Source organism: Streptomyces sp. D2-8 (assembly GCF_023184515.1).
Classification (GTDB): Bacteria; Actinomycetota; Actinomycetes; order Streptomycetales; family Streptomycetaceae; genus Streptomyces.
In genome coordinates, this window is the sequence record NZ_JAAHBP010000014.1 from 57,672 (window position 1) to 113,501 (window position 55,830).

A 55,830-nucleotide genomic window follows, 5' to 3' on the forward strand; every position below is an offset into this window, starting at 1 on the left:
GAAGTCCGCCGGGTCCTTGCCCATGTCGAGCAGCGTCATGCCGATGCTGTCGCGCATCTCCGACAGGAAGCCCACCCGGCCCTTGAGCTTGGGGTTGTCCAGCAGGTCGGAAATCGACGTCACCTCGATGCCGTCGAGGGCCTTCTTGTTGTAGGCGATGACGGTCGAGATGCCCTGCCAGACGTACGAGTAGGCGCGGCCGGGGTCCCAGTCGGGGCTGCGGAACTGGGCCGACAGGTTGGCGTAGGCGTGCGGCAGGTTGGCCGGGTCGAGCTTCTGCACCCAGCCGAGGCGGATGAGGCGGGCGGCCAGCCAGTCGGTGAGGACGATCAGGTCGCGGCCGGTGTCCTGGCCCGCGGCGAGCTGCGGCTTGATCTTGCCGAAGAACTCGTTGTTGTCGTTGATGTCCTCGCTGTACTTGACCTTGATGCCGGTGCGCTTGGCGAACTGCTCCAGCGTCGGGTGGTGCTTGCCGCTGTCGTCGACGTCCATGTACTCGGTCCAGTTGGAGAAGTTCACCGTCTTCTCCTTGGCCGAGTGGTCCTCGGCCGAGACGCCGCCCTTCGACTGGCCGGCCGCCGGGATGCCGCAGGCGCTCAGCGTGCCGAGTCCGCCGACGGCGAGCGCGCCGCCCGCGGAGGCGCGCAGCAGGGACCGCCGGGTGAGGGCGGCCCTGCCGTTGGTGAAACTGCGCCGCATGGCGGCCACTTGGGCCGGGGACAGGCGGTCGGGCTCGTACTGCTCCATGCGCGTGGTGCCCTTTCGAAGGGTGGGCGGCCGCGGGTCAGGCGGCCTGCATACGACTATCGGTCCCCGAAGACGGTGCGGTGCCAGTCCTTCGCGGCCACCGCGGTGTTGTCGAACATGACATGCTTGACCTGGGTGTACTCCTCGAACGAGTACGCGGACATGTCCTTGCCGTAGCCGGAGGACTTGTAGCCGCCGTGTGGCATCTCGCTGATGATCGGGATGTGGTCGTTGATCCACACGCACCCGGCCTTGATCTCGCGCGTGGCCCGGTTCGCCCGGTACACGTCCCGGCTCCAGGCGGAGGCGGCGAGACCGTACGGGGTGTCGTTGGCGAGCGCGAGGCCCTCGTCGTCGGTGTCGAAGGGCAGCACGACCAGGACCGGCCCGAAGATCTCCGACTGGACGACCTCGCTGTCCTGGGCCGCGTCGGCGATGAGGGTGGGCCGGTAGTAGGCGCCCTTGGCGAGCTCGCCCTCGGGTGCCTCGCCGCCGGTCACCACGCGCGCGTAGGCCCGCGCCCGGTCCACGAACCCGGCGACCCGGTCCCGCTGGACGTGCGAGATCAGCGGGCCGAGGTCGGTGCCGGCGGCGAAGGGGTCACCGAGCCGGACCGTCTCCATGAGCGCCGCGGTCCGTTCCACGAAGGCCTCGTACAGGGGCCGCTGCACGTACGCGCGCGTGGCGGCCGTGCAGTCCTGCCCGGTGTTGATGAGGGAGGCCGCGACCGCGCCGTGGGCGGCGGCCTCCAGGTCTGCGTCGTCGAAGACCACGAAGGGCGCCTTGCCGCCGAGCTCCAGGTGGAGGCGCTTGACGGTGGCGGTGGCGACCTCGGCGACGCGCTTGCCGACGGCGGTGGAGCCGGTGAAGGACGTCATGGCCACGTCCGGGTGGCCGACGAGGTGCTCGCCGGCCTCCCCGCCGGTGCCGGTGACGATGTTGATCACGCCGTCCGGGATCCCGGCGTCCGTGGCCGCCTGGGCGAAGAGCAGCGAGGTCAGCGGGGTGAGCTCGGCGGGCTTCAGGACGATGGTGTTGCCCGCGGCGATCGCCGGGAGGATCTTCCAGGCGGCCATCTGGAGGGGGTAGTTCCAGGGCGCGATCGACCCGACGACCCCGATGGGCTCGCGCCGGATGTACGACGTGTGGTCGCCGGAGTACTCACCGGCGGACTGCCCCTGCAGATGCCGTGCGGCACCGGCGAAGAAGGCGGCGTTGTCGATGGTGCCGGGGACGTCGAACTCGCGGGTCAGCTTCAGCGGCTTGCCGCACTGGAGCGACTCGGCGCGGGCGAAGTCCTCGGCCCGGTCGGCGAGGACCGCGGCGAACCGGTGCAGGGCGTCGGACCGCTCGCCGGGGGTGGTTCCCGCCCAGCCGGGGAAGGCCGCGCGGGCGGCGGCCACGGCCCGGTCGACGTCGGCCGTGCCCGCCAGCTCGTAGGTGAGGACCTCCTCGCCCGAGGCCGGGTCGACGACCGCGTGCGTGCGACCGGAGGTGCCCCTGGTCAGGCGGCCCGCGATGAACTGCGCGCCTTCCGCGAAGCGCTCCTCGGCCGGAAATCGGTCCGGGGTGGCAGTGCCCGGGTTGTGCATGTCGCTCTCCTCCGTGTCCCCGTGATGGGGCCGGCGTGGCTCAGGCTCGATTTGAGTGCCGATCCTGACAGAGGTATGCCACTCCAACAAGTGATTCCGTTGTTGATTTTTGGTTACGCGACGGAATCTGTCGACCAGGTGTCGAGTTCGCCGCGAAAAGGCAGGACGCTGTGTCAGTGGTGCGTGCCAGACTCGCGTGCATGGAGAAGATCACGGGGGCGGTCGGCTCGCAGGAGGCCCTGATCAGGGCGGTCCGCGCGGGGGCCAGGATCACGTATCTGCACTTCTGGGGGCACCGGCCGCGGCCGGACGGCCGGATCGGTCCGAGCTGTCTGAGCCAGTGGTGGCCGGCGCCGTTCATGGTGGGCGGCGTGGCGTACGCGACGGCCGAGCACTGGATGATGGCGGGCAAGGCCCGGCTCTTCGAGGACCCGGCGGCGGAGCGTGCCGTACTGGCCGCGGAGCATCCCGCCGAGGCGAAGAAGGCGGGGCGGCTGGTGCGGGGGTTCGACGAGGCGGTCTGGCGGCGGGAGCGGTTCCGGATCGTCGTGGACGGCAGCGTCCACAAGTTCGGTGCGCATCCCGAACTGCTGGCGTACCTGCTGGGCACGGGTGAGCGGGTGCTGGTCGAGGCGAGCCCCGTGGACCGGGTGTGGGGCATCGGGCTGGCCGCGGACGACGAGGCGGCGGCCGATCCGGAGCGGTGGCGGGGGCCGAATCTGCTGGGGTTCGCGCTGATGGAGGCGCGGGCACGGCTGCGGACCACCGGGGCATGAGCGAGGGGCCGGTCCCGAGGACCGGCCCCTCATGAGCCCTCGGAGCTCCGCTCAGGCCGCCGCGCCGAGCCCGCCCATGATGCCGGCGAACAGCAGGAAGCCCAGCAGCGGCAGGATCACGGTGGCGATGATGCCGCAGACCAGGCCCGCGGTCGCCGCGCCCTTGTTCGTGGCCTCACCGCGGGTGGCCTTGCCGCGGCCGATGGCGCCGAAGATGATCGCCAAGATGCCCAGGATCACGCCGAAGAACCACATGATGAACGTCACGCTGCAGACCACGCCGATGATGCCCAGCACCAGCCCCGTGGTTCCCATGCCGTTGCTCGGCTGCGCGGGCATCCCGTAGCCGGGCGCCTGCGGGTAAGCCACGGGCGGCGCGGCCGGGTAGCCGGGGCTGCCCTGGGGGTAGCCGTAGCCCGGGCCGGGCTGCTGCGGATAGCCGTATCCCGGGGCCGGCTGCTGCGGCGGCTGGGCGGGCGGGCCGAAACCACCCGGGGGCGGGTTGATGTTGGACATGGACGAACTCCCCTCCGTTGTCAGACCAAGGCATCGTAATGGCCAAGTCGGCCGTACAGACGCCCTGTTTCAGCGGTGGGACGGCGCGGTGGCCACCGGGCCGAGGGTGCCGTAGTACGGGTCGTCGTCGTAGTCGTCGCTGTTGATCGCGGCCGTGATGCCGACGGCGATCAGGACGATCACCGTGATGCCGAGGATGACCCCGATGATGCCCATGATCAGACCGGCCTGGGCCTGGCCGTGGTTGGTGGCCACTCCGGCCTCGGCGCGCTTGCGGCCCTTGATGCCGAAGACGATGGCGAGGATGCCGGTGACCAGAGAGACCACGCCGTAGAGGCAGAAGAGGGTGCAGGAGATGATGCCGAGCACCATCGCGGCGACGCCCATGCCGTTCTGCGGGGCCATGGGCATGCCGGGCCAGCCGTAGCCGGCCTGCGGGTAGCCGGGGTAGCCGTAGCCGCCGGGCGCTCCCGGGCCGGTGGGAGCCGCGGGCGGGGGCGGGACGGCGCCGGCGCCGGCGCCGGACGGGTCGTACTGCGGCGTGCCGGTGGGCGGGGTGAAACCCGGCATGGAGGTGACCGTGGCCTGGTCGTGCACGGACGGCGGCTGCGGCGTCTGGTTCTTGTCGAGCGAGGGCGTGCTCTCCGGAGGCGCCCACGGGTCGTGGCTGCCTCCGTCGGGCTGCGTCGCGTCCGTCATCGTGCGTCCCCCCTGGGTCGATCGTCCCGTCATGCTACGGGGCCGTTCGGCGCGGGCCACAGCGCGGGGGCGTGGGGGCTGGTCGCGCAGTTCCCCGCGCCCCTGAAGGAAGGGCGCTGCACCTCACGCATACGATGAATTCCGAGTCATCGATCAGCCGATCACCCGCGCCCCGCCCGCCTCACGCCGGCAGCGGCGCCGTTCCGGGGAGGAACCTTGACCCAGCATCTCGTCGACCCCCACGCCCCGCGCGACCTCGCGGCGTTCATCGCGGAACTGCCCAAGGCCGAACTGCATGTGCACCACGTGGGATCCGCCTCCCCCCGGATCGTCTCCGAACTGGCCGCGCGGCACCCCGACTCGAAGGTGCCGACCGACCCCGAGGCGCTGGCCGACTACTTCACGTTCACCGACTTCGCGCACTTCATCGACGTGTACCTGTCGGTCGTCGACCTGATCCGCACCCCGGAGGACGTCCGGCTGCTGACCTACGAGGTGGCCCGGGACCTGGCCCGGCAGCGGGTGCGGTACGCCGAGCTGACCATCACGCCCTTCTCGTCCACCCGCCGCGGCATCGACGAGCGGGCCTTCATGGACGCCATCGAGGACGCCCGCAAGTCCGCCGAGGCCGAGTTCGGGACCGTGCTGCGCTGGTGCTTCGACATCCCCGGCGAGGCGGGCCTGGAGGCCGCCGAGGAGACGACCCGGCTCGCCACCGACGACCGGCTGCGCCCGGAGGGCCTGGTCTCCTTCGGTCTCGGCGGGCCCGAGGTCGGCGTGGAACGGCCGCAGTTCAAGCCGTACTTCGACCGGGCGATCGCCGCCGGGCTGCACTCCGTACCGCACGCCGGCGAGACGACCGGCCCGCAGACGGTGTGGGACGCCCTGACCCACCTGCGGGCCGAGCGCATCGGGCACGGCACCAGCTCCGCGCGGGACCCGGAGCTGCTCGCGCACCTCGCCGAGCACCGGATCCCGCTGGAGGTGTGCCCGACCTCGAACATCGCCACCCGCGCCGTCCGCACCCTCGACGAACACCCGATCAAGGAGTTCGTGCGGGCCGGTGTCGTCGTCACCGTCAACTCCGACGACCCGCCGATGTTCGGCACCGACCTCGACAACGAGTACGCGGTCGCCGGCCGGCTGCTCGACCTCGACGAGCGGGGCCTGGCCGAACTGGCGAAGAACGCCGTCGAGGCGTCCTTCCTGGACGCGGCGGGCAAGGCCCGGATCGCGGCCGAGATCGACACGTACACCGCGCAGCGGCTCGCCCGGTGACGCCCGCCCCGGTCGCCGTGGCCCACCGGGGCGACCCCTACCGCGTCCGCGAGAACACCGTCGCCTCGCTGCGTTCCGCCCTGCGCCGGGGCGCGGACGCGGTGGAGATCGACGTACGGCTCACCCGGGACGGCGTGCCGGTGCTGCTGCACGACGCGACGCTCAAGCGGCTCTGGGAGCACGAGCGGCCGGTGCTCGCGCTGTCCTTCGAGGAAGTGCGCGGGCTGACCGGCGGCGGGGTGCCGGCCCTGGCCGAGGCGCTGACCGCGACCGACGGGCACCGGGTGATGATCGACCTGCCCGGGTCGCCCGACGTGCGGGCGGTGCGCCGGATCATGGGCGTCGTACAGGAGGCGGGGGCGGCGGACCGCGTCTACTACTGCGCGGGCGCCGACGCCATGCTCGCCGTGCGCGCGGCGGATCCGGCCGCCGAGATCGCCCTCACCTGGACGACGCTGGCCCCGCCCCGGCCCGTCCTGCTGGAGGCGATCCGCCCGCGCTGGCTCAACTACCGCTTCTCCCTGGTGGACCGCCCTCTCGCCGAGCGCGTGCACCGCGACGGCCACCTGCTGTCCGTCTGGACCCCCGACACGCGCCGCTCCATGCGACGGCTGCTTCAGGCGGGCGTGGACTCGATCACGACGAACCGCGTCGACGTGCTGTGCGCTACACGCGCGAGCGCTGCGGCACCGTCGCCGGATCGGCCGGGGTCGCGCGCGTGACGTACTGCGGCACCGGCGCGCCGTCCGTGCCGGTGTCGCGGACGAGCCCGTAGCGGATGGCGCCGTCGGCGGGGCCCTCGTTGACGTCCTTCACCACCGCGTCCCGGTTCGACGTGGAGACGGCGATCCCGTAGTCGCAGCCCCGTTCGTTCTGGTTGAGGGTGACGGTGCCGTCGAGGTAGAAGTACTCGTTCTGCCACATCTGCTGGGTGCCGGGCGGCAGCACCGCGTATCCGATGTCCGGTCCGCCCATGCCGGTGGCGTAGCCGTTCGGGGCGCCGGGCAGCGGGTCGTCCATCCGGCGCCAGCCGCCGGACGCCACGTGGAACAGCCTGCCCTTCAGGCCGGTCCAGGTCGGCATGACCACCGCGCCGGGCCGGGCGTGCGGCGAGATCTGCCAGCGGACCAGGACATAGCCCTGACCGCTCAGCGTCACACTGTCGCCACGGTGCTGCATGACGGCCCTCGGGCCGCCGGTGCTGGTGATGCCGGACTCGGGGCGGCGCGGCAGGGCGGCGGGCCGGGCGTTCGGGTCGGGGGCGCGGTCGACGGCGTCGACGACCGTGCCGTAGAGGTCGGTCTTCTTCGTCGCCGGCGGCGAGGACCTGGGGGTGGGGGTCGGCGGAGCGGAGGGCAGCGGGGGTTCGGAGGTGGCCGGGGCCGTGGGGGTGACCGCGGCCCGGGGCGGCGGGGCGTCCGGCGGCTGGGTGACGACGTAGGCGCCGCCCGTGACGATCGTCGCGCCCGCCGTCATCGCGACGGCCGGCTTGGTGAGCGCGCCGAGCAGCTTGGCGGACCAGCCGGCCGAGGTGGCGGCCGCCGCGGTCTTGCCGCCGAAGGCGAGCGACAGGGTGAACCCGACGGGCAGCGGGACGAGGGCGATGCCGGCCAGGAGGCGTTCGGCCGGGACGACGGCCTCGCGGGTGCCGCCGCAGTAGCCGCAGCCGCGGATGTGCCGGGCCAGCCGCTTGCGCCACACCGAGTCGGGCCGGCCGTTCCACCGGCCGGTCACTTCCCGCAGGCCGGGGCAGGCGCCGTCAAGGGCACGGACGATGCCGCGCGAGGTCTCCAGGCGCTCCTTCATCCGCTGGACGCGCACGGCGGCGTGCTGCCGGGTGATGCCCACGGCGGCGGCCAGTTCGCGCCGGGTCAGTTCGCCCGCGACTTCCAGCCACCACAGCGACAGCAGTTGCCGGTCCTCGTCGTCGAGCCACCGCACCGCCTCGGCGACCTCGCGCCGCTGCCCCTCCAACTGGAGCCGCAGCACGGTCAGTTCGGCGAAGTCGGAGGCCGCAGCCTCCTCCAGCCGGTCCGGGGTCCGGTGCCGGGCCCGGTCGCGGATCTGCCGCATGGCGATCGCCACCAGCCAGGACCGGAAGCTGTCCGGGTCGCGCAGCGAGCCGAGGTGACCGACCGCGCGCAGCATGGTCTCCTGCACGACGTCGTCGACGTCGGCGTGCCCGTTCAGGGCCCGGCCCACGATGTTGTAGACCAGCGGCAGCCAGCCCGCGACCAGTTCGTCCAGCGCCCGCCGGTCGCCGGCCTGCGCCGCCGTGATGACGGCACGCCAGTCCTGACTGTCCACGGTGGCCTCTCGACGCCTGGGTTCACTGATGTTCCGCACGCACCCTCTCAGCCGGTCCCGGGGTCCTCGCCATGTCGGAGATCACATGGTGGAGACGGCGTGAAGGGCGGGCGATAACACTTTTTGCCCCCGGCGCCTTTTGATCATGTTCGGGAGGGGGTCGGCGCCGCCGCACCGCATCCTGGCCACGATCACCGGCAAGGACGGCCGGACCACGACCCGCCGGCTGACGCTCGACCAGGGAACGGGCCCGCAGCGGCGCGCCTTCCGCGTCGGCGAGGTCAGCGCCGTCCGCTTCACCATCGAGTCCGCCTACGGCATCTCGGGGAAGAAGCAGGTCATCATCGCGGAGATCGAGTTCTTCGGTCCGTCCAGCGCGAACAACACCTGAGCACGCGACGGCCCCGGACGGATGAAGCCGTCCGGGGCCGCTCTGCGGTGTCGGGTCCGCTTACGCGTCCAGCGACGTCATCACGTGCTTGATCCGCGTGTAGTCGTCGAAGCCGTACCCCGAGAGGTCCTTGCCGTAGCCGGACTTCTTGAAGCCGCCGTGGGGCATCTCGGCGACCAGCGGGATGTGCGTGTTGATCCACACACAGCCGAAGTCGAGCTTCTTGGACATCCGCATGGCCCGGCCGTGGTCCTTGGTCCACACGGAGGAGGCCAGCGCGTACTCGACGCCGTTGGCCCACTCCACCGCCTGCTGCTCGTCGGAGAACGACTGCACGGTGATGACCGGGCCGAAGACCTCCTTCTGGATGATCTCGTCGGTCTGCTTCAGGCCCGAGACGACGGTCGGCGCGTAGAAGTAGCCCTTGTCGCCGACCCGCTTGCCGCCGGCCTCCACGCGCGCGTGCGCGGGCAGCCGGTCGATGAAGCCCTCGACCTGCTTGAGCTGGTTGGGGTTGTTGAGCGGGCCGAACAGCACGTCCTCGTCGTCCGGCTGTCCGGTCTTGGTCTCGGAGGCGGCCTTCGCCAGCGCGGAGACGAACTCGTCGTGGATGGACTCGTGGACGAGCACGCGCGTGGCGGCGGTGCAGTCCTGGCCGGCGTTGAAGTAGCCGGCGACCGAGATGTCCTCGACGGCCTTCGCGATGTCGGTGTCCTCGAAGACCACGACCGGGGCCTTGCCGCCCAGCTCCAGGTGGACGCGCTTGACGTCCTTGGCGGCGGACTCCGCGACCTGGATGCCGGCACGCACCGAGCCGGTGATGGAGGCCATCGCCGGGGTCTCGTGCTCGACCATCATGCGGCCGGTCTCGCGGTCGCCGCAGATGACGTTGAAGACGCCCTTGGGGACGATCGAGCCGATGATCTCGGCCATGAGGACCGTCGAGGCCGGGGTGGTGTCGGACGGCTTCAGCACGACGGTGTTGCCCGCCGCGATCGCCGGGGCGAACTTCCACACGGCCATCATCATCGGGTAGTTCCACGGCGCGACCTGCGCGCAGACGCCGACCGGCTCCCGGCGCACGATGGAGGTCAGGCCCTCCATGTACTCACCGGCCGAGCGGCCCTCCAGCATCCGCGCCGCGCCCGCGAAGAAGCGGATCTGGTCGACCATCGGCGGGATCTCCTCGGAGCGGGTCAGCCCGATGGGCTTGCCCGTGTTCTCCACCTCGGCCGCGATCAGCTCCTCGGCGCGCTCCTCGAAGGCGTCCGCGATCTTCAGCAGGGCCTTCTGGCGCTCGGCGGGCGTGGTGTCGCGCCAGCCGGGAAAGGCCTCGGCGGCCGCCGCCATCGCGGCGTCCACGTCCGCCTGCCCGGACAGCGGAGCGGTCGCGTACGCCTCGCCCGTCGCGGGATTGACCACCTCGGTGGTCCGTCCGTCGGCGGCGTCCCGGAACTCACCGCCGATGTAGTTGCGCAAGCGACGCAGCTCGGTGCTCACTGCCGGCCCTCCAGTTCGGATGTCCAGTACTTGAGACACCCACCCTAGTCCGCCGACCCACGTTTTCAACACCCCCGCTCCCTTCGATCGTGCGGAATCCGCAGGACTGGGCTACCGAAACAACGGATTTCATCGATCGAGGCTTGCGGAAGTGTCGAGACCTCGTGCACAGTGACCTCGTGGCCAGTCGAAGCGCAGACCAGAAGGGGTCGCGGGAGCCCCGCGAGCCCTCCCGCGAGTCCAGGAACGGCAGCTCGCCGCAGCTGGACGCCGTCTCCCTCGCCATCATCGAGCAGCTCCAGGAGGACGGCCGCCGGCCGTACGCCGCCATCGGCAAGGCCGTGGGCCTGTCGGAGGCGGCCGTGCGCCAGCGCGTCCAGAAGCTGCTCGACCAGGGCGTGATGCAGATCGTCGCCGTCACGGACCCGCTCACCGTGGGCTTCCGCAGACAGGCGATGGTCGGCGTCAACGTGGAGGGCGACGTGGAGTCGGTCGCGGACGCGCTGTCGGCGATGTCCGAATGCGAGTACGTGGTGATGACCGCGGGTTCCTTCGACCTGATGGTGGAGATCGTCTGCGAGGACGACGACCACCTCCTGGACGTCATCAACAAACGCATACGGGCGGTGCCCGGAGTGCGCTCCACCGAGAGCTTCGTCTACCTCAAGCTCAAGAAGCAGACCTACATGTGGGGAACCCGATAATCGTGAGGACCCGATAGCCGTGAGCAAGGACCTCTCCCAGACCGCGTACGACCACCTGTGGATGCACTTCACGCGCATGTCGTCGTACGAGAAGGCCCCCGTTCCCACCATCGTCCGGGGCGAGGGCACGTACATCTACGACGACAAGGGCAAGCGCTACCTGGACGGCCTCGCCGGCCTCTTCGTGGTGCAGGCCGGGCACGGCCGGGTCGAGCTCGCCGAGACCGCCTTCAAGCAGGCGCAGGAGCTCGCGTTCTTCCCGGTGTGGTCCTACGCCCATCCCAAGGCCGTCGAGCTGGCCGAGCGCCTCGCGCACCACGCCCCGGGCGACCTGAACAAGGTCTTCTTCACCACCGGCGGCGGTGAGGCGGTCGAGACCGCCTGGAAGCTCGCCAAGCAGTACTTCAAGCTGACCGGCAAGCCCACCAAGCACAAGGTCATCTCACGCGCGGTCGCCTACCACGGCACGCCCCAGGGCGCCCTGTCCATCACCGGCCTGCCGGCCCTGAAGGCCCCCTTCGAGCCGCTGGTCCCGGGTGCGCACAAGGTCCCGAACACCAACATCTACCGCGCCCCGATCCACGGCGACGACCCGGAGGCCTACGGCCGCTGGGCCGCCGACCAGATCGAGCAGCAGATCCTCTTCGAGGGCCCGGACACGGTCGCCGCGGTCTTCCTGGAGCCCGTGCAGAACGCGGGCGGCTGCTTCCCGCCCCCGCCCGGCTATTTCCAGCGGGTCCGCGAGATCTGCGACCAGTACGACGTGCTGCTCGTCTCGGACGAGGTCATCTGTGCCTTCGGCCGGCTGGGCACGTACTTCGCCTGCGACAAGTTCGACTACGTGCCGGACATGATCACCTGCGCCAAGGGCATGACCTCGGGCTACTCCCCGATCGGCGCCTGCATCATCTCCGACCGCCTGGCCGAACCGTTCTACACGGGCGACAACACCTTCCTGCACGGCTACACCTTCGGCGGCCACCCGGTCTCCGCGGCCGTGGGCCTGGCCAACCTCGACCTGTTCGAGCGCGAGAACCTCAACCAGCACGTGCTGGACAACGAGGGCAACTTCCGCGCCACCCTGGAGAAGCTCCACGACCTGCCGATCGTCGGCGACGTCCGCGGCAACGGCTTCTTCTACGGCATCGAGCTGGTGAAGGACAAGCACACCAAGGAGTCCTTCAACGACGAGGAGACCGAGCGCGTCCTGTACGGCTTCCTCTCCAAGGCGCTGTACGACAACGGCCTGTACTGCCGCGCCGACGACCGCGGCGACCCGGTCGTCCAGCTCGCCCCGCCGCTGATCTCCGACCAGTCGACGTTCGACGAGATCGAGCAGATCCTGCGCGCCACCCTCACGGAGGCGTGGACGAAGCTCTGACGCCCGTCGCTCAGATCGTCTTCCTGGATGATCAACACCGGCCCCGGTGCCGCCCGTTCGAGTGAGAAACGGCGGCCCGGGGCCGCGTGCTGTCCGGCGTCCCGCCGCCTACTGCCTAGCGTGCCCAGTGACCGATCGGCCCTGCCTTCGTTCCCCCGCACGGGGGATGGCACGGGAACTACGGATCTGAACCGAGGTGTACGCGCATGGAGGCCCCGCCGGACAACGACGTGCTCTGGGCACGCGCCCTGCACTTCCAGCACGACGACGGCTCGCCCGCGCTCTGCGGCGTCTCGCTCGGCGTGCGCGAGGGCGAGATCCTCGCCATCGGCGGACCGCGCGGCAGCGGCAAGACGACCCTGCTGCGATGCCTGTCCGGCATGGTGCCCGTCCGCCGCGGCGAGGTCTGGTTCAACAGCGTGCCCGTCCACACCATGGGCCCCCTCACCCGCGAGCGGCTGCGCCGCGACCGCTTCGGCTGGATCGACCCGTCCCCCGCCCTGGTCCCGGAGCTCAACGCCTGGGAGAACACCGCCCTGCCGCTGATGCTGCGCGGCACCAGCCGGCGCCGCGCCAAGACCGCGGCCCTGGAGTGGCTGGAGCGCCTGGACATCGGCGACAGCGCCCGCAAACGGCCGCACCAGCTGGTGCAGGCCGAGCGTCAGCGGGTCTGCATCGCCCGCGCCCTCGCCCCCGCGCCCTCGGTCCTGTTCGCCGACGAGCCCACGGCGCCGCTGCACCGGGCCGACCGCGCCCATGTGCTGCGCACCCTCACCACGGCGGCCCGCTCCCACCGCATCACCGTCGTCCTGGCCACCCACGACGCGGAGACCGCGGCCCTCGCCGACCGCACGGTGTCCCTGCTCGACGGGCGGCGCGTGCAGACGGTGCACCTGCCGCCGGTCGCCGAGACCAGCGAGCCGGAAGGCCGGGCCGCGTGCTCGCTCTCCGTCTGACCCGCGGCGCCCACCCCGCCGTCCAGCTGCGCCGCCTGATGGTCGCGGCGGCCTCGGCGGGCACGGGCTTCCTGCTGCTCTGCGCCCTGGGCTACGCGCTGGGCCACCCCGGCTCCCCCGGCGCCGCCGCGCTGCGGCTGGCCTGGTGCGCGGCCCCGCTGGCCGCCACGGTGTACTTCGCGGTCGCGGTGGCCCGTACCGACCCCGGCACCAAGCCCCGCGCGGGCCTCTCGGCGATCGGTCTCGGCCCGGTGCGCATGATGGCCGTGTCGGCGACGACGACGGCCCTGTCCGGCACGCTGGGCTCGATGCTGGCCCTGCTCGTCTTCCTGCACCTGCGGGGCGACGTGACGGGCATGCCCTTCGACGGCGTCGCCGCCGAGTCCCTCGCCGCGGGCCGGCCCCTCCCGCTGCCGGGCGCCCTGACCCTGCTGGCGCTCGTGCCCGTCGGCGCGTCGGTGGCGGTGGCGCTGGCCCTGCGGCCGCGCGAGGCGAGGCCCGCCGGGCCCCGGGCTGGCCGGATGTACGGCCGCTTCGGCGCCTACCGGCGCACCAGCACCCGCGAGACCTTCGGGGCGTACGGCCGGTTCGGCCGGCAGATCATCCGGCCGGCGGACGGCCGTCCCGCCGGGCCCGCCGCGAAGAGCGGCCCGCCGGCGGCCCGGACGAGCGGGTCGGCCTCGGCGGCGGTCGCGGGTCCCGGCGGGACCGTGAGCGCGGTCGCGGACCCCGCTCACCTGCCCGGGGCGCACCCGGGCGCCATGGACCGGGGCGTGGACGTCACTGGGCCCGGCGCCCCGCACCCGGCCTCACCGGAGGCGACGGGCGAGAAGGGCCCGGCCGGCGATCCCGCCCGGTGGCTCAGCCCGCGCGCGGCGGCGCCGGACGCGGCCGGCGCCATCAGCCCCGCCGGGGCCCTGGCACAGCACCCTGACTCGCCCGCCGCGGCACCGAGCACCGCCGACGACGACTCAGCCCCCGACGCGGCCCTGCCGGACACCATCGCCGCCCCCTCCGGTCTCCCGTGGGGCATCACCCTGCTGGCCGCGGGCCTCGCCGTGGAGAGCTACACGAGCCGCACCGCCCCCACAGCACCCGACCTCTCCTTCTCCGGCGCGTCCCCCGGCGTGATGGCGGGCTGGGCGCTGGCCGCCGTCGGCCTGGCCCTGGCCGGGCCGGGCCTGACCCACCTGTGCGGACGGCTGCTCCAGTCGGCCCGCCCCGGCGCCCTGCGGCTCCTGGCCGGCCGCATCCTCATGGCGGAGGCCGTCCGCATCGGACGTCCCCTGGGCGTCGTCTGCGCGGTCCTGTCCGCCGCGTGGGCCATGGCGCTGCTGCACGCCCCGGACGGACTCGCGCTGGGCCCGCTCACCACCCTCGGCGTGCTCGTCGTGGCCGGCTGCACCACGGCGACGCTCCTCACGGCCGCCGTCGAGGCCCGGCAGTCCCGCGCCGGCACCACCGCCGCACTGCTGCGCCTCGGCGCCCCCGCCACGATGCTGCGCAGCGCCGCCGCTCTCCGCGCGGGCGCGCTGCTCGCCCTGTTCGGTCCGCTCGCCCTGACGGTCGCGGAACTGGCGGCGCTGCCCCTGGCACGCTGAGCCGCGCGGCCGCCGGAAAACTCGTACGAGAAAAATCTCCGTACGGCGATGAGTTCCGGACCGGCGCCCGGTCTATCCCGCGTAACGACACGGACTTGATGGGAGAGACCTCACATGTACCAGCAGATGATCTTCGTGAACCTGTGCACCGGCGACCTCGGCGCCTCGAAGAAGTTCTTCACGGAGCTGGGCTTCACGATCAACGAGCAGTTCAGCGACGACACGACCGCCTCGGTCGTCATCAGCGAGACCATCGTGGTGATGGTGCACACCAAGGACAAGTACTCCCAGTTCACGAAGAAGGAGATCGCGGACTCGACGACGACCAGCGAGGTGCTGGTCGCACTGAGCGCCGAGAGCCGCGAGAAGGTCGACGAGCTGGTCGAGAAGGCGGTCGCGGCGGGCGGTTCCGTCTCGGGCGAGACCCAGGACCACGGCTTCATGTACGGCCGCGCCTTCGACGACGTGGACGGCCACACCTTCGAGGTCGTGTGGATGGACCCCGCGGCCGTCGAGGGCTGAGATGCGCTGTGCCAGCATGGGCGGGTGCAGACGATGCCCGCCCATGCGGCCCACCACGACGACCGTGAGATAGAGACCCTCGAGGAGTTCGACGCGACCGTCTCGGCGCGCGGCACCCTCGCCGGACACCGCGTCCAGGCCGTCGATCTGACGGACCGTACGCGCGAACTGCTCGCCACGGACACCGCGGGCGCCGTCTTCCTCGGCTGCGTGATGCGCGAGGACGCGGCCTCGAAGGTCCGCGGTGACGGCGCCCAGGTCTTCCCGCCGGTCCCGGGCCTGCCGTTCGACCCGTACCGCGGCCTGGTCTACTCGCCGGACGAACTCTTCGCGTCGCTGGCCGACGGCTACGAGGCCACGCCCGACGCCCTCGCCTACGCCTGGTTCCAGCGCACGAAGGCGGACCGCGACATCTACGCGTCCATGCTCCGTTCGGTCCACGACGACTCCGTATCGGACGCGCTCGACGAACTCCTGTCCGGCGCCCGGGTCGTGGGCGTCATGGGCGGCCACGCGATGGCCCGCGGCACCGAGGAGTACGCCGGCGCCGCACGGCTCGGCCGGGAGCTGGCCCTCGCCGGCTTCACGATCGCCACCGGCGGCGGCCCGGGCGCCATGGAGGCCGCGAATCTCGGCGCGTACGCCGCCCCGTTCGACGACGAGATGCTCACCGAGTCGCTCGAACTCCTCGGCAAGACACCGCACTTCACCCCGTCGATCACCCAGTGGGCCTCGGCCGCCCTCGAGATACGCGCCCGCTGGCCGCAGGGTGGCCGTTCGGTGGGCATCCCGACCTGGTTCTACGGCCACGAGCCCCCGAACGCCTTCGCCTCCCACATCGCCAAGTACTTCGCCAACGCCACCCGCGAGGACGGCCTGCTGGCCCGGTCCAACGCGGGTGTGGTGTTCCTGCCGGGCGCCGCCGGGACGGTACAGGAGATCTTCGACAACGCGACGCCCAACTACTACGAGTCGCGCGGCGAGCCGACGCCGATGGTGCTGGTGAACCGCGTGCACTGGACGGAGAAGCTGCCCGCGTGGCCGCTGCTCCGGTCGCTCGCCGGGGGACGTTCGATGGAGGCGCGCATCGCGCTGGTCGAGCGGATCGAGGAGGCGCCGGCGGCGTTGAAACGTCTCGGTGGTTAATAAGAAGGCAAAGCAAGTGCTTGCAAGCTGCATATGCGTTGACACTACTTATGCAGCGCTTATAGACCTGTGAGCCTCACGGTAGTGCTGATGTTCAGTCAACACTGCCTCAGCCCCCCGCTTTAGCAATCCTGTAAAGGACAAACGTGGCAGTTCTGTCCGTATCCCGCCGCGCACGTGCCGTGCGCGTCCTCGGTGTCGTCTCCGCCTCGGCCGCGCTCGCGCTCGGCACCGCCGGCAACGCGCTCGCCTGCGACATCAGCGAGTTCTCCGCCGAGGCGAAGTGCGACGGCGACAAGGGCGTCATCACCGTCACCGACGTGGACCCCGCCGGCATCCCGGCGACGGTCACCGTGTACCTCGAGAACAACGGCGCCGACGTGAAGAAGATCGGCGAGCAGGTGGTCAAGGGCTCGCGCGAGGGCACCACCATCACCTTCGCCGAGAAGTGGAAGCCGAACGCCGAGTACCGCATCCACGTCAAGGCCGCCGGCTACGTCGACGAGGACATCAAGCCGAACCTCGTCACCCCGGCCACGGCCTGCAAGAAGGAGGAGGAGCCCCCGGCTTCGACTCCCCCGGCGACGCCGACGCCTTCGGCCTCCCCGTCGAAGCCGGCCGAGGAGACCGAGACCCCGGCTCCGGAGCCGTCGGAGAGCCAGAGCACCTCGCCGGCGGCCAACGCGCCCGCCCCGGCCGGTGACTCCAACCTCGCCGAGACCGGTGCCAACTCCAACACCGGCATCATCGCCGGCATCGCGGCGGCCCTGGTCGTCGTCGGTGGCGGTGCGGTGTTCTTCGGCATGCGCCGTCGCGGGGCGAACAACGACAGCTGACGCCTGCGCACCACGTGACGTGGCCCGTCCCCTGATCCGGGGGCGGGCCACGTCCCGTCTCACCCGAACGTCGCCCGCCGCAGCCAGAACTCCAGCAGCTCCCGGTCGCCGAGCACTTCCAGTTCCCGGGCGTCCAGGGGCAGCCGGCGGTAGAACGCGAGCAGCACGGACGTGAGCGGTCCGCGCAGGGCGACCGTGGCCTTCTCGTGGCCCCTGCGCCAGGTGACCCCGTCCTCGGTGAGTTCGACGAGCCACTCGGCGTCGAAGCCGGGTCCGGTGTCGGTGGCGTGCAGATGGATGGTGCGGCCCGGGCCGCGCAGCTCGCTCACCTCGTCGTGCGGCACGGTCCGCTGCACGAACTCCACGATCTGCAGCCACTCATCGATCGCGTCGGCGGCCACCTCGGGCGCGACCTCGTAGGGCAGTCCCGCGGCGAGGGTGGCGTCCGCGCGGTGCACGGTGATCTCGTGCGTCATCCGGCGGGCCCAGAAACCGGAGTTGAGGACGCCCGCCCAGCTCCACACCTTCGTGTCCGGCCCGGCCTCCCGCAGCGACGCGACGGCCTGCTCGCCGCTCTCCGCCAGCCACGCGTCCAGTGCGGCGGCGTCACCCCGGGCCCCGGGCCCGGCGAAGCCCGGCACCCGCTCCTCGGGCACCTCCTCCTGGGCCCGGGTCCGCACGATGAACTCCACCCAGCGCAGGGCACGGCCCATGTGCCGGACCAGGTCCTCCAGCGACCAGTCCGGGCAGGTCGGCACCGTGCCGGACAGCTCGGCGCCGGACGTCACCACGCTTCTCAACTGAGCGACCTGGTGGGCGATTTCATCGCAGTAGCGATCATGTGCGAGCAGCGTCATGCCCCGCACCTTAAGCGGCAGCCGATCAGTCGAGCACCACGATTTCGGCCGCGTCGAACTCCACGCCCACCTCGTCCCCGGCCTCCGGCGCCGCCCGCAGCGCGCACGCCGCCTCCAGGTGCGGGGCGTCCTGAGGCTGGAGGCGCACGGCGACATGGGTGCCCTTGAAGGTGCGCGCGGTCACCGTGCAGCGCAGGCCCGAGTCGGCGGACACCAGGCGCACTCCGGCGGGCCGCACCAGCAGGGTCCGTGTGCCCTGCGGGGCGCCCTCCGGCACCGGCACCTTGCCCCACGGCGTGTCCGCGGCCTCGGCCCCGACCGTCGCCTCGACCACGTTCTCGAAGCCGAGGAAGCGGGCGACGAACGCGTCGGCGGGCCGCTGCCACACCTCAAGGGGCGTACCGGACTGGGCGATCCGCCCGTCCCGCATCACCACGACCCGGTCGGCCAGCGCGAAGGCCTCCCCCTGGTCGTGGGTCACGGCGAGCACGGTCGTGCCCAACCGACCGAACAGTTCCCTCAGTTCGACGACCAGCCGCTCCCTCAGCGACCGGTCGAGCTGCCCCAGCGGCTCGTCCAGCATCAGCAGCCGGGGGCTCGGTGCGAGGGCCCGGGCCAGCGCGACGCGCTGCTGCTCCCCGCCGGACAGCGCGGCGACGGCCCGGCGGCCCGCACCCGGCAGTCCCACGAGGTCCAGCAACTCCTGGACCCGCTCGACCTGTTGCCGCTTCGGCTCACCGCGCATCCGCAGCCCGAACGCCACGTTGCCGCCCACGTCGCGCTGCGGGAACAACTGGTGGTCCTGGAACATCAGGCCGACCCCGCGCCTGTGCGCGGGCACGCCCGCCTGGTCGCGCCCGTCGAGCAGCACCCGCCCGGAGCCGAGCGGCTGCAGCCCGGCCACAGCCCGCAGCAAGGTCGACTTGCCACTGCCGCTGGGTCCGAGCACGCACACGATCTCGTGCTCGGCGACCTCCAGATCGACGGCGTCCAGTACGACACGCCCGCCGAAGCGGACCGTCGCGCCCTGCAGAGCGAGCAGCATCAGAACTCCCCCGTCCGGTCCGTACGGAGCCTCTCCAGCACCAGCAGGGCCACCGCGCACACCACCATGAGAATCGTCGAAAGGGCCATCGCCTGGCCGTAGTTGAGGTCACCGGGCCGCCCGAGCAGCCGGGCCACGGCCACCGGCAGCGTCGGCCGGTCGGGCCGTGCGATGAACACCGTCGCGCCGAACTCCCCGAGGGACACGGCGAAGGCGAACCCGGCCGCGATCAGCAGCGCCCGCCGCACCATCGGCAGGTCCACCTCCCGCCACACCCGCCAGGGCGAGGCCCCCAGCACCGAGGCCGTCTCCCGCAGCCGCGCGTCCACCGCCCGCAGCACGGGCAGCATGGTCCGTACCACGAACGGCACCCCGACCAGCGCCTGCGCGAGCGGCACCAGGATCCAGGAGGACCTGAGGTCCAGCGGCGGCTCGTCGAGGGCGATCAGGAACCCGAAGCCGACGGTCACCGCGGACACCCCGAGCGGCAGCATCAGCAGCGCGTCGAAGCCGCGCACGAACCGCCCGGCGTCCCGGCGGGTGAGCGCTGCCGCGGCCAGACCCCCGATCACCACGGCGATGAGTGTGGCGGCGACGGCGTACGACAGGGAATTGCCGATCGCCTCGATCGGCGGGACCAGGAACACTCCCCCGTCCTCGCTGGTCAGCGCCCGGTAGTAGCCGAAGCCCGGCGCGCCCAGGGACCGCTGCACCAGCACGGCCAGCGGCAGCACGAGCAGCACGGCGACGGTGACGAGCACCCCGCCCAGCAGCGCCCACTGCCCCGCGCCGCGCGGCCGGCGCCCGGTCACGGACGCGTCCACCAGCCGCAGCGCGGTCTCCCGCCGCCGCACGCTCCAGGCGTGCAGGGCGAGGATCGCGCCCACCGCGACGAACTGGATCAGGGTCAGCACGGCCGCCGTGGACAGGTCGAAGATCTCCGACGTCTGCCGGTAGATCTCCACCTCCAGGGTGGAGAAGGTGGGCCCGCCGAGGATCTGCACGACACCGAAGGAGGTGAAGGTGAACAGGAAGACCATGAGCGAGGCGGCGGCCACGGCCGGGGCGAGGGCGGGCAGTGTGACCTGCCGCCAGGCCTTCAGCCCGGACGCCCCGAGCATCCGCGCGGCCTCCTCCTGCCGGGGGTCGAGCTGCGCCCAGAGCCCGCCGACGGTCCGGACGACGACCGCGTAGTTGAAGAAGACGTGCGCGAGCAGGATCGCCCACACGGTGGTGTCCAGGCGTACGCCCCACAGCTCGTCGAGCAGCCCGCCCCGCCCCACCAGTGCCAGGAACGCCGTACCGACGACGACCGTCGGCAGCACGAACGGGACGGTCACCACCGCCCGCAGGACCTGCTTGCCGGGGAAGTCGAAGCGCGCGAAGACATACGCGCCGGGCAGCGCGACGAGCAGTGTGAGCGCGGTGGAGGCCAGCGCCTGCCAGGTGGTGAACCACAGCACGTGCCGGACGTCGGACTGCGCCAGCACCTCCCCGATCCGCCCGAGGTGCCAGGTCCCGTCGGCCTTCAGGCCGCGCGCGACGATCGCGGCGACGGGGTAGGCGAAGAAGACCGCGAAGAACGCGACGGGCGCGGCCAGCAGACCGAACCGCGCCGCCGCGCCCCGCTTCCGAGCGGCTACTTCAGTACGAGTGAGGTCCACGACTTGACCCACTGGTCACGGTGGTCGGCGATCTTCGCCGGGTCCATGGTCTCCGGGTCCTTCGCCTGCGGCCCGTACTTCACGAACTCCGGCGGCACCTGGGCGCCCTCGCGCACCGGGTACACGAACATGTTCATGGGCATGTCCTCCTGGAACCGCTGCGTGAGCAGGAAGTCCAGGAACGCCTTGCCGCCCTTGGTGTTCTTCGCGTTGCTGAGCAGGCCCGCGTACTCGACCTGCCGGAAGCAGGTGCCCTCGGCGACCCCGGTCGGCGCCGTACTCGGCTTCGGGTCGGTGAAGACGACCTCGGCGGGCGGCGAGGAGGCGTACGACACGACGAGCGGCCGGTCGCCCTTGGCCTTCTTGCCGCCGGCCGAGCCGGAGAACTCCTCGTTGTAGGCCTGCTCCCAGCCGTCGACGACCTTCACGCCGTTGGCCTTGAGCTTCTTCCAGTAGCTCTCCCAGCCCTCGTCTCCGTACTTCGCGGCGGTGCCGAGCAGGAAGCCGAGGCCGGGCGAGGAGGCGGAGGCGTTCTCGGTGACCAGGAGGTTCTTGTACTGCGGCTTGATCAGGTCGTCGAAGCTCTTCGGCGGCTCCAGCTTGTGGTCGGCGAAGTACTTCTTGTCGTAGTTGACACAGATGTCGCCGGTGTCGACGGGCGTGACCCGGTGCTTGTCCTGGTCGGCGCGGTACTCCGGCAGGATCAGGTCGGAGTCCTTCGGCTCGTACGGCTGGAACAGGCCGTTGTCGAGGGCGCGGGACAGCAGTGTGTTGTCGACGCCGAAGAAGACGTCGCCCTGCGGGTTGTCCTTGGTCAGGATGGCCTTGTTCACGGCCTGCCCGGCATCGCCGTCCTTCAGGACATCGACCTTGTAGCCGGACTGCTTCTCGAAGGCCGCGATGACGTCCTTGGACGCGGCCCACGAGTCGTGGCTGACGAGCGTCACGGTCTTGGAGTCGCCGGACCCCTGGCCGCTGTCGGACGACCCGCACGCGGCGAGCGTGCCGACCAGGCCGAGCCCGACGACCACAGCCGTCAGCCGCTTCTTGTTGTTGCTCACTGGATTCCTCCTGGATGACCAGGAGAAGACGCGGCCCCGCCCGGGAACTCAGAGGATCCCGGGCAGGGCGCAACAGCTCGAGTGATGACCGATCTCCCTACCCAGAATGACCTGGGCCAGGTTCGGAGGGTCTGCGGCCGTGTGCCGCACTCTCAGCGCTGTGGCGCTCCCCTGTCGGAATATGCAGGTGTCGGATATGCGGATGTTCTTACGCCGGTCAGACTACCGCTCGGTGGCCGCGAGCTGACCACACGCCCCGTCGATCTCCTGACCACGGGTGTCCCGGATCGTCACCGGCACACCATGGGCGGCGATCGCCTCCACGAACGCCTTCTCGTCCTCGGGCCGCGAGGCGGTCCACTTCGACCCCGGCGTCGGGTTCAGCGGGATGAGATTGACGTGCACGGGCTTGCCCTTGAGCAGCCGCCCGAGCCGGTCACCGCGCCACGCCTGGTCGTTGATGTCCCGGATCAGCGCGTACTCGATGGACAGCCGCCGCCCGGACTTGGCGCTGTACTCGAAGCCGGCGTCCAGCACCTCCCGGACCTTCCAGCGCGTGTTCACGGGCACGAGGGTGTCGCGGAGCTCGTCGTCGGGAGCGTGCAGCGAGATGGCGAGGCGGCACTTGAAGCCCTCGTCGGCGAACCGGTGGATGGCGGGGACGAGCCCGACCGTCGAGACGGTGATGCCGCGCTGCGAGAGCCCCAGCCCGTCGGGCTCGGGGTCGGTGAGCCGCCGGATGGAGCCGATGACCCGGTTGTAGTTGGCGAGCGGTTCGCCCATGCCCATGAAGACGATGTTGCTGAGCCGCGCGGGACCGCCGGGGACCTCTCCGTCCCGCAGCGCCCGCATGCCGTCCACGATCTGGTGCACGATCTCGGCCGTGGACAGGTTCCGGTCCAGCCCGGCCTGCCCGGTCGCGCAGAACGGACAGTTCATGCCGCATCCCGCCTGCGAGCTGATGCACATGGTCACGCGGTCCGGGTAGCGCATCAGCACGGACTCGACGAGCGTCCCGTCGAACAGCCGCCACAGCGTCTTGCGGGTGGTGCCCTGGTCGGTCGACAAATGCCGCACGACGGTCATCAGCTCGGGCAGCAGCGCTTCCTGGAGCCGCCCCCGGGCACCGGCCGGAATGTCGGTCCACTGCTCCGGATCATGCGCGTACCGCGCGAAGTAGTGCTGCGAGAGCTGCTTGGCACGAAACGGCTTCTCCCCGACAGCGGCAACGGCCTCCTTGCGCTCGGCAGGAGTGAGATCGGCGAGATGCCGCGGCGGCTTCTTGGCTCCGCGCGGGGCTACGAAAGTGAGTTCTCCGGGTGCAGGCATAACTCTCCCAGTGTGGCAGATCAACTCCGGGAGCCCAGGCGAGAGTGGGGTGGGGGCGGTCACCCGTGGGCGGTGTATGTCTGCGTTGGCCGGCTTCGCGCGACCCAGGACGGCCCAGGGGCGCATGCCGGCATACTCCGACGGTGGATCTGACCGCGGACTTGGACCTTGACGGCCGACGGCTGCGAGCGCTGACCCCGGACGACGCCCCCCTCTCGGCTGGGATTGCGTTGCGCGCGGTGCGGGTCCTGACGGAGTGGGCGCACAGGGATGCCGGAGTACCGCGCCTGTGGCTGGAGATCGATCCGGACAACGTCGGCTCGCAGCGGCTCGCGTCCAGGGCCGGCTACCGCCTGGAGAAGCGGCTGCCTCGACATTGCCGCTCGTGGGTGCGCGACGACCCGGCGGACCACGTGTGGCACGACTGCCTTGTCCGGGGTCACGTCGGGCCCTGCGCCACCGGCAGCCGAACGCCGTCACCTCTGGCGCCAGAAGGTGCCTCGCGTGCGGCCAAGAGCCCTGACAGCCCAGGGAGGTTCCCCCGGCGGCGCTGAGGAAAGCCGACGGTGCCGCCGGGGCGGGGACGCCCTACTCGCCCGTGTGTTCCAGCCGGTCCTTGAGGAGCTGCTCGTTGCGCGGGAGTTCCCTGCGGACCTGGGGGCGTACAACGAGGGGGACCATGACCTTGCCCATGCCGTGGCCCTCGAAGTCGATGTCGATCGTGACGTGCGAGCGGCGGCCCTCGTCATAGGGCTCGACCTCGCCGTGCACCTGGGCCCGGACGGGGCCGTCGACGCCGCGCATGCCCCAGCTGTGCGGCGGGTCGTACTCGGTGACCTCCATGGTCATCGGCATGAGACGGCGGCCGACGTGGCGGGTCACGCGGACCTTGGTGCCGACGCCGACCGGCCCCTCGTCGAGGCGCTCCGCGGACACGGCGCTCAGCTGCCACTCCGGCATGCGCTGAGCGTCCATGAGGTACTGGTAGACCTCCTCGGGACGGCGATCGACATCGATGCTCTCTCGGATGATGGCCATGATGGCCTCCTTTGGGAGGTACACCTGAATCGTCCCACTTCACTCCCCCGGGCGTCTCCCCGAGACGACAGTGAGCTCCCGCCCAGCAGGACGGGAGCTCACTGACGAAGACGGCCGGTTCAGCCGGAGCCGACGAAGAGCACGAGCAGCAGCCACACCACCGGAGCCGTGGGCAGCAGCGAGTCGAGCCGGTCCATGATGCCGCCGTGACCCGGCAGCAGCGTGCCCATGTCCTTGATGCCGAGGTCCCGCTTGATCATGGACTCGCCGAGGTCGCCGAGCGTGGCGGTGACCGCGACCGCGAGGCCCAGCACCAGGCCCTGCCACCAGGCACCGTCGTCGATGAGGAACTGCATGCACAGTGCCCCCGCGACCATGGCGAAGGAGACCGCGCCGAGCAGGCCCTCGCGGGTCTTGCCGGGGCTGATGCGCGGGGCGAGCTTGTGCCGGCCGAACCGCCAGCCGACGGCGTAGGCCCCGGTGTCGCTGACGACCGTGAGCAGCAGGAAGGTGAGCACCCGCTGCGCCCCGTCGTCCGCGGTCAGCATCATCGCGACGAAGGTCGCGAGGAACGGCACGTAGAACGCCGCGAAGACGCCCGCGGTGACGTCCCTCAGGTAGCCCTCGGGCGGTTCGGTCATGCGCCAGACCAGGACCGCCAGTGCCGTGAGCGCCATCGCCACCCACGCGCCCTCGGCGCCCCGGACGTACCCGGCGACGACCATCGCGGCACCGCCGAGCGCGAGCGGCACGAGGGGCGCGCGGATGCCCTTGCGTTCCTCCAGCCGCTTGGTCAGCTCCCACAGGCCCACCACCACGGCCACCGCCACGACGCCGACGAAGACGGCCTTGACGACGAACAGCGACGCGACGATCACCGCACCGAGCCCGACACCGACCCCTATCGCGGCACTCAGGTCGCGGCCCGCGCTCTTCTTCGGCGGCTTGGGGGCCGGCTGCGAGGCGTCGGGCATGGGCTCCGGATTCGTGTCGTTTCGGACCGGGGGGGCGCTCAGCCGAGCAGCCCCCCGGTCGTCATCCTGGTTTCCGCCGAAGTCGGTCACGTCAGGCACGATGGGCATGGGGCGAGTCTGAGGCGCTTCATACGCATCGTATGCGGGACCCGCCGGGGCGGCCCCCTGGACGTGCCCGTGGCCTTGGCCCCGGACGTGCCCGTGACCATGCCCTTGGTCGGTGGGCCCCCAGTACCCGGCCTGTGGCGGCGCCCCCCAGGAAGAGTCGTTCATCAGACCTCGAGCAGCTCCGCTTCCTTGTGCTTCAGGAGCTCGTCCACCTGCGCGACGTACTTCGCGGTGGTGTCGTCGAGCTCCTTCTCCGCACGGCGGCCCTCGTCCTCACCGACCTCGCCGTCCTTGATCAGCTTGTCGATGGCTTCCTTGGCCTTGCGGCGCACGGAGCGAATCGAGATCTTCGCGTCCTCGCCCTTGCTCTTGGCGACCTTGATGTACTCGCGGCGGCGCTCCTCGGTGAGCTCGGGGAACACCACCCGGATGATGTTGCCGTCGTTGCTCGGGTTGACGCCCAGGTCGGAGTCGCGGATCGCCTGCTCGATGTTGCGCAGCGCGCTCTTGTCGAAGGGGGTCACCACGGCCATACGCGGCTCGGGCACGGAGAACGAGGCCAGCTGGTTGATCGGCGTCAGCGCGCCGTAATAGTCAGCCACGATCTTGTTGAACATCGCCGGGTGCGCACGGCCGGTGCGGATCGCGGCGAAGTCCTCCTTGGCGACCACGACGGCCTTCTCCATCTTCTCCTCGGCCTCGAGGAGGGTCTCTTCGATCACCACTTGCTCCTGCGTGTCTTGAGTAGGCCCGGCTGCGGTTCCATGTGGAGCGGCGGCCGGCTGCGTCGCGTCTTCTTCCTGCACGGTTCCCGACCGGCGGGACATTGTCCATCCCCCGGCCCGGCTCCGTCCCGTCCGTCCCCCGGACGGGGTGGTACCCGGGGTGTCAGTCCCGGCTGCCGGGGTCCCCCACCAGCGTGCCGATCTTCTCACCCTTGACGGCGCGTGAGATGTTGCCCTCCGCCAGCAGCTCGAAGACCACGATCGGGAGCTTGTTGTCGCGGCACAGCGTCACGGCCGTTGCGTCGGCGACCTTCAGATCGCGCGTGATGACCTCGCCGTAGCCGAGGTGATCGAACTTCACCGCGTCCGGGTTGGTCTTGGGGTCGGAGTCGTAGACCCCGTCCACGCCGTTCTTGCCCATCAGCAGCGCCTCGGCGTCGATCTCCAGGGCGCGCTGGGCGGCGGTGGTGTCGGTGGAGAAGTACGGCATGCCCATCCCGGCGCCGAAGATGACCACACGGCCCTTCTCCAGGTGCCGCACGGCGCGCAGCGGGATGTACGGCTCGGCGACCTGACCCATGGTGATGGCGGTCTGCACCCGGCAGTCCACGCCGACCTTCTCCAGGAAGTCCTGGAGGGCGAGGCAGTTCATGACGGTGCCGAGCATGCCCATGTAGTCGGAGCGGGCCCGGTCCATGCCGCGCTGCTGGAGTTCGGCGCCGCGGAAGAAGTTGCCACCGCCGATGACGATCGCGATCTCCGCGCCGTCGCGTACCACGGCCGCGATCTCGCGGGCGATCTTGTGCACCACGTCGGGGTCGACGCCAAGGCCGCCGCCACCGGAGAATGCCTCTCCGGACAGCTTCAGCAGAAACCGGCCGCGCACTTTGCCGTCGTCGCTCTTCTGGGCCTTGGTGGTCATGGGGGATCCCGCCTCTTTCACGTGTTGCACATACCAAGAAGGCCATTGCCGGTGGGGCGTGTTTCGCATCCCATACGGCAATGGCCTCCTCGTCAGATCTGCTGTCGTCCGCCACTCATGTGACGGCGCACGCGGACGACTGCTGTCGACCCTATCGGGGTCGGGCGTCGATCGCGGTACGGACTCAGATGCCGACCTTGATGCGCGTGAAGCGCTTCAGGGTGACACCGGCCTCGTCCAGAACCTTCTGGACCGACTTCTTGTTGTCGAGCGCGTACGGCTGGCCGAGCAGCGTGGCGTCCTTGAAGAAGCCGTTGAGGCGACCCTCGACGATCTTCGGCAGGGCGGCCTCGGGCTTGCCCTCGGCGCGGGTGGTCTCCTCGGCGACGCGGCGCTCGGACTCGACGACCTCGGCCGGGACGTCCTCCTTGGAGAGGTACTTCGGCGCGAAGGCGGCGATGTGCTGGGCGACGCCCTTGGCGATCTCCGCGTTCGGCTTGTCCAGCTCGACGAGGACGCCGATCTGCGGGGGCAGGTCGGGCATCGTGCGGTGCATGTACGCCGTCACGAAGCCGTCGGCGTACTGCGCGAAGCGGTCCAGGACGATCTTCTCGCCCAGGTTGGCGTTGGCCTCGTCGACGAACGCCTGGACGGTCTTGCCGGCCTCGATCTCGGAGGCGAGCAGGGCCTCGAGGTCGGCCGGGGAGGTCTTGGCGACGTGCTCGGCGATGGTCTTGGCCACGGCCTGGAACTTGTCACCCTTGGCGACGAAGTCCGTCTCGCACTTCAGCTCGACCAGGACACCGGAGGAGTTGTCGTCGGCGATGATCGAGACCACGGCGCCGTTCTCGGCGGAGCGGCCCTCGCGCTTGGCGACGCCCTTCTGGCCCTTGATGCGGAGCGCCTCGACGGCCTTCTCGACGTTGCCCTCGGCCTCGTCCAGCGCCTTCTTGCAGTCCATCATGCCGGCGCCCGTGAGCTCACGGAGCTTCTTGACGTCGGCGGCGGTGTAGTTCGCCATGAGTCTGTGAATCTCTCTCGAAGTCTGGAAGATCGACGATCTGCGGATGCGCCCCATGGAACCGGGGGACGCTGTCCTTCCGCTGACCTACGGGTCAACGGCGGGAGCGGACTTCACCGCGCCGAAGGCGCTATGGATGGAGTGCCGCTCCCGCCGTCAACTCGGACTGACGGGTCAGGCCTGCTCGGCCTCGGCGGCCTTCTCGCCCTCGGCCGGCTTCTCGGCCTCGGCCTCGGCGGCCGGAGCGGCCTCGGCGGCCGGAGCGGCCTCAGCAGCGGGGGCGGCCTCAGCAGCGGGGGCGGCCTCGTCGGCGGGGGCGGCCTCGTCGGCCTTCTTCTCGCCCTCGAGCAGGTCGCGCTCCCACTCGGCCAGCGGCTCGCCCGCGGCCTTCTCGCCCTTGCCCTCGGTGGCGACACCGGAGCGGGAGATGAGGCCCTCGGCGACCGCGTCGGCGATCACACGGGTGAGCAGCGTGACGGAGCGGATCGCGTCGTCGTTGCCCGGGATCTTGTAGTCGACCTCGTCGGGGTCGCAGTTGGTGTCGAGGATCGCGACGACCGGAATGTTCAGCTTCCGGGCCTCACCAACCGCGATGTGCTCCTTCTTGGTGTCCACGATCCAGACGGCGCTGGGCACCTTGGACATCTCGCGGATACCACCGAGGGTCTTCTCCAGCTTGGCCTTCTCGCGCGAGAGCACGAGAAGCTCCTTCTTGGTCAGACCGGACGCGGCGACGTCCTCGAAGTCGATCTGCTCGAGCTCCTTGAGGCGCTGCAGACGCTTGTAGACGGTCGAGAAGTTGGTGAGCATGCCGCCCAGCCAGCGCTGGTTGACGTAGGGCATGCCGACGCGGGTGGCCTGCTCGGCGATGGCCTCCTGCGCCTGCTTCTTCGTGCCGACGAACATGACCGTGCCGCCGTGGGCGACGGTCTCCTTGACGAACTCGTAGGCGCGGTCGATGTACGACAGCGACTGGAGCAGGTCGATGATGTAGATGCCGTTGCGCTCCGTGAAGATGAAGCGCTTCATCTTCGGGTTCCAACGACGGGTCTGGTGACCGAAGTGGACGCCGCTCTCCAGCAGCTCCCGCATCGTGACGACGGCCATGGCCGTATCTCCTTGTGCTTCTCGGTTGTGCCGCGGATGCCGGACGGCTTCCGCGCCTGACGCCCACTGCGCGCCGTTCCACGAGGGACCGAGGGGCGCTGATACGGCCCGTTGCCGGGGTTCGTATCGGGGCGTGCGAAGTCGACCTGAAGACTCAGGTCGCCACCAGAAGTGTACGGGACCCGCGGGGTGCCGGGTGACGCCGTCGTCCACAACCGGGCACCCGCCCACAGCCGTGAGCGGCGACGCCGGCCATTCGGAACGCTGTCCGCATGCGAGCGAAGCGATGTGTGCGTGCCTGTGCGCGCCTGATCCTGCTGGTGATCGTCACGGCGACGGCCCTGCTGGCCCCGCCACCACCCCTGTTCGCGGCGGGTGCGCCCCTGGCGGACGCCACCGTGCCGGCGATCGGCCGCACCTGGCCCGTCGGCCCGCGCCCCCGGGTCCTGCGGGGCTGGGAGCCCCCGGCGACGGCCTACGGCCCGGGCCACCGGGGCGTGGACCTGGCGGCGCCGGCGGGCACACCGGTTCGAGCGGTGGCCGCGGGCCGGATCTCCTTCGCGGGCCGGGTGGCCGGCAAGGGAGTCGTCTCGGTGGACCTCACGGGAACGGGCGACCCACCCCTGCGCGCGACGTACGAGCCGGTGTCGGCAGCGGTCGAGGAGGGCGAGGAGGTGGAGCCGGGCGAGGTGATCGGCACGGTGGACGCGAGCGGTTCGCACTGCACGGCCCCGTGCGTCCACTGGGGCCTGCGCCGCGGCGAGACGTACGTGAACCCGCTGTCGCTCCTGCCGCCGTGGCTCCTGCGCACGGGCCCGTCGAGGCTGCTGCCGCTGGCATAGCCGCGGGCATGCGTGCCGCTCGGGGCGATGGGGGCTCCTGCTCGAGCGAAGTCGAGAGCTCGGGGGACGGTGGGTACAGCGGCACCCCGCTCCGCCGGGCTGCGGAACGCCCCGGCGTCGGCCCCGACACCCTCAGCCCCGCACACCCCGCAGCGCCATCGACACAGCCGCATCCGTGATCGCCCCGGGCTCCTCCGCCGCCCCCAGCTCGATCCTCCGCACGGCCGCGTCCACGACGCCCTGCACCAGCATCGCCGCCAGCCGGGGCTGCGCATGCCCCAGCTCGCCCAGTGCCTCGACGATCATCGCGACCAGCCCGCCGTGCGCTGCCCGGATCTTTTCCCGCGCCCCCGCGTCGAGTTCACTCGCGGAGATCGCGACCACGGCCCGGTGCCGCCGGTCGCCGACCAGCTCCAGCTGCTGCCGCACATACGCCTCGACCTTGGCCTCGGCCGTCTCCGCCCGCTCCATCGCCGCCGCCACGTCCGCCGCCCAGACCGGGAAGTCGACCTCGCACAGCTCCTCGACCACGGCCGCCCGTGACCGGAAGTACTCGTAGACGGACGATCGCGCGAGGCCCGTCCGCTCGGCCAGGGCCGGGAAGGTCAACGCCTCCGTACCGCCCTCGGACAACAAGGAACGAGCCGCGTCCAGCAGGGCGGCTCGCTGCATCGACCGGTGCTCGGCCACAGAGGCCGCTCGAATCCTTGGCACGTCAACACTCTACGGACGCGTTCCGCCGGACGGGAGTGGCTGTCGCAGGCTCGACGGCATCCGGCCAGGTCAGCGGCCGAAGCTCGCCAGTTTCGCTCTCAGCTGCAGCACCGACTTCGTGTGGATCTGGCTGACCCGGCTCTCGGTCACGCCCAGCACATTGCCGATCTCGGCCAGGGTGAGGCCCTCGTAGTAGTACAGCGTGACCACCGTCTTCTCCCGGTCGGGCAGCGTGTTGATCGCCCGCGCCAGGAATCTCCGCAGCTCCCGGTCCTCGGCGACCTCGACGGGGTTGTCGGCGGCGGTGTCCTCCAGCGTGTCCATGACGCTGAGCCCGTCGCCGCCCTCACCGCCCCCGTGCAGCAGCTCCTCCAGGGCCACCACGTTGGCCAGCGACAACTGGCTGAACACCGCGTGGAGTTCCTCGACGGCGATGCCCATCTCGGAGGCCACCTCGCCCTCGCTCGGGGTCCGCCGCAGCCGCGCCTCCAGCGTGGCGTACGCCCGCTCCACACTGCGTGCCTTCTGCCGCACCGAGCGGGGGATCCAGTCCAGCGCCCGCAGCTCGTCGATCATCGCGCCGCGGATCCGGGTGATGGCGTACGTCTCGAACTTGATCTCGCGGCCGATGTCGAACTTCTCGATCGCGTCGATCAGCCCGAACACCCCGGACGAGACGAAGTCCGCCTGCTCGACGTTGGACGGCAGGCCCACGCTGACCCGTCCCGCGACGTACTTCACGAGCGGCGAGTAGTGCAGGATCAGCTGCTCCCGCAGCCGCTCGTCCCCCGTCGCCTTGTACGACCGCCACAGCTCGTCGAGCGTCGAGGGAGCGGGCGGCCGCACGCTGCCACCGTCACGGGCGGCTGGGGGGATCGCCGCCCGGTCGGACCCGGAGGTGTGCTGGGGCATTCGTCGCCTTGTGCCGTTCTGCTGCGGAGTGGTGCTGCTGGGGTGGGCTGTCTGTCTGATGTCGAGTTGCCTGTCCGTGTCGGGATCCTCGTGAGCGTAGCGTGACTGTGGTGTCGCGGTGCGCGAAGTGCGGAGGCCAAGGCGGGCGCAGATACGTTCTTGAGGACATCCCGTCGGGACGTCGCGGTCGCTCGGTGTGATCACCGGATGGCCCCAACTGGGCGCATTTCCAAGGGATGTCGGGGTTACCCCGGACGGCCGAACACGCACGGTCAACCCGGCCCGCGACCGCCGCGGACCGACATCACCGCCTGGCGTGTCAACTTCCAGCCGTCGCCGTGTCGTTCGACGTAACCGAGTGCTCGGAGTTCGTACAGTCTCGCGATCGCGTCGTCCTGTGCGGTCTGTGCGGAGCGCGCGATCTCGTCCGGCCGGGCCACCCCGCGTCCCGGCAGTGCGGCGAGCACCTGCCGGGTGGCCGGTTCCAGCAGGTCCCGGGGCAGGACGGGGCCGCGCCGGTCGGGGGCCAGCTCTCCCATGTCACCGACCAGTTCGACGACCTCCGCGACATCGGTGACCAGGACGGCCTCCCCGCGCAGCAGATCGTGCACTCCGGCGGAGAGCCCGCTGGTGGCCGGGCCCGGCACCCCCATCGTGTGCCGGCCGAGGCGCTGCGCCGCCCGTGCGGTGACCAGGGAACCGCTGCGTTGGGCGGCCTCGACGACCACAGTGCCCCGGGTGAGCGCGGCGATCACTCTGTTCCGCAGGATGAACCGGCTCGGCGTCGGATGATCACCGGGTGGCAACTCGCCGATCACCAGACCCTGTTCGGCGATTCTGCTGATCAGCTGGGTGTGGCCGCGGGGGTAGGGCCGGTCGACGCCGCAGGCGAGGACGGCGACGGTGGCGCCGCCGGCTCCGAGTGCTCCGCGATGGGCGGCGCCGTCGACTCCGTAGGCGCCGCCGGAGACCACGACCCAGCCCTGCTCGGCGAGGCCGGCGGCGAGGGTCGCGGCCATATGGGCCCCGTACTCGGTGCAGGCCCGGGCGCCGACCACGGCGACCGACTTCAGCGCCCACATCCGCAGGCTGGGCCGCCCGCGCACCCACAGCCCCAGGGGCCGGGCATCCCCGAGATCGTCGAGCTGCCCCGGCCACTCCCCGCCCCCGGGAGACACGAACCGCACCCCGGCATCCCGGGCGGCCTCCAGGTCCCGGCGCGGCCGGGCGGCCTCCGCCCTGGCCACCAGCCCGGCCCACCGCTTCCCGCTCGCCCCCGGCAGAGCGGCCCCGCCCGCCCTCAGCCGCCGCACCACTTCCCCGATCCCGAACTCCCGCACCCACCTCCCGCCGACCTCGTCGCCGGGCTCGATGACACGGGTGAGCAGCACCCGGCCGAGCAGCTCGTCGTCCGGTTCGCCGCCGACGCTCATGTCAGCGCCCCGATGGCCATGGGGACGCCTCGCGGCACACCGGTGCGCAGCTGGAGCGCGAGGGCGACGTCCGTGGCGCCCGGCCGGTCGTGGCCGACGAGGTCGGCGACGGTCCAGGCCACGCGCAGGACGCGATCGAGCCCGCGGACCGTCAGGACACCTCGCTCCAGGCTCCGCTCGGCCTCGTCCATCGCGCCCGGCACGGCGTACCAGCGGCTGCGCAGCTCACGGCCGGGCACCTCGCTGTTCGTGTACCAGGGGGTCCCGGCAAGGCGCTCCGCAGCCCGCGCCCGGGCCGCCCGGACGCGGTCGGCGACCGTCGCGGTCGACTCGCCCCTGGCGCCGGAGGCGGTCAGCTCGGTGCGGGTGACGCGGTCCACCTCGACACGCAGATCGACCCGGTCCAGCAGCGGGCCGGAGAGCCTGGCCTGGTAGCGGCGGACGGCCGAGGGCGGGCACTCGCACAGGTCGTCCCGCTGCGAGAACCGGCCGCACGGGCAGGGGTTGGCCGCGAGCACCATGAGGAACTTCGCCGGGAAGCGCACCACTCCCGCACTGCGCGCGATCACGACATGCCCCGCCTCCAGCGGCTGGCGCAGCGCGTCCAGGACGTGACTGCTGAATTCCGGCGTCTCGTCCAGGAAAAGGACGCCTCGGTGGGACAGCGACACCGCACCGGGCCGCGCGATGCCTGGGCCACCGCCCACGAGTGCCTGCAACGTGGCCGAGTGGTGCGGGGCACAGTAGGGGGCGACGTCGATCAGGGGCTGGCCCGGGGGCAGCAGGCCCGCCACCGAGTGGACCGCCGTGACCTCCAGCGACTCCTGCCGGCCGAGCCCGGGCAGGATGGCCGGCAGTCGTTCGGCGAGCATCGTCTTGCCGGCGCCGGGCGGCCCCTCGAGGAAGAGGTGGTGCCCGCCCGCTGCGGCCACCTCCACGGCCGTGCGCGCCGAGGTCTGCCCGACGACGTCCGCCAGGTCGTGACCGTGGTCGTGCTGGGCCGCGCCAGCGCTGTGCATGCCCGTGGCCGCGCCTGTGCCCGGCATGCGCAGGCCGGCGAGGAGCGGGTCCGGGCGCCCCGGCTCGTCCCGTTCCTCGTCGGGCACGGGTTCGTCGGCCAGGATCGCGATCAGCTGCCGCAGACTGCGGACGCCCAGCACCGAGACCCCGGGCACGAGGGACGCCTCGGCGGCGGCGCACTCCGGCACCACCACCTGCTCATACCCGGCACCGGCCGCCGCCAGCACCGCCGGCAACACCCCTCGCACCGGCCGCACCCGCCCGTCCAGCCCCAGTTCGCCGATCATCACGATGTCGGCGAGGACCCGCGGGTCGATGCGTTCCGCCGCGCCGAGGACCGCTGCCGCGACGGCCAGGTCGAAGCCGCTGCCGGACTTCGGTACCGAGGCGGGGCTCAGGCCGACCGTGAGCTTCTTCTGGGGCCAGGCCGCGCCCGAGTTGACGACCGCGGCGCGCACCCGGTCCCGGCTCTCCGTGAGGCTCTTGTCGGGCAGTCCCACCAGGGTGAAGGCCGCGACGCCGGGTTCGAGGTCGGCCTGCACCTCGACGACCACGCCCTCGACGCCCACCAGCGCCACCGAACACGTACGGGCGAACGCCATTCAGGCCACCCCCCGCACATGCTCGACCACGGCAGCGCCGCGGGCCGGCAGCAGCACCCCGACCAGGTCGATGCGGACCCCGCCGGGCGGTGCGCCTCCGTGTGCCTGGATCCACCGCTCGGCCAGGTCCCGCAGCCGCTCCGCCTTCTGCGGGGTCACGGCCGCCATCGGATGCCCGAAGGGACCCTCCCTGCGGGTCTTCACCTCGCAGACGACCAGGACGTCTCCGTCCCTGGCCACGATGTCGATCTCGCCGGCCCGGCCGGAGCGCCAGTTGCGCTCCAGAACCGTCAGACCGGCCTCGGCCAGCCGCCGTGCGGCCAGGCCCTCCCCGTACTTGCCCATGGCACTGCGTGCCAGCTGTGCGGTCATGTCGGCACCACCTCCGGCGCCAACGATCACGCACCCGCCCCCATCGAGTGGATCTTGGTGGACGGCTCAGCGGTTGTGGACAAACCCGTCACCCTCCCGGGCGGACGTCACCCGCTCGGCAGCTCCAGGTCGCTCTTGTTCAGCTCCTCGATGTTCACGTCCTTGAACGTGAGGACCCGGACTTGCTTCACGAACCGTGCCGGCCGGTACATGTCCCACACCCAGGCATCCGCCATGGACACCTCGAAGAACACCTCACCCTGGACCGAGTGCACCTGCATCTCGTAGTCATTGGTCAGGTAGAAACGCCGCTCGGTCTCGATCACGTATTTGAACAGACCGACGACATCGCGGTACTCCCGGTAGAGCTTCAGCTCCATCTCGGTCTCGTACTTCTCGAGGTCCTCGGCGCTCATGGCATGTTCCCCTTCAGCCGTGCGATCCCCCCATTGTGCGCCAGTCCCGTGAGCCGCTAGACGATTTCCGGGTCAAGGATCACAGGCCTGGCCGGGGGACCTTCGTCGAGCAGCGTGCGCAGCAGCCCGGCGAGTCTGGTCGGATACACCGTCTCATGTGCCCGGCTCAGTTCCGGACACGTCCACCAGCGCGCTCCGGCGACACTGCGCCGTTCCAGCTCGGTCAGCCCGGTGGCGGCCACCGCCGTGCGATCCGTACGAGCCAGGTAGTACCACTCGTCCTGGTCCCAGCGGCGGCCCGCGAACGGGAAGGAGCACCTCCGCCGCCACAGCACCGGCCCGAGCTCGACCTCGGTGATGCCCGCCTCCTCGGCGAGTTCCCGCAGGGCGGCCTGGTCACGGGTCTCGCCGCCCTCCACTCCCCCGCCGGGGGTGAACCACCAGTCGTCGGCCGGATCGTCCGGCTCGTGCCCGTGCAGCAGCAGGATGCGGTCCTGCGGGTCGAGCAGCACGACCCGGGCGACCTTGCGCAACCCGCCCTCGTAGGTGTCCTGGCCCGTTCCCACGGCCTCAGCGGACACCGGCGGGCTCCGCGCTCGCCCGTCGGGCCCGGGCCGCGCCCGCACGCTTGGCGATGGGCCCGTAGGCGCCTCCGCCCAGGACGAGCACGGCGCCGGCGATCACGAGGACGGTGATCGTCCGCAGCGGGCCGGGTGAGGAGAGGGTGCTGAGCGGCTCGAAGCCGGTGGGGCGCTCCAGCATGCCCTTCATGGGCCAGACGACGGCGTCGACGCGGGCGTCCACGGCGGAGCGCGCCACCGTGCCGCTGGCGGCGTCGGTCAGGTGGGCCGTGGAGTCCACGGAGTTGCCGCGCTCGTCGCCGAGCAGGAAGAGACGGCCCTTGGGGACGGTCACGGTCGGGAAGTTGCTCATCTCGGCCGGTGTGCCCTTGGGCAGGTATGTCTCGTCGATCTGCTTGCCGTTGACCTCGAGCTTGCCGTCCTGGCAGCAGGAGACCGTGTCGCCGCCGACGGCGACCACACGCTTGACCATCGGCGCGTTGGCCCAGGTCGCGTCCTTGAAGACGACGACGTCACCACGGCGCACCTCGCCGCCGTCGACGCGCTGCGCCAGGATCCGGTCGCCCGCGTCGATCGTCGGTGTCATCGAGCTGGTGGGCACGGTGTACGGCCGGTAGACCACCGCTCCCCAGGCGAACCCGCCCAGGAACAGCACAAGGCCCAGCGCGACGGCCAGCCCGGACAACCGCTGTCCGGTCCGGCTGCCCTCCGGGCCCGTGCTCGGGCCACCGCTGCGCGGGGCCGTGTGCGTCACGCTCTCGCCACCCATGGGCCGCACCCTACCCGGGGGTACGGGCCGGGGTCAGCCCATGGCCGGGATCACTGCTTCCTGCGACGCCACCACACCACCGGCAGCACACCGGCCAGCGCCAGGCCCTGCGGCGCGACCGTCAGCCCGGCGGCGGCCGGCTGGGCGCTCAGCCCGGGCTGGTCGAAGGTGTCCGGCACCGGCAGGGTGTCCCAGCGGTTGATCGGCCAGGCGACGACGACGGCCCGTCCGACGACGTCCTTCACCGGGACCATGCCGTGGTTCTTGTCGGCCTGGTTGTATCGGGAGTCCCGCGAGTTCTGCCGGTGGTCGCCCATGACCCAGATGTAGCCCTCGGGGATTTTCACCTTGAACTGGCCGCCCTGGTCGTCGACGCTGCACGGCGTGTTGCCGGCGTAGACGTACGACTGCTCGTTCAGGGTCTTGCCGTTGACCGTGAGCGGGCCGGTGTTCTTGCATTCGACCGTGTCGCCGCCGACGCCGACGACGCGCTTGATGAGGTCCTTCTCCTCCGCGGACGGCATGAGGCCGATCCAGCTGAGGAAGGTCTGCAGGGCGTTCGGATCCGTGGTCGGCTCGCCCGCGAGCCAGTTGTCCGGGTCGTGGAAGACGACGACCTCGCCGCGCTCGGGCTCGGAGCCGAACCAGGGGGTGAGTTTGTCGACCAGGACGCGGTCACCCTGCTGGAGGGTGTTCTGCATCGAGTCGGAGGGGATGGAGAACGCCTGCACCAGGAAGGTCTTGATCAGCAGCGCCAGCACCAGCGCGATACCGATCAGGATGGGCAGCTCCTTCCAGAAGGAGCGCGGCTTCCTCGGTGTCCTGGCCGTACCGCCCGGCCCCTGGTCCCCTGCTGTCGCGTGCTCGCCCGTCACCCTGTCGTCCTCGGCTGCCCCGGAGTCATTCCCGGAGGTCACGGCGCTGTCCGCGGCCGGGACGGCGGATTCCGCGGGGCGCCCGCGATGCTCCTCGCCGTCGTGTCCGGACCGTGCGCCAACCGCCACATCCCCCACGCCAACTCCTCACTCTGTGCCGCCGCCTGCCCCATACACGACGCAGGCCCACCACTCCCATAACGAGCGGGAGTTCCGCAGGGGTCGGGAGCTGGATCGTTCCGTTCGAATCGTAGGAGGCAACCCTATGCGACAGTTCGGGAGCAGCGGTCGACCCGGTGGCCGAGTCGGACACGGAGGCGTACGTATTCGGTTCCTCCAGCATGTTCCAGTGGCCGAAGGGCCAGGCGATGACCATGGCGCGGCCCACCACCTCGTCCTCGGACACCGTGCCCCCGTAGTCGGTGTCCTGGTGGGCGCGGGAGTCCGCGGAGTTGTTCCGGTGGTCGCCCATCACCCACAGCCGCCCCTGGGGGACCGTGATGTCGAACGGCGTGTCGGACGGGGCGGCGCCGGGATACAGGTAGTCCTCGTTCAGCGGGATGCCGTTGACGGTCACGCGTCCCTGCGTGTCGCAGCACTTGACGCGGTCGCCGCCGACGCCGACGACCCGCTTGATGAGGTCCTTCTCGTTCTCGGACGGCAACAGGCCGATGAAGGTGAGCCCTTCCTTGACCTGCTTGATGACGACGGGGTCGGCCTTCTGCGTGGTGGGCTGCTCGTCCTGGAGCCAGCCGCCGGGGTCCTTGAAGACGACGACGTCCCCGCGCTGCGGCTTCGAGCCGAACCACGGGGTGAGCTTGTCGACCAGGACGCGGTCGCCGATCTGGATCGTCTGCTCCATGGAGCCGGACGGGATGACGAAAGCCTGGACGAGGAACGTCTTCAGCACGAGCGCTATCAGGACGGCGACGCCCACGAGGAGAGGTATCTCCTTGACGGCACCGCGCCTGCGGCGCCGTTTGACCTTGCGCTGGAGCTTGCGGCGCTCGGCACGCGTACGGCCACCGGACGGGCCGGCGGCGCGCCGGGCGCCGGTGGGCAGCAGGTTCTCCGCGGGGCCCGCAGGGACGCCGCGCGGTTTGCCGCGGTTACCCATGGGCGCCCGTCCTTCCGGCGGCAGGCACGCGCGCGTAGGCGTCGGGGCGGTGCAGCCGGGTGGCGTGGCCGAAGGGCCAGATGATCCCGTCGGCGCGGCCGATCACGTCGTCGACGGGGATCATGCCGCCGCCCGGCGAGCCGAGGTGGTCGCGGGAGTCGCTGGAGTGGCTGCGGTGGTCGCCGAGGACGAACAGGGTGCCGCCGGGCACGACGACGTCGAAGGGCACCGTGGACGGGCTGTCGCCGGGATACAGGAAGCCCGACTCGTCGACCGGCCGGCCGTTCACCTGGATGCTCCCCTCCCTGTCGCAGCAGACCACGTGGTCTCCCCCCACGCCGACAACGCGCTTGACGTAGTCCGCGTGCCCGAAGTACCCGGTCCCGTCGAACACGACGATGTCTCCCCGCTGCGGCGCGGCACCGAAACGGTATGCCAACTTATTTACGAGAACCCGGTCCCCGATCCTCAATCCCTGCTCCATGGATCCGCTGGGGATCTGGAACGGGCGCAGCACGAACGTGCTGAGCAACAGCAGGAACAGCAGGCAGACCAGCAGGGTGAGGGTGATCCGGCCGCCCGGGATCCAGGAGCTGACACGCGACAGCAACGCGAAACGCGACCGGTCCTCCGGCCCTGCGGGTTCCGAGGTCGTTTTCTCGGAGCCGGAAGGGCGGGAGGAGCGGTCGCGCTCCGTCGGCTGTGCTTCGGTGTCCATCGGAGCCAGATGCTATCCGGCCCCGACGCGAACCCCGGAGAGCGCTCAGTTGTCGCGCTTCTCCTTGATCTTCGCGGCCTTGCCGCGCAGCTCGCGCAGGTAGTACAGCTTGGCGCGACGGACGTCACCCCTGGTGACGAGCTCGATCTTCTCCACGATCGGGGTGTGCACCGGGAAGGTGCGCTCGACGCCGACGGAGAAGGAGACCTTGCGGACCGTGAAGGTCTCGCGCACGCCGGAACCCTGACGGCGGATCACAACGCCCTTGAACTGCTGCACACGGGAGCGGTTGCCCTCGATGACGCGGACGTGGACGTTCACGGTGTCGCCCGGGCGGAAGGCGGGGACGTCGCTGCGCAGCGACGCGGAGTCGACGGAGTCGAGCAGGTGAGACATTTCGTCTGCTTTCCTCGCTGATGCCACAGGTCATCAACGGAAACTAGGTGTTTCGGATCAGGTGTGTGCGGGTCGGGGCGGACGTCGTCTCCCCCTGTGGCAGGGGCGCACGCCGGACAGACGCACAACAGCTGGCTATTCTTCCACGCCGTCGGTCCTGCGCCAAAATCGGCCGTACGGCTCCCCCGCCGGGTCGGGTGCCCAGCCCAGGATGGAGAGCATCTCGCGGTCCTTCTTGTCGAAGGCCTTCGGGTCGCAGCGCTCGATGAGGTCGGGCCGGTGGGCGGTGGTGCGCTTCAGGGCCTCGTCGCGACGCCAGCGGGCGATCTTCCCGTGGTGGCCGCTGAGCAGCACGTCGGGGATGTCCCGGCCGCGCCACTCGGGCGGCTTGGTGTAGACGGGCCCCTCCAGCAGGCTCGCCATGGCGCCGGGCGCGAAGGAGTCGTCGCGGTGGGACTCGGCGTTGCCCAGGACGCCGGGCAGCAGCCGCGCCACGGCTTCGGTGACGACGAGGACGGCCGCCTCGCCGCCGGCCAGGACGTAGTCGCCGATGGACACCTCGTAGACCGGCATCCGTGTGGCGTACTCGTCGACGACACGGCGGTCGATGCCCTCGTAGCGGGCCGGCGTGAAGATCAGCCAGGGGCGCTCGGAGAGGTGGACGGCGAGTTCCTGGGTGAAGGGGCGGCCGCTGGGGGTGGGCACGATGAGGGCGGGCTCGCGGGAGCCCGTCTCGTAGCCGTCGGCCAGGACGGAGTCCAGCGCGTCCCCCCACGGCTCGGTCTTCATGACCATGCCGGGGCCGCCGCCGTACGGGGTGTCGTCGACGGTGTTGTGGCGGTCGTAGGTCCAGGAACGCAGGTCGTGGACGTGCACATTGAGCTGTCCACGCGCGCGTGCCTTGCCGACGAGGGAGACGTTCAGCGGTTCCAGGTACTCGGGGAAGATCGTGACGACGTCGAGGCGCATTACGGCTCATCCCGGCTGGAGGCGATCTCGGCGCGGTCGTCGATCAGGCCCGGCGGCGGGGTGATGACGGCCTTCTGCTCCTCGAGGTCGATCTCGGTGACGATCTCCTCGACGAAGGGGATCAGCACCTCGCTGCCGTCGGGGCGCTCGACGATGAACAGGTCCTGCGAGGGCAGGTGCGAGATCTCCGTGATCCTGCCGACCTCGGTGCCGTCCGCGGTGACCACGTCGAGGTCCATGAGCTGATGGTCGTAGTACTCGTCCTCGCCCTCGGGCATTTCCTCCGGGTCGATCTCGGCGATCAGGAGGGTGTTGCGCAGGGCCTCGGCGCCGGTGCGGTCGCCGACGCCCTCGAAGCGCAGCAGAAGACGGCCGCTGTGGACGCGGCCCGTCGCGATGGTGAGCGGTCCCGCGGCGGCGGGATCGGTGGTGAGTACGGCACCGGGGCCGAGCCTCAGCTCCGGCTCGTCGGTCCGTACCTCGACGGTGACCTCACCCTTGATGCCATGGGCACGGCCGATCCGTTCGACTACCAGTTGCACGAGTCCAATCTCCTGTCATACGACTGCGGGCCGGGGACGGCCCAGTGGCCCTCCCCGGCCCGAGCCGGTGCTGCTGCGATAAGCGTCAGCGGACGTGGTCCACGTCGACGAGGTCGACACGGATGCCGCGACCACCGATGGCGCCCACGACGGTACGCAGGGCGCGTGCGGTGCGGCCGTTGCGGCCGATCACCTTGCCGAGGTCGTCCGGGTGGACCCGGACCTCGAGCACGCGACCGCGGCGCAGGTTGCGCGAGGCGACCTGCACATCGTCAGGGTTGTCGACGATGCCCTTCACGAGGTGCTCGAGAGCCTCCTCGAGCATGCTCAGGCCTCGGTCGAAGCGGACTCAGCGGCGGCCTCGTCCTTCTTCTCAGCCTTCTTCTTCTGGGTGATCGCCTCACCCTTGCCCTCGTCGTCACCGCCGATGGCCTCGAACGACGGACGCGCGGCCTTCTCGGGCTGCGTCAGCAGCGGAGCCGGGGCGGGCTCGCCCTTGAACTTCTGCCAGTCGCCGGTCTTCTTGAGGATGGCCATCACGGGCTCGGTCGGCTGAGCGCCGACACCGAGCCAGTACGCCACACGCTCGGCGTCGACCTCGATCACCGACGGGTTGTACGTCGGGTGGTACTTGCCGATCTCCTCGATGGCCCGGCCGTCACGGCGGGTACGGGAGTCGGCGACGACGATGCGGTAGTGAGGCGAACGGATCTTGCCCAGACGCTTCAGCTTGATCTTGACTGCCACGGGAGTGGGTTCTCCTGGAATTTGACGTGGTTGGGCACGGCGAGAAGGCCGCGTGGGGTTGCGGTACCCGAGTGCCCGATGGACGCGTCAGCCGGAGGAGAGAGGGGTCCTGTGCGGCTGTCGAGTACAGCTAGCCATTGTGCCACACCCTGAGGGTCGCTCCCGGCCGGGGCCCGAACCGCTGTGCGGGCATGCCGAGGGCGCACCCGGCGTGGAGGCACGTCGGGTGCGCAGCCCGGCCCGAGCCCTGCGCCGAAGACCGGCAGCCACGAGATGCCGGTGGAGGGCGTCAGCTCGCGACCGCTCCCACGACCTCCGGGATGCGGAACGGCTTTCCGCAGCCGCCGCAGACGATCGGGGCCTGGGCGAGCACCGACGGGACGACGCGGACGTTGCGGCCGCAGTCGCAGACCGCCTTGACGCGTACGCCGCCGCCCGAGGAGCCGTGGCGCGCGGCCGGGCCCCGGAAGGTGCGGGATGTGTCGGAGGACGTCGCGGCGGTGTGCGCCTTCAGGGCGCGCTGGAGACGCTCCATCGTCGGGCGGTAGCGCCGCTTCGCCTCGGGGGTGAGCGTGACCAGGGAGAAGCCGCTGCTGGGATGCGGTTCCTCCGGGTGGTCCAGGCCCAGCTCCTCGGCGATCGCGAGGAATCTGCGGTTGTGGTAGCGGCCGGCACGGGAGGTGTCGCGGACGCCGCGCGCGGCGGCGATGCCATGGACTGCCTCATGGAGCAGTCGCTCGAAGGAGAGCTCGTGACCGCACGCGGACGACGACTCCCCGATCAGGGACTCTGGCGCGGCAAGGTCGGGCAGCTCGGGGTGGTACCGCTGAATATCGGCCCACGCCTGTGCCAGCTCTGCGGCGAGAACAGGTGGTGTCTGTGTCGTGCTCACGTAATGACAACGAGCCGGGGTGCCCCAGTGTTCCGATTCCGGGCCATCCCAAATAATTTGCACGTACCCGTCAGTTGCCTCTGATGCGTCCCGACGAGGGCGGGTGCGCTGATCTGTGGAGAAGCCTCGCAGCTCACCACAAGGTGGTGCGTAGTCCCGCGTACGCGCCGGCGCGTAGAGCCCATCCGCGCGCTGGGGAAACAGGCGTCCGCTGATGCGCAAGAGGTGTTTCGGTCGCCTTGCGCTCCACTCGGTGAGCGCGTGCCACACTCAGTAAGCGCGTGCGACGACCGCGACGTTACCGGGTGCGTCGTCGGCGTCCGGCACCGACCCGTCCTCTTCGACCGGACACCGTACGGTCACCGCGTGATCGGCCGGCTCGGCCTCGCCCTCCTCGCCGAGCACGGCCCACGGGATGCGCGCCCAGCCGCCGGCCAGGGCGGCCGGTCCTGGTCCTCTTCCGCTCCCAGTCGACCGCGCGGCGGCCGAAGGGAGTGTCGGTGCGGTCGTCGACGTGGACGCGGACACCGCCCGCCTTCAGCCGGTCGCCGAGCTCGCGGACCTTGGCCAGAACCGCCTCCTCGCCCTTGATCGCGAGCACGACGGCCTGGATCTGCGCCGGCCCCAGCGCGGGAAGTCGTCCGCCCGGGAGGTGAGAACGGGTGCCGTCGCCATGGCGAGACGGTACGGGCCCACGTTGCCGGAATGTGAAATCTCGCCATAGGCACATGACAACTCACAAGCCCTGCCCCATTCCACTGGACGACAGGTCGAGGGGGGAGTTTCCTGGCATACGGGGGTAGTGCGAGCGCACTGTCACGGGGGCCATGGAATCGGGCAAGAGGCAACTCTCGGCGGATTGGGGCGCTTACTTATGACACCTACGCTCGTGCGGCAGCACCTGCCTCACGCGGGGGCAGCACCCCGCGTGGACCTGCGTGCACGCGCGCGTGACTGGTCCGAGATCCAGGAGCGGATGCTCGTACCGCTCTACGAGGCCGTCTACGAGCGACTGGAAGTGGGTCCCGCCACGCGGCTGCTCGGCCTCGGCTGCGGTTCCGGGCTCTCCCTGCTGATGGCCACCGCCCGGGGAGCGGCGGTCACCGGTGTCGACGTTTCCCCCGAAAGAATGGCCCTGGCGCGGGAGCGGCTGCTGCCCGAGGCGTCGGGCACGCGCACGCGTCGGGACATCCGGCTGGTCGACGGCTCGCCCCGGGACACCTCGGTGCCGGGCGCTCCCGGGTACACCATGGTGACCGCCTTCGAGCCGATCGGGTGCCTCGCGGGCGACTCGGAGGGGCTGGGCGGACTGCTCGCGGAGGCGACACCGCTCGCCCAGCGCGGTGCGGCCGTGGTGCTGGCCGGCTGGGGTCCGCCGGAGCGGTGCGCCACGGCGTCCGTGATGCGGGTGGCCACGAAGCTGGCGGAGCCGCTGCGCACCTCGGGCAGCTGGCGTCCCGCCTGCCGTGACGACCTGGAGGATGTCGCCCAGCGGGCCGGGCTCAAGCCGGACGGGTCGGGGCGGGTGGCGTGCCCCTTCGGCTACGCCGATGTGGACAGCGCGGTACGCGGGCTCAAGTCGACGGGGCTGTTCGACGCGGCGATGACGGCTACGGACCAGGCGCAGGTCGACAAGGAGCTGACCGAGGCCCTGCATCCGCACCAGCGGCAGGACGGGACCGTGTGGATGCCGAACGTGTTCCGGTATCTGATCGCCCGGACACCCTGAGGAACGAGATTCCGATGCAGGTGTGAATGGTGTGAAGAAAGCACCTTGGGGGGCTTCTGGTTTCACCAAGTGGATCACGAACGCTTAATGTGATCCACCGCTCGGGGGACCTACACATCTGCATACAGGAGCTGCTGTGCCGCACCACCAGACCGCGCTGCGCCTCGTCGCGCCCGTCGCCGTCCTCGCTCTGACGCTCACCGCATGCGGTGGCGGCGACGACACCGCCGACGCGAAGAGCACGGGCACCGCCCAGGCCAAGACCTCACCGTCGCCGGAGCCGGCCTCCGGCGGCGAGATGGGGACCGGCGAGAGCGCCACGGGCAAGGTCGCGGAGGACCCGGGCGAGGTCACCTACGAGGTCCTGGCGCAGAAGGTCGACGTGGGCACCGAGGCGGAGGCGGCGAAGGCCGTCTCCGAGCCGGACAAGGTCAAGGGCAAGGTGCTGGCCGTCGCGCACCTGAAGTACACGCACAAGAGCGGGCCCGCCCTCACCGACGGTTCCGACGTGCACGACGGCGCCACGGTCTTCGCCGACGGGCAGCGCGGCTCCATCCTCATCGGCGCGTCCGACGACGCCGCGGGCTGCGAGGACCCCTACGACGTCGACAGCTGGAAGCAGGGCGAGAGCCATGTCTTCTGCGAGACGTACGTGATCCCGGCGAACGCCAAGAGCGTCGAGGTCCACTGGTCCGAGGAGGACGGCGAGCCGTACATCTGGAAGTTCCCGAACGGCTGATGCGCGAGCCGCTGAGAACCCGGTGAGGGCGCCCCCTTGGAGAAGGGGTCGCCCTCACTGCGGTTCGGACAGGCCGTCAGCCCATGAACTTCTTGAATTCGTCGGGGAGTTCGAAGTCCTTGCCGCCCTGCTGCGGCAGTCCGAAGGCGCTGCCGCCCTCGGCCGCGGCGGCCCGGCGGGCGGCCTCCTCCTGCTCCTGCTGCTTGCGCTTCATCGGGTTGCCGGAGCGCTGCTTGCCCTTGGCCTGCTTCTGCTTCTTCTTCGTCCGGCCGGGGCCACCACCCATGCCGGGCATCCCCGGCATCCCGGGCATGCCGCCGCCCTGGGCCATGCGGGACATCATCTTGCGGGCCTCGAAGAACCGCTCGACCAGGTTCTTGACCGCGCTGACCTCGACACCGGAGCCCTTGGCGATACGGGCGCGGCGCGAGCCGTTGATGATCGTCGGCTCCTGGCGCTCGGCCGGGGTCATCGACTTGATGATGGCGGCCGTGCGGTCGACGTCCCGCTCGTCGAGGTTGTTGATCTGGTCCTTCATCTGGCCCATGCCCGGGAGCATGCCGAGCAGCTTGGAGATGGAGCCCATCTTGCGGACCTGCTCCATCTGGGCCAGGAAGTCGTCCAGGGTGAAGTCCTGGCCCTTCTTGGACGCCAGCTTGGAGGCCATCTTCTCGGCCTCTTCCTGGCTGAACGTCTTCTCCGCCTGCTCGATCAGGGTGAGCAGGTCACCCATGTCGAGAATGCGGGAGGCCATCCGGTCAGGGTGGAAGGCGTCGAAGTCGTCGAGCTTCTCGCCGTTCGACGCGAACATGATCGGCTTGCCGGTGATCTGCCGGATCGACAGGGCGGCACCACCGCGGGCGTCGCCGTCGAGCTTGGAGAGCACCACGCCGTCGAAGCCGACGCCGTCGCGGAAGGCCTCGGCGGTGTTGACGGCGTCCTGGCCGATCATCGCGTCGACGACGAACAGGATCTCGTCCGGGGAGACGGCGTCGCGGATGTCCGCGGCCTGCTGCATCATCTCCTGGTCGATGCCGAGACGGCCGGCGGTGTCCACGATCACGATGTCGTGGACCTTGGACTTGGCGTGCTCGATGGAGTCCTTGGCGACCTTGACCGGGTCACCGACGCCGTTGCCCGGCTCGGGGGCGTAGACCGCGACACCGGCACGCTCGGCGACGACGCTGAGCTGGTTGACGGCGTTGGGGCGCTGGAGGTCACAGGCGACCAGCAGCGGCGAGTGGCCCTGCTCCTTGAGCCAGCGGCCGAGCTTGCCCGCGAGGGTGGTCTTACCGGCACCCTGCAGACCCGCCAGCATGATCACGGTGGGCGGCTGCTTGGCGAAGCGCAGGCGCCGGGTCTCGCCGCCGAGGATGGTGACCAGTTCCTCGTTGACGATCTTGAGGACCTGCTGGGCGGGGTTCAGCGCCTTGCTGACCTCGGCACCGAGGGCGCGCTCCTTGACGTTCTTGATGAACGTCCGGACGACGGGAAGCGCCACGTCCGCCTCGAGCAGCGCGATCCGGATCTCGCGCGCCGTGGCGTCGATGTCCGCCTCGGAGAGCCGTCCCTTGCCGCGCAGGTTCTTGAAGGTCGCTGAGAGGCGATCGGAAAGAGTATCGAACACGGCGCTCGCGGTCCTCAGGGTTGGTGGCTACAGGGAATCGCCCTCCAGGGTATCCCGGCGTGACAAGTCGCCGGGTCGGCCTCACCCCCGCAGTGTCTCCTCCAGCTTCCGCGCCACCGACGCCGCCTCGTCCCCGGGCAGGGGCGCGCCCTCCGGGCCGGTCACGTAGAAGGCGTCGACGGCGTTGGCGCCGAGCGTCGAGACATGCGCGCTGCGCACCCGCACGCTCGCGTCCTCCAGGGCGCGGCCGATGCGGAACAGCAGGCCCGGGGCGTCCTGGGAGCGGACCTCGATGACCGTGGCCAGCCGGGAGGCGGCCGGGTGGACCGACACCCGGGCCGCGGGGGCGACCACGCCCCGGCGGCGCGGATAGGCCGCGTCCCGTTCGGCGAGCCGGCCGGCGATGTCCAGGGAGCCGTCCAGGGCCCGGACCAGGTCCGCGCGCAGACGGGCGGCCTGCGGCAGGGAGCCGTACTCGGCGGCGACCCGCCAGTCCAGCAGCAGGACGGAGCCGTCGACGCCGTCCGGGAGGTGCAGGGAGCGCAGCTCGGCGGTGCGTACGGTCAGCCGGTGCATGGCGAGGACACCGGCCACCGCGGGCAGCACCCCGGGCTGGTCGGGCACGGCGATGAGCAGCTCGACGCCGAGCGGCTCGGGGTCGCCGGACGGCTCCTGCCCGGCGGGCGGCTCGGTCTGGGCCCGCAGGGCGAGCACCGGGCTGCCGGTCGCGGCCGCCTCCAGGGCGAGCCGCTCCTGCTCGGCGGTCGGCGCGGCCTCCTCGGGGTCGTCCGGGGCGTCCCCGGCGAGCACCGCCGAGACCCGTTTGACCAGGTCGGCGACGAGCGAGCCGCGCCAGGACGACCAGGCGGCCGGGCCGGTGGCGAGGGCGTCGGCCTCGGTGAGCGCGTGCAGCAGTTCCAGGGTGCCCTGGGAGCCGACGGCCTCGGCGACGGAGCGCACCGTGGCCGGGTCCTCCAGGTCGCGCCGGGTGGCGGTCTCGATGAGCAGCAGGTGGTGCCGTACGAGGGTGGAGATGACGGTCACGTCGTGGCGGTCGAAGCCGATGCGGGTGGCCACGTCCTTGGCGATGATCTCGCCCGCCACGGAGTGGTCGCCGGGCCAGCCCTTGCCGATGTCGTGCAGCAGCGCGGCGACCAGCAGCAGGTCGGGGCGGCTGACCTGGCGGGTGAACTCGGAGGCTTGTACGGCGGTCTCGATGAGGTGCCGGTCGACGGTCCACAGGTGCACGGCGTTGCGCTGCGGGCGGCAGCGGACCCGCTCCCAGTCGGGCAGCAGCCGGGTGACCAGCCCCTCGGCCTCCAGCGCCTCCCAGACCTCGATGGTGGGGCGGCCGGAGCCGAGCAGGGTGACGAGCTGCTCGCGGGCCTCGGCGGGCCAGGGCGTGGGCACCGGGCGCACGGTGGCCGCCAGACGCCGTACGGCGTGCAGGGAGAGCGGGAGTCCGGCCTGCGCGGCGGCGGCCGCGGCGCGCAACGGCAGCACGGGGTCGCGCTCGGGGCGCGCGGCACGGGCGAGCACCACCTCGCCGTCCTGCTCCACCACGCCCTCCGCCAGCGGAGACCGCTCGGGGGCCGGCTTCCCCCCGCCCAGCATGGCGCGCAGCCGGGGCCGCACCGCGCGTGAGCGCAGCACACGCCCCACCTCGCGCCAGGTGACGTCGCTGGCGTACGAGACGAGCCGTGCCGCCTCGTACACCTGCCGCAGCAGTGTGTCCGCGTCGAGCAGGCCGAGCTCGGCGGCCACCTGGTCCTGCTCCTGGAGGGCGAGCCGGTCGGTGGCGCGCCCGGTGGCCAGGTGCAGGGCGTCCCGGACGTCGAGGAGCCGGCGCCGGGCGTCGGCCAGGCCCTCGCGCGGGGCGTCGGCGAGCCAGGAGGCGGCGACGGCCCGCAGGGCGGTGGCGTCCCGCAGCCCGCCGCGGGCCTCCTTCAGGTCGGGCTCCAGCAGGTACTGCAGCTCGCCCTGGCGCTCGGCGCGCTCGGCGCACAGTTCCTGGAGTTCGGGGAGGCGTTTGGGCGCCTGGTTGCGCCAGTCGGCCAGGACGGCCGTGCGCAGTGAGGCGGTGAGGCCGAGGTCGCCGGCGATGTGCCGGGCGTCCAGCAGGCCGAGCTGCACCTTGAGGTCCTCGCCGGCGGTCTTGCGGGCCTCGGCGGGGGTGCGGACGGAGTGGTCGAGGTCCAGGCCCAGGTCCCAGACGGGGTACCAGAGCCGGTCGGCGAGGGCGGCGACCGCCTTGGTGTCGCTGCCGTCGTGCAGCAGGAGCAGGTCGAGGTCGCTGCGCGGGGACAGCTCACCTCGCCCGTAGCCGCCGACGGCGATGAGAGAGGCACCGCGCAGGCCCTCGGCGCCCGCGGCGAACAGGCCGGTGAGCCAGTCGTCCGTGAGTTCGGCCAGGGCCGCACGGCGCGGCGGCCCGGACCGCGCCTCCTCGGTGAGGAGACGCAGCCGGGCCGCCGCGTAGCCGCTGGGTCCCGAGTCCTCTGCTTCCTTCTGCACGTCCGTACCCGTCACCCAGCGACTCCTGTTCTGGTTTGGCTGCCTCGAGGGCCTTCAGAGCGCGTCGGGACCGCGCTCGCCGGTCCTCACCCGTACGGCCGTCTCGACCGGGATGGACCAGACCTTGCCGTCACCGATCTTGCCGGTGCGGGCGGCCTTGACCACCACGTCGATCAGCTGCTCGGCGTCGTCGTCCTCGACCAGGACCTCGATGCGGATCTTGGGGACCAGGTCAACGGTGTACTCGGCACCGCGGTAGACCTCGGTGTGGCCCCTCTGACGACCGTAGCCGCTGGCCTCGGTGACCGTCAGGCCGTGTACTCCGAAGGCCTGCAGGGCTTCCTTGATCTCGTCGAGCCGGTGCGGCTTCACGACGGCGGTGATGAGCTTCATGCGTCCACCTTCTTGCTCTCGGCGCCGCCCACGGCGGCCGCTACGGCGGTCTTGGCGGCACCGCCACCGGCACCGCTGAAGTCGTATGCGGTCTCGGCGTGCTCGGCCTGGTCGATACCGGCGACCTCGTCGTCCTCGGGAACCCGCATGCCCATGGTCTTGTCGAGGATGAAGGCGAGGATCGCGGAGACGATCAGGGAGTAGGCGAGGACACCGAAGACACCGGCGCACTGCTTCCAGAACTGTTCCAGGCCGCCCCCGTAGAACAGGCCCGCGACCTCGGACTGGCCCTTGCCGCTGGCGAAGAAGCCGATCAGCAGGGAGCCGAGGATGCCGCCCACCAGGTGGACGCCGACGACGTCCAGGGAGTCGTCATAGCCGAACTTGTACTTCAGGCTGACGGCCATGGCGCACAGCACACCGGCGATGACACCGACGGCGATCGCGCCGAGCGGGGTGACCGCGCCACCGGCCGGGGTGATGGCGACCAGACCCGAGACCGCGCCGGAGGCGGCGCCCAGGGTGGTGAAGGCGCCGTGGCGGATCTTCTCGTAGGCGAGCCAGCCGAGGACGGCGGCGGCGGTGGCGATCTGCGTGTTGACGAACATCAGGGAGCCGACGCCGTCGTCGTTGCCGAGCCAGGAGCCGGCGTTGAAGCCGAACCAGCCGAACCACAGCAGACCGGCACCGAGCATGACCAGCGGCAGGCTGTGCGGGCGCATCGGGTCCTTCTTGAAGCCGACGCGCTTGCCAATGACCAGGATCACGCCGAGCGCGGCGGCACCGGCGTTGATGTGGACCGCCGTACCGCCGGCGAAGTCGATGACGCCCATGTCGAAGGCCCAGCCGCCCTCACCCCAGACCCAGTGGGCGACGGGGAAGTAGACGATCGTGGCCCACAGCGCGATGAACAGCGCCCAGGCGGAGAACTTCACACGGTCCGCGAGCGCACCGCTGATCAGGGCGGGCGTGATGATCGCGAACATCAGCTGGAAAACCATGAAGGTCAGGAGCGGGATGTTGGTCGAGCCCCAGAGCTCGCCCGTGTCCACCCCGGTGAGGCCGACCCAGTCGGAGTTCCAGCCGATGAGGCTGCCGGAGTCGGTGCCGAACGCCATGGAGAAGCCGTACAGCACCCACAGGATGGTGACGATCCCAAGGCTGATGAAGCTCATCATCAGCATGTTCAGGGTGCTCTTGACGCGGACCATGCCTCCGTAGAAGAAGGCCAGACCCGGGGTCATGAGCATCACCAGGGCGGAACAGATGAGCATGAACCCTGTGTTCGCGGCAGAGAGCTTGGGCGCCTCTGCGGCAAGGGTGATGGCTGGTGCCATCGGCGTCTCCTCGTCATTGGTACGGCCCCGTGCGGGCGAAGCCTCGAGCGGATTGAGGGGCGGGCCGGTTATGCGCCACGAGATTGGCGCAGCGCGGTTTCGGTCGAAGCCCCTCGTTGTTTCGCGACCGTGACGAAGGCGCGTTCTGTGTTACGCGTCGATGAACTGCCGGATTGCGGGCGAGCCGATCGTTATCGTGGCGCAACCTTCGGCTTTCAGGCAGCCGTGGGCACACAGACCGGCCGCGGTCGGCCTTCCGATGACCTGGCATGGGGGAGCCGAGTCGGGCAGTTCGGGAGGGCCGGCCGCGGCCGGGGTTCAGGGGGGCGTACGGCGTCTCAGACCGCCTCTGCGGTCTCCGGCAGTTCGACGGCGAGCCGCTCGGTGAGGTCGACGACCTCGCCGAGGTCGCCGAAGTCGCGGGCGGCGGTGTCGACCGTCTTTCGAATACGGGTGTTGACGCGCTCGGAACGCACCTTCTTGGCCACCTGCATGGCCTCGGTGGCGAAGACCGTGCTGTGTTCGGGTTCGCGCTGGAGGAGGTGCACCGTGGCCATGCCGATCAGGTTCAGCGCGTACGACCGCTGGTGCTCGCCGTCTTCGGCGAAGAGCTCCACGGCCCGGTTCATCAGAGGCTCGGCCAGCGAGGCGTAGGTGGGGCTGCGGCCGGCGACGTAGGCCAGGTCACGGTACGAGTGGGAGTTCTCGCCGTACAGCTCGGCCTCGGAGAAGAAGCGGATCCAGTCGGGGTCCGGCTCGTCCCACTCGTCGGCCTCGGAGAAGGTGTCCTCGGCCATCCGGACCGCCCGCTTGCACTTGCCGGGCTGCCCCATGTTGGCGTAGGCGCGGGCCTCCATCGCATACAGCATCGACTGGGTGCGCGGGCTCGCGCAGTCCCGGCTGCCGTACTGCGCGAGGTGGATCAGCTCCAGCGCGTCGTCGGGCCGGCCGAGGTGGATCATCTGGCGGCTCATGCTGGACAGCACATACGAGCCGAGGGGCCGGTCACCGGCCTCCTTGGCGGCGTGCAGCGCGAGGACGAAGTACTTCTGCGCGGTCGGCTGGAGCCCGATGTCATACGACATCCAGCCGGCCAGTTCGGCGAGCTCGGCGGCGACCTTGAACAGCCGGCGGGTGGTGGACTCCGGCTGGGGCTCCTGGAGGAGGTCCGTCACCTCGTGCAGCTGCCCGACGACCGCCTTGCGGCGCAGGCCGCCGCCGCACTGGGCGTCCCACTGCCGGAACATCACCGTCGTGGACTCCAGGAGGTCCAGCTCGGGCTTGGAGAGCCGGCCGCGGCCTCGCCCGGAGCCGCCCGCGGGCTCGGGCTCGGGCTCGGACCGCGGGGCCGGAGGCGAGGGGACGAGCCAGCGCTGCATGGGCTCGATGAGGGACGGGCCCGCGGACAGGACCAGTGAGCTCCCGAGGAAGCCGCGCCGCGCCAGCATCAGGTCGCTGCGCGAGAACTCGCTGAGCAGGGCCACGGTCTGCGGGCCCGTCCAGGGCAGGTCGACGCCGGTCGCGGAGGGCGACTGGCGCGCGGTGCGCAGCCCCAGGTCCTCGACGGAGACGACGACGCCGAAGCGCTCCGAGAACAACTCGGACAGGATCCTGGGGATCGGCTCGCGGGGGTTCTCGCCGTCGAGCCAACGGCGCACGCGCGAGGTGTCCGTGGAGATGTGGTTGGCACCCAACTGCCGTGCCCTGCGGTTGACCTGGCGGGCGAGCTCGCCCTTGGACCAACCGCTGCGCACGAACCAGGAGGTGAGCAGCTCGTTCGGGCGCTTGTCAGCGTGCGTCGCGCTTGCAGCGTTCGTTCCGCTTCCGCCGTTGCCGCTCACTGGAACGCCCCCATCCCTGAGACCACTTGTCGCCGAGTGCGCCAAGCCCTATCAGCATGCCGGTTCGTACGGCCGTCCGTCCGGCCCTTGTCACCCTTCGAACGGAATGACGACTTGCCTCCGGCATACCCACGAGCGCATGTGCCCCCAGAACTCGTGCACACAAAGTAATCCTACGATCACCCGTCCAGCCACGGCTCACACGGAAACGCCACCATTCGCCACCCCATCGAATGAACTCACGTACGCCTGCGCGCGATTCACTTGACACAGCACCACCAGAAGCGGGTGCAGCGATGCACTCGGGGGCGCGCGTCGTCGGGCACGCCACCCCGGGCACATCCGGGCGCTGAATGAACAGACCGCCTCCGGGAAGGCGGGAACAGAGAGTTACGCATCGCGTCCGCTGCGTAACCACCGCTGCGTCGGACCCGTTGGAGGGGGCATGGGCTTCACGATCGGCATCAGCCGGGGCATGCGCGACATCCGGTCCGGCTCACGCCGCCGCGGCCGCACCTCGGACGGCACGGCGGTGGCCGAGTACACCGGCCTGTGGGGCTGGGACGTCGTACCGGGTGCCAGGGCCTCGGCGGGCGCCTGCTCCTGCGGCCGCGGCGACTGCCCGGCGCCGGGCGCGCACCCGCTGGACTTCGCGCCGGTCGTCCCCGCCGGGGCGACGCTGGACGACGTGACCGAGAGGTGGGGCGAGTTCCCCGGCGCCTCCGTGATGCTGCCGGTCGGCCGGGCGTTCGACGTCATCGAGGTGTCCGAACCCGCCGGCTGCCGCGCCCTGGCCCGGCTGGAGCGCATGGGCCTGCCCGTCGGCCCGGTCGCGGTGACTCCGGACGGCCGCGCCCACTTCTTCGTCGCCCCCGGCGCCGCCGCCGACCTGCCCGGCCTGCTCTACCGCATGGGCTGGGACGACCCGGACTCCCTCGACCTGCGCGGCCTCGGGCCGGGCGCGCACATCACGGCGCCGCCCTCGGACCGCGGCGGCCTCGGCCCGGTTCGCTGGCTGCGCTCCCCCGCCCTGGACTCGGCGTCCCGGCCGCCGGAGGCCCGCCTGGTGCTGGGCACGCTGGCGTATGTGGCACACCGGTCGCGGGCCTGAGGCCTGCCGGCCCTGACCCACACGGCGAAGCGCCCGGCCCCGACTGCACTTCGGGGGCGGGCGCTTCTCGCGCGGGTGCGGATTTTCGGAGGTCGTTCCTCGGCAGGTGCCGAGCTCACTCTCCGATAAGGGCGTCAACGAACGCCTCCGGCTCGAACGGCGCCAGGTCGTCCGCGCCCTCGCCGAGCCCGATGAGCTTGACCGGGACGCCCAGCTCGCGCTGGACCGCGACCACGATGCCGCCCTTGGCCGTGCCGTCCAGCTTGGTGAGCACGATGCCGGTGATGTTGACGACCTCGGCGAAGACCCGGGCCTGGACCAGGCCGTTCTGGCCGGTCGTGGCGTCCAGGACGAGCAGCACCTCGTCGACCGGGGCGTGCTTCTCCACGACCCGCTTGACCTTGCCGAGCTCGTCCATGAGGCCGGTCTTGGTGTGCAGGCGTCCGGCGGTGTCGATGAGCACGACGTTCGCGCCCATCTCCTTGCCCTCCTTGACCGCGTCGAAGGCGACGGAGGCCGGGTCGCCGCCCTCCGGTCCGCGCACGGTGTGGGCGCCGACCCGCTCGCCCCAGGTCTGGAGCTGGTCTGCGGCGGCGGCACGGAAGGTGTCTGCGGCGCCGAGGACGACGCTCTGGCCGTCGGCCACCAGGACGCGGGCGAGCTTGCCGGTGGTGGTGGTCTTGCCGGTGCCGTTGACACCGACGACCATCACGATGCCCGGCTTGCGGTCCTCCGGCTCGGTCTTGACCGCGCGGTCCATGTCGCGGCCGACCAGCGTGACCAGTTCCTCGCGGAGCAGGGTGCGCAGTTCCTCGGGGGTGCGGGTGCCGAGCACCTTCACGCGCTCGCGCAGCCGCTCGACCAGTTCCTGGGTGGGCTGCACGCCGACATCGGCGGTGAGGAGCGTGTCCTCGATCTCCTCCCAGGTGTCCTCGTCGAGGTGCTCGCGCGCGAGCAGGGTGAGCAGCCCCTTGCCGAGGGCGTTCTGCGAGCGGGAGAGCCTGGTCCGCAGCCGGACCAGACGGCCGGCGGTGGGTTCCGGGATCTCGATCCCGGGAGCTTCGGCGGGCGGCTCCTCGACTACGACCGGAGCCGAGCCGTCCGGGAGATCCACCTCCTCTATCGTGCGCCGCGGTTCCTCCCGCGGCGTCTCGGCCTCGTCGCCGACGTGCGGCTCGGCCGGTGGGGCGGTGATGTCGGGCGCGGCGGGCGGGGGCGGGGGCAGCTGCTTCTTGCGCCGGCTGCCGACGATGAGCCCGCCGAGCGCGCCGATCACGACCACGGCGATGACTACAGCAAGGATGACGATGTCCATAACGCGTCCAGTATCAGTCATGGGGCCCCGGGTCACCCCGCTCGCACCGCCCCGGAGGGCCGCGGGCCGCCGGATCTCCACACCCCTGGATGTCTGACGCCTCGTCAGCTAACGTCCCCCGGACACCCGCCCGGTGGAGGGAGACGCCCCCATGCCCGTCACGGTCGCACGCTTCAACCTCGTCGCTCCCGGGGCCGGCCCCGCCGAGCTCGGCGCCCGGTACCGGGCGGCCCTGGAAATGGCCGCGTACGCCGACGACCGGGGCGTGAGCACCGTGCAGACGGAGGAGCACCACGGGGCCGGGAACAACTGGCTGCCGTCGCCGTTCGCCTTCGCGGGGGCCGTCTTCGGCGCGACCCGGCGTGTCGCGGTCACCGTCTCGGCGATCATCGGGCCGCTGCACGACCCGCTGCGGCTGGCCGAGGAGATCGCCGTGCTGGACCTGCTGAGCAACGGCCGGCTGGTGACGGTCGCCGGGATCGGGTACCGGCCCGAGGAGTACGA

The 55,830-nt window shown here is 71.1% G+C and carries 57 protein-coding genes, 1 pseudogene and 1 riboswitch (2 of these 59 running past the window's edge); of the genes and pseudogenes, 17 read left to right on the forward strand and 41 right to left on the reverse strand.

The window, feature by feature from the left end; all coding sequences use genetic code 11:
* Together G3I77_RS24225 and G3I77_RS24230 are read right to left on the reverse strand one after the other, a co-directional pair.
* Positions 1-747, reverse strand: the 5' portion of a protein-coding gene (locus G3I77_RS24225; protein WP_248507115.1) for a spermidine/putrescine ABC transporter substrate-binding protein. The gene continues 501 nt to the left of window position 1, outside the view; only the first 747 of its 1,248 coding nucleotides appear in the window; the start codon lies at positions 745-747; the stop codon falls past the left edge of the window.
* Positions 748-803: 56 nt separating this feature from the next.
* Entirely contained in the window at positions 804-2,339 is a 1,536-nt protein-coding gene (locus tag G3I77_RS24230) for a gamma-aminobutyraldehyde dehydrogenase (RefSeq protein WP_248507117.1), read from the reverse strand.
* Between the two features lie 200 nt (positions 2,340-2,539).
* On the opposite strand from G3I77_RS24230, the gene G3I77_RS24235 reads away from it, so the two are divergent.
* Complete coding sequence (locus G3I77_RS24235) at positions 2,540-3,115, forward strand: NADAR family protein (RefSeq protein ID WP_248507119.1); 576 nt, start codon at positions 2,540-2,542, stop codon at positions 3,113-3,115.
* Between the two features lie 51 nt (positions 3,116-3,166).
* Here G3I77_RS24235 and G3I77_RS24240 read toward each other — a convergent pair whose 3' ends face one another.
* Entirely contained in the window at positions 3,167-3,631 is a 465-nt protein-coding gene (locus tag G3I77_RS24240) for a DUF4190 domain-containing protein (RefSeq protein ID WP_248507121.1), read from the reverse strand.
* A 69-nt stretch (positions 3,632-3,700) separates the two neighbouring features.
* A complete protein-coding gene (locus G3I77_RS24245) occupies positions 3,701-4,330 on the reverse strand; it encodes a DUF4190 domain-containing protein (RefSeq protein WP_248507124.1) in 630 nt (209 codons plus the stop codon).
* A 216-nt stretch (positions 4,331-4,546) separates the two neighbouring features.
* Here G3I77_RS24245 and G3I77_RS24250 point away from each other — a divergent pair, with 216 nt between their 5' ends.
* Together G3I77_RS24250 and G3I77_RS24255 are read left to right on the forward strand one after the other, a co-directional pair.
* Entirely contained in the window at positions 4,547-5,608 is a 1,062-nt protein-coding gene (locus tag G3I77_RS24250) for an adenosine deaminase (RefSeq protein ID WP_248507126.1), read from the forward strand.
* Positions 5,605-6,330 (forward strand): glycerophosphodiester phosphodiesterase, encoded by a 726-nt coding sequence (locus G3I77_RS24255; protein WP_248507128.1) that lies wholly within the window; start codon positions 5,605-5,607, stop codon positions 6,328-6,330. The genes G3I77_RS24250 and G3I77_RS24255 overlap by 4 nt, the downstream gene beginning before the upstream one ends.
* On the opposite strand, the gene G3I77_RS24260 is transcribed toward G3I77_RS24255, so the two are convergent.
* Entirely contained in the window at positions 6,275-7,915 is a 1,641-nt protein-coding gene (locus G3I77_RS24260; protein ID WP_248507130.1) for a sigma-70 family RNA polymerase sigma factor, read from the reverse strand. The two genes, G3I77_RS24255 and G3I77_RS24260, sit on opposite strands and share 56 nt — an antisense overlap.
* A gap of 145 nt (positions 7,916-8,060) precedes the next feature.
* Between G3I77_RS24260 and G3I77_RS24265 the strand changes: the two genes are divergently transcribed.
* Positions 8,061-8,306 (forward strand): hypothetical protein, encoded by a 246-nt coding sequence (locus G3I77_RS24265; protein ID WP_374386472.1) that lies wholly within the window; start codon positions 8,061-8,063, stop codon positions 8,304-8,306.
* A gap of 60 nt (positions 8,307-8,366) precedes the next feature.
* Here the strand turns inward: G3I77_RS24265 and G3I77_RS24270 are convergent, their stop codons facing one another.
* Complete coding sequence (locus G3I77_RS24270; protein WP_248507131.1) at positions 8,367-9,806, reverse strand: gamma-aminobutyraldehyde dehydrogenase; 1,440 nt, start codon at positions 9,804-9,806, stop codon at positions 8,367-8,369.
* A gap of 164 nt (positions 9,807-9,970) precedes the next feature.
* On the opposite strand from G3I77_RS24270, the gene G3I77_RS24275 reads away from it, so the two are divergent.
* The 7 genes from G3I77_RS24275 (at position 9,971) to G3I77_RS24305 (ending at position 16,952) form a co-directional block, all read left to right on the forward strand.
* Positions 9,971-10,510, forward strand: a complete 540-nt coding sequence (locus G3I77_RS24275) for an Lrp/AsnC family transcriptional regulator (protein WP_175435010.1) — start codon at positions 9,971-9,973, stop codon at positions 10,508-10,510.
* Between the two features lie 19 nt (positions 10,511-10,529).
* The gene (locus G3I77_RS24280) at positions 10,530-11,891 is read left to right on the forward strand and encodes an aspartate aminotransferase family protein (RefSeq protein ID WP_374386477.1); all 1,362 of its coding nucleotides are present in this window, start codon (positions 10,530-10,532) and stop codon (positions 11,889-11,891) included.
* 206 nt (positions 11,892-12,097) lie between these two features.
* A complete protein-coding gene (locus G3I77_RS24285) occupies positions 12,098-12,847 on the forward strand; it encodes an ABC transporter ATP-binding protein (protein WP_248507132.1) in 750 nt (249 codons plus the stop codon).
* Positions 12,829-14,448 (forward strand): hypothetical protein, encoded by a 1,620-nt coding sequence (locus tag G3I77_RS24290; protein WP_248507133.1) that lies wholly within the window; start codon positions 12,829-12,831, stop codon positions 14,446-14,448. The genes G3I77_RS24285 and G3I77_RS24290 overlap by 19 nt, the downstream gene beginning before the upstream one ends.
* 114 nt (positions 14,449-14,562) lie before the next feature.
* Positions 14,563-14,970, forward strand: coding sequence for a VOC family protein (locus G3I77_RS24295; RefSeq protein ID WP_248507134.1), 408 nt, complete (start codon positions 14,563-14,565; stop codon positions 14,968-14,970).
* A 24-nt stretch (positions 14,971-14,994) separates the two neighbouring features.
* Positions 14,995-16,116, forward strand: coding sequence for an LOG family protein (locus tag G3I77_RS24300; RefSeq protein ID WP_248507135.1), 1,122 nt, complete (start codon positions 14,995-14,997; stop codon positions 16,114-16,116).
* Between the two features lie 155 nt (positions 16,117-16,271).
* Positions 16,272-16,952: an LAETG motif-containing sortase-dependent surface protein gene (locus G3I77_RS24305; RefSeq protein WP_248507357.1), complete on the forward strand. Its 681-nt coding sequence runs from the start codon at positions 16,272-16,274 to the stop codon at positions 16,950-16,952.
* Positions 16,953-17,011: 59 nt separating this feature from the next.
* Here G3I77_RS24305 and G3I77_RS24310 read toward each other — a convergent pair whose 3' ends face one another.
* The 5 genes from G3I77_RS24310 to rlmN all read right to left on the reverse strand — a co-directional run bounded on the left by G3I77_RS24310 (position 17,012) and on the right by rlmN (position 22,908).
* A complete protein-coding gene (locus G3I77_RS24310) occupies positions 17,012-17,809 on the reverse strand; it encodes a maleylpyruvate isomerase family mycothiol-dependent enzyme (RefSeq protein ID WP_248507136.1) in 798 nt (265 codons plus the stop codon).
* Between the two features lie 25 nt (positions 17,810-17,834).
* The gene (locus G3I77_RS24315; RefSeq protein ID WP_248507138.1) at positions 17,835-18,854 is read right to left on the reverse strand and encodes an ABC transporter ATP-binding protein; all 1,020 of its coding nucleotides are present in this window, start codon (positions 18,852-18,854) and stop codon (positions 17,835-17,837) included.
* A complete protein-coding gene (locus G3I77_RS24320) occupies positions 18,854-20,455 on the reverse strand; it encodes an iron ABC transporter permease (RefSeq protein WP_248507359.1) in 1,602 nt (533 codons plus the stop codon). The genes G3I77_RS24315 and G3I77_RS24320 overlap by 1 nt, the downstream gene beginning before the upstream one ends.
* Positions 20,456-20,493: 38 nt before the next feature.
* The gene (locus G3I77_RS24325; protein ID WP_248507140.1) at positions 20,494-21,579 is read right to left on the reverse strand and encodes a thiamine ABC transporter substrate-binding protein; all 1,086 of its coding nucleotides are present in this window, start codon (positions 21,577-21,579) and stop codon (positions 20,494-20,496) included.
* A gap of 76 nt (positions 21,580-21,655) precedes the next feature.
* Positions 21,656-21,762: riboswitch (TPP riboswitch) on the reverse strand.
* Positions 21,763-21,801: 39 nt separating this feature from the next.
* Positions 21,802-22,908 (reverse strand): 23S rRNA (adenine(2503)-C(2))-methyltransferase RlmN, encoded by a 1,107-nt coding sequence (gene rlmN / locus G3I77_RS24330; protein ID WP_161368217.1) that lies wholly within the window; start codon positions 22,906-22,908, stop codon positions 21,802-21,804.
* 143 nt (positions 22,909-23,051) lie between these two features.
* On the opposite strand from rlmN, the gene G3I77_RS41260 reads away from it, so the two are divergent.
* Positions 23,052-23,462, forward strand: a complete 411-nt coding sequence (locus G3I77_RS41260; RefSeq protein ID WP_374386486.1) for a GNAT family N-acetyltransferase — start codon at positions 23,052-23,054, stop codon at positions 23,460-23,462.
* 34 nt (positions 23,463-23,496) lie between these two features.
* On the opposite strand, the gene G3I77_RS24335 is transcribed toward G3I77_RS41260, so the two are convergent.
* From G3I77_RS24335 to rpsB, 6 genes are all read right to left on the reverse strand, one after another.
* The gene (locus tag G3I77_RS24335) at positions 23,497-23,946 is read right to left on the reverse strand and encodes an SRPBCC family protein (protein ID WP_248507142.1); all 450 of its coding nucleotides are present in this window, start codon (positions 23,944-23,946) and stop codon (positions 23,497-23,499) included.
* 119 nt (positions 23,947-24,065) lie between these two features.
* Positions 24,066-25,193, reverse strand: coding sequence for a phosphatidate cytidylyltransferase (locus G3I77_RS24340; protein WP_248507144.1), 1,128 nt, complete (start codon positions 25,191-25,193; stop codon positions 24,066-24,068).
* Entirely contained in the window at positions 25,193-25,750 is a 558-nt protein-coding gene (gene frr / locus G3I77_RS24345) for a ribosome recycling factor (RefSeq protein WP_248507146.1), read from the reverse strand. The genes G3I77_RS24340 and frr overlap by 1 nt, the downstream gene beginning before the upstream one ends.
* 166 nt (positions 25,751-25,916) lie before the next feature.
* On the reverse strand, positions 25,917-26,675 hold the full coding sequence (pyrH, locus tag G3I77_RS24350; RefSeq protein ID WP_248507148.1) for a UMP kinase: 759 nt from the start codon (positions 26,673-26,675) through the stop codon (positions 25,917-25,919).
* A 184-nt stretch (positions 26,676-26,859) separates the two neighbouring features.
* A complete protein-coding gene (tsf, locus tag G3I77_RS24355) occupies positions 26,860-27,696 on the reverse strand; it encodes a translation elongation factor Ts (protein ID WP_031103424.1) in 837 nt (278 codons plus the stop codon).
* 174 nt (positions 27,697-27,870) lie between these two features.
* On the reverse strand, positions 27,871-28,803 hold the full coding sequence (gene rpsB / locus G3I77_RS24360; RefSeq protein WP_248507150.1) for a 30S ribosomal protein S2: 933 nt from the start codon (positions 28,801-28,803) through the stop codon (positions 27,871-27,873).
* A gap of 272 nt (positions 28,804-29,075) precedes the next feature.
* Here rpsB and G3I77_RS24365 point away from each other — a divergent pair, with 272 nt between their 5' ends.
* On the forward strand, positions 29,076-29,645 hold the full coding sequence (locus tag G3I77_RS24365; protein ID WP_248507152.1) for a M23 family metallopeptidase: 570 nt from the start codon (positions 29,076-29,078) through the stop codon (positions 29,643-29,645).
* 132 nt (positions 29,646-29,777) lie between these two features.
* Here the strand turns inward: G3I77_RS24365 and G3I77_RS24370 are convergent, their stop codons facing one another.
* From G3I77_RS24370 to G3I77_RS24455, 18 genes and pseudogenes are all read right to left on the reverse strand, one after another.
* Positions 29,778-30,335 carry a TetR/AcrR family transcriptional regulator gene (locus G3I77_RS24370; protein WP_248507361.1) on the reverse strand — a complete coding sequence of 186 codons (558 nt, stop codon included), beginning with the start codon at positions 30,333-30,335 and terminating at the stop codon, positions 29,778-29,780.
* 93 nt (positions 30,336-30,428) lie between these two features.
* Positions 30,429-31,271 (reverse strand): RNA polymerase sigma factor WhiG, encoded by an 843-nt coding sequence (gene whiG, locus G3I77_RS24375; protein WP_248507154.1) that lies wholly within the window; start codon positions 31,269-31,271, stop codon positions 30,429-30,431.
* Positions 31,272-31,543: 272 nt separating this feature from the next.
* Positions 31,544-32,704 carry a DNA-processing protein DprA gene (gene dprA, locus G3I77_RS24380; RefSeq protein WP_248507157.1) on the reverse strand — a complete coding sequence of 387 codons (1,161 nt, stop codon included), beginning with the start codon at positions 32,702-32,704 and terminating at the stop codon, positions 31,544-31,546.
* Entirely contained in the window at positions 32,701-34,326 is a 1,626-nt protein-coding gene (locus tag G3I77_RS24385; RefSeq protein ID WP_248507159.1) for a YifB family Mg chelatase-like AAA ATPase, read from the reverse strand. The genes dprA and G3I77_RS24385 overlap by 4 nt, the downstream gene beginning before the upstream one ends.
* Positions 34,327-34,728, reverse strand: coding sequence for a YraN family protein (locus tag G3I77_RS24390; RefSeq protein WP_248507161.1), 402 nt, complete (start codon positions 34,726-34,728; stop codon positions 34,327-34,329).
* Positions 34,729-34,805: 77 nt separating this feature from the next.
* Positions 34,806-35,114, reverse strand: coding sequence for a DUF2469 domain-containing protein (locus tag G3I77_RS24395; protein WP_003993268.1), 309 nt, complete (start codon positions 35,112-35,114; stop codon positions 34,806-34,808).
* 56 nt (positions 35,115-35,170) lie between these two features.
* Positions 35,171-35,695 carry an NUDIX hydrolase gene (locus G3I77_RS24400; RefSeq protein WP_248507163.1) on the reverse strand — a complete coding sequence of 175 codons (525 nt, stop codon included), beginning with the start codon at positions 35,693-35,695 and terminating at the stop codon, positions 35,171-35,173.
* Positions 35,685-36,464 carry a signal peptidase I gene (gene lepB / locus G3I77_RS24405; RefSeq protein WP_248507165.1) on the reverse strand — a complete coding sequence of 260 codons (780 nt, stop codon included), beginning with the start codon at positions 36,462-36,464 and terminating at the stop codon, positions 35,685-35,687. The genes G3I77_RS24400 and lepB (G3I77_RS24405) overlap by 11 nt, the downstream gene beginning before the upstream one ends.
* Before the next feature lie 50 nt (positions 36,465-36,514).
* Complete coding sequence (gene lepB, locus G3I77_RS24410; protein WP_248507168.1) at positions 36,515-37,477, reverse strand: signal peptidase I; 963 nt, start codon at positions 37,475-37,477, stop codon at positions 36,515-36,517.
* Positions 37,365-38,456, reverse strand: coding sequence for a signal peptidase I (lepB, locus tag G3I77_RS24415; protein WP_248507169.1), 1,092 nt, complete (start codon positions 38,454-38,456; stop codon positions 37,365-37,367). The genes lepB (G3I77_RS24410) and lepB (G3I77_RS24415) overlap by 113 nt, the downstream gene beginning before the upstream one ends.
* Positions 38,449-39,174, reverse strand: a complete 726-nt coding sequence (gene lepB / locus G3I77_RS24420) for a signal peptidase I (RefSeq protein WP_248507171.1) — start codon at positions 39,172-39,174, stop codon at positions 38,449-38,451. Before lepB (G3I77_RS24420) ends, lepB (G3I77_RS24415) begins: the two co-directional genes overlap by 8 nt.
* Positions 39,175-39,219: 45 nt before the next feature.
* The gene (gene rplS / locus G3I77_RS24425) at positions 39,220-39,570 is read right to left on the reverse strand and encodes a 50S ribosomal protein L19 (RefSeq protein ID WP_248507173.1); all 351 of its coding nucleotides are present in this window, start codon (positions 39,568-39,570) and stop codon (positions 39,220-39,222) included.
* Between the two features lie 135 nt (positions 39,571-39,705).
* Positions 39,706-40,539 carry a tRNA (guanosine(37)-N1)-methyltransferase TrmD gene (gene trmD, locus G3I77_RS24430; RefSeq protein WP_248507175.1) on the reverse strand — a complete coding sequence of 278 codons (834 nt, stop codon included), beginning with the start codon at positions 40,537-40,539 and terminating at the stop codon, positions 39,706-39,708.
* On the reverse strand, positions 40,539-41,081 hold the full coding sequence (gene rimM / locus G3I77_RS24435) for a ribosome maturation factor RimM (protein WP_248507176.1): 543 nt from the start codon (positions 41,079-41,081) through the stop codon (positions 40,539-40,541). Before rimM ends, trmD begins: the two co-directional genes overlap by 1 nt.
* Before the next feature lie 85 nt (positions 41,082-41,166).
* Complete coding sequence (locus tag G3I77_RS24440) at positions 41,167-41,406, reverse strand: RNA-binding protein (protein ID WP_004924853.1); 240 nt, start codon at positions 41,404-41,406, stop codon at positions 41,167-41,169.
* Between the two features lie 2 nt (positions 41,407-41,408).
* Entirely contained in the window at positions 41,409-41,828 is a 420-nt protein-coding gene (gene rpsP / locus G3I77_RS24445) for a 30S ribosomal protein S16 (protein ID WP_010044494.1), read from the reverse strand.
* A 289-nt stretch (positions 41,829-42,117) separates the two neighbouring features.
* On the reverse strand, positions 42,118-42,720 hold the full coding sequence (locus tag G3I77_RS24450) for a hypothetical protein (protein WP_094055768.1): 603 nt from the start codon (positions 42,718-42,720) through the stop codon (positions 42,118-42,120).
* 270 nt (positions 42,721-42,990) lie between these two features.
* Positions 42,991-43,429 (reverse strand): annotated as a pseudogene (locus G3I77_RS24455) (His/Gly/Thr/Pro-type tRNA ligase C-terminal domain-containing protein); the annotation flags it as partial.
* A 165-nt stretch (positions 43,430-43,594) separates the two neighbouring features.
* Between G3I77_RS24455 and G3I77_RS24460 the strand changes: the two are divergent.
* Both G3I77_RS24460 and G3I77_RS24465 read left to right on the forward strand, forming a co-directional pair.
* A complete protein-coding gene (locus G3I77_RS24460) occupies positions 43,595-44,449 on the forward strand; it encodes a class I SAM-dependent methyltransferase (RefSeq protein WP_248507177.1) in 855 nt (284 codons plus the stop codon).
* 136 nt (positions 44,450-44,585) lie between these two features.
* Positions 44,586-45,188: a hypothetical protein gene (locus G3I77_RS24465; protein ID WP_248507178.1), complete on the forward strand. Its 603-nt coding sequence runs from the start codon at positions 44,586-44,588 to the stop codon at positions 45,186-45,188.
* Positions 45,189-45,264: 76 nt separating this feature from the next.
* Here the strand turns inward: G3I77_RS24465 and ffh are convergent, their stop codons facing one another.
* The 5 genes from ffh to G3I77_RS24490 all read right to left on the reverse strand — a co-directional run bounded on the left by ffh (position 45,265) and on the right by G3I77_RS24490 (position 52,900).
* Positions 45,265-46,815, reverse strand: coding sequence for a signal recognition particle protein (ffh, locus tag G3I77_RS24470; protein WP_161368183.1), 1,551 nt, complete (start codon positions 46,813-46,815; stop codon positions 45,265-45,267).
* A gap of 81 nt (positions 46,816-46,896) precedes the next feature.
* Positions 46,897-49,344, reverse strand: coding sequence for a [protein-PII] uridylyltransferase (locus G3I77_RS24475; protein ID WP_248507179.1), 2,448 nt, complete (start codon positions 49,342-49,344; stop codon positions 46,897-46,899).
* A gap of 39 nt (positions 49,345-49,383) precedes the next feature.
* Entirely contained in the window at positions 49,384-49,722 is a 339-nt protein-coding gene (locus tag G3I77_RS24480) for a P-II family nitrogen regulator (protein WP_030231663.1), read from the reverse strand.
* The gene (locus G3I77_RS24485; RefSeq protein ID WP_248507180.1) at positions 49,719-51,059 is read right to left on the reverse strand and encodes an ammonium transporter; all 1,341 of its coding nucleotides are present in this window, start codon (positions 51,057-51,059) and stop codon (positions 49,719-49,721) included. The genes G3I77_RS24480 and G3I77_RS24485 overlap by 4 nt, the downstream gene beginning before the upstream one ends.
* 338 nt (positions 51,060-51,397) lie before the next feature.
* Positions 51,398-52,900 (reverse strand): hypothetical protein, encoded by a 1,503-nt coding sequence (locus G3I77_RS24490; RefSeq protein ID WP_248507182.1) that lies wholly within the window; start codon positions 52,898-52,900, stop codon positions 51,398-51,400.
* 445 nt (positions 52,901-53,345) lie between these two features.
* Here G3I77_RS24490 and G3I77_RS24495 point away from each other — a divergent pair, with 445 nt between their 5' ends.
* Positions 53,346-54,011 (forward strand): bifunctional DNA primase/polymerase, encoded by a 666-nt coding sequence (locus G3I77_RS24495; RefSeq protein ID WP_248507184.1) that lies wholly within the window; start codon positions 53,346-53,348, stop codon positions 54,009-54,011.
* A 115-nt stretch (positions 54,012-54,126) separates the two neighbouring features.
* On the opposite strand, the gene ftsY is transcribed toward G3I77_RS24495, so the two are convergent.
* Entirely contained in the window at positions 54,127-55,326 is a 1,200-nt protein-coding gene (gene ftsY / locus G3I77_RS24500; protein ID WP_248507186.1) for a signal recognition particle-docking protein FtsY, read from the reverse strand.
* 151 nt (positions 55,327-55,477) lie between these two features.
* On the opposite strand from ftsY, the gene G3I77_RS24505 reads away from it, so the two are divergent.
* A protein-coding gene (locus G3I77_RS24505; RefSeq protein WP_248507188.1) for an LLM class flavin-dependent oxidoreductase crosses the window boundary here: on the forward strand, positions 55,478-55,830 show its 5' portion. 619 nt of this gene lie beyond the right edge of the window; the window shows 353 of its 972 coding nt (coding positions 1-353); the start codon lies at positions 55,478-55,480; its stop codon lies beyond the right edge, outside the window.

Coding starts and splice junctions, on each gene's coding strand:
- G3I77_RS24460 (WP_248507177.1), top strand. CDS start 43,595: ATGACACCTACGCTCGTGCGGCAGCACCTGCCTCACGCGGGGGCAGCA.
- G3I77_RS24285 (WP_248507132.1), top strand. CDS start 12,098: ATGGAGGCCCCGCCGGACAACGACGTGCTCTGGGCACGCGCCCTGCAC.
- G3I77_RS24485 (WP_248507180.1), bottom strand. CDS start 51,059: ATGGCACCAGCCATCACCCTTGCCGCAGAGGCGCCCAAGCTCTCTGCC.
- G3I77_RS24385 (WP_248507159.1), bottom strand. CDS start 34,326: ATGGCGTTCGCCCGTACGTGTTCGGTGGCGCTGGTGGGCGTCGAGGGC.
- rplS (WP_248507173.1), bottom strand. CDS start 39,570: ATGTCTCACCTGCTCGACTCCGTCGACTCCGCGTCGCTGCGCAGCGAC.
- pyrH (WP_248507148.1), bottom strand. CDS start 26,675: ATGACCACCAAGGCCCAGAAGAGCGACGACGGCAAAGTGCGCGGCCGG.
- lepB (WP_248507171.1), bottom strand. CDS start 39,174: ATGGACACCGAAGCACAGCCGACGGAGCGCGACCGCTCCTCCCGCCCT.
- G3I77_RS24335 (WP_248507142.1), bottom strand. CDS start 23,946: ATGGCCATCATCCGAGAGAGCATCGATGTCGATCGCCGTCCCGAGGAG.
- lepB (WP_248507165.1), bottom strand. CDS start 36,464: ATGGGTGGCGAGAGCGTGACGCACACGGCCCCGCGCAGCGGTGGCCCG.
- G3I77_RS24310 (WP_248507136.1), bottom strand. CDS start 17,809: ATGACGCTGCTCGCACATGATCGCTACTGCGATGAAATCGCCCACCAG.
- trmD (WP_248507175.1), bottom strand. CDS start 40,539: ATGCGCCTCGACGTCGTCACGATCTTCCCCGAGTACCTGGAACCGCTG.
- lepB (WP_248507169.1), bottom strand. CDS start 38,456: ATGGGTAACCGCGGCAAACCGCGCGGCGTCCCTGCGGGCCCCGCGGAG.
- G3I77_RS24395 (WP_003993268.1), bottom strand. CDS start 35,114: ATGAGCGCCGAGGACCTCGAGAAGTACGAGACCGAGATGGAGCTGAAG.
- G3I77_RS24265 (WP_374386472.1), top strand. CDS start 8,061: ATGTTCGGGAGGGGGTCGGCGCCGCCGCACCGCATCCTGGCCACGATC.
- ftsY (WP_248507186.1), bottom strand. CDS start 55,326: ATGGACATCGTCATCCTTGCTGTAGTCATCGCCGTGGTCGTGATCGGC.
- rpsB (WP_248507150.1), bottom strand. CDS start 28,803: ATGGCCGTCGTCACGATGCGGGAGCTGCTGGAGAGCGGCGTCCACTTC.
- G3I77_RS24365 (WP_248507152.1), top strand. CDS start 29,076: ATGCGAGCGAAGCGATGTGTGCGTGCCTGTGCGCGCCTGATCCTGCTG.
- whiG (WP_248507154.1), bottom strand. CDS start 31,271: ATGCCCCAGCACACCTCCGGGTCCGACCGGGCGGCGATCCCCCCAGCC.
- G3I77_RS24480 (WP_030231663.1), bottom strand. CDS start 49,722: ATGAAGCTCATCACCGCCGTCGTGAAGCCGCACCGGCTCGACGAGATC.
- G3I77_RS24230 (WP_248507117.1), bottom strand. CDS start 2,339: ATGCACAACCCGGGCACTGCCACCCCGGACCGATTTCCGGCCGAGGAG.
- rlmN (WP_161368217.1), bottom strand. CDS start 22,908: ATGCCTGCACCCGGAGAACTCACTTTCGTAGCCCCGCGCGGAGCCAAG.
- G3I77_RS24315 (WP_248507138.1), bottom strand. CDS start 18,854: ATGCTGCTCGCTCTGCAGGGCGCGACGGTCCGCTTCGGCGGGCGTGTC.
- G3I77_RS24295 (WP_248507134.1), top strand. CDS start 14,563: ATGTACCAGCAGATGATCTTCGTGAACCTGTGCACCGGCGACCTCGGC.
- G3I77_RS24495 (WP_248507184.1), top strand. CDS start 53,346: ATGGGCTTCACGATCGGCATCAGCCGGGGCATGCGCGACATCCGGTCC.
- tsf (WP_031103424.1), bottom strand. CDS start 27,696: ATGGCGAACTACACCGCCGCCGACGTCAAGAAGCTCCGTGAGCTCACG.
- G3I77_RS24235 (WP_248507119.1), top strand. CDS start 2,540: ATGGAGAAGATCACGGGGGCGGTCGGCTCGCAGGAGGCCCTGATCAGG.
- dprA (WP_248507157.1), bottom strand. CDS start 32,704: ATGAGCGTCGGCGGCGAACCGGACGACGAGCTGCTCGGCCGGGTGCTG.
- G3I77_RS24440 (WP_004924853.1), bottom strand. CDS start 41,406: ATGCTCGAGGAGGCTCTCGAGCACCTCGTGAAGGGCATCGTCGACAAC.
- G3I77_RS24245 (WP_248507124.1), bottom strand. CDS start 4,330: ATGACGGACGCGACGCAGCCCGACGGAGGCAGCCACGACCCGTGGGCG.
- G3I77_RS24340 (WP_248507144.1), bottom strand. CDS start 25,193: ATGAACGACTCTTCCTGGGGGGCGCCGCCACAGGCCGGGTACTGGGGG.
- G3I77_RS24240 (WP_248507121.1), bottom strand. CDS start 3,631: ATGTCCAACATCAACCCGCCCCCGGGTGGTTTCGGCCCGCCCGCCCAG.